Raw genomic sequence first — 53,922 nt, forward strand, 5'->3', positions numbered from 1 at the left:
GCCACGCCTGGTGCTTGGCGAGCGCGGGGGCGGCCTTCAGCATCGATTTGAAATCGAGGAAAGGCACGGTGCCGAGCTTGACATAGCCTTCGTCATGCACGGCGGCGGAATATTCCAGAAAGCGGTCGTATCCCACCAGATCTGCGGGATCGAGCTTGGCGATTTCCTTGCGCAGATCCTGCTCGTCATTCGAGTAGTCGAAATTGACACCATCGGGCCAGTTGAGCCGGTAGAACGGCATGACCGGCATCAGCTCGACATCGTCGGCAATGTCATGCCCGGACAGCTCCCACAATTCCTGCAGGCAGGGCGGATCGGTAATCACCGTGGGACCGGCGTCGAAGGTGAAGCCGTCCTCCTGCCAATGATAAGCGCGGCCACCAACCTTGTCGCGCCCTTCGATTACGGTCGTCGCGATCCCTGCGCTCTGCAGCCTGATGGCGAGCGCCATGCCGCCAAAACCGGCACCGATCACGCAAGCGCGACGGCCTTCGGGAGAATTGCTCATGAGGTTTCCTTGGCGTGATGGGGGTCAGGGGAGATGAGGCGCGGCGAGGGGCTCATCAGCGCCTTGATGCCGTGCCCTATTGGAATGGGCGGCTTGCCGACAAGCACGCGGGCGCGGTCGGGCAGGGTGGATCGCCCGGCGTAGAAACGCTCGATCAGCGGCTCGGGCAAGCGATAGAAACGCTCGAAAATGCGATAGCGGTCCTGCGGTGGTGCGCCGCTGAAAAGCATCCGCCCCAGTTGGCGGTAGAAGCTGGTGGCGCGCCAGTGGTGGCGAGCCAGCGACTCCAGCCTCGCGGATAATTGCTCGCCCGGCAGGTCCGCGTCTCTGGCGATGGCGAGGGCAACCCGGACGGCAATCGGCAGCGTATAGCTTGTGAGCGGGTGCATGAAGCCGCCGCGCGCTCCGGCAACGCTGACGCCGGGAGTGCGATGCGCGGCCTGGAAGGCGGCAAAATTGCCTCCGGTCACGACCGGCAGCACGCCTGTTTCGAAACCGACCGGATCGCCGTCCATCCCGTTGGCGCGGCAATAGTCGTCTATGCGGCCGGACAAGGCGCTGCGGTCAAGCGAGGGTGCGTCGGCGTAATAAGTGTCCTCCACGAAGACATCGTGCAGGCCCAAAGGCAGGACGTAAACGAAGCGGTAGGCACCGCCATCTCCCGATGGGGCGACCTGTTCGACGCCCGCATCCATGATGACCGGGCGGGAGACACCGTGCGGCTGCGCGGTGCGAACATGGCGGCCCATGAAGACCTGCCAGCCGCCGCGCAAATGTTCGCCGCCCGAAAAGCCGCGGCAGTCGATCACGCTGCGCGCGGTAATGCGCGTGCCATCAGCCAGCGTCGCTCCTCCCGCGTCGACCCCGTCCACCTGTTTGCGCACCATGATAGTGCCTTGTACCAATTCGCGTTCCAGCGAAGCGGCGAAATCCTCGCTGGCGAGCGAGCGATAGTCTGACGACAAATGGCGCGTATGGGCGGGAAAGCGGACATCGTAGCCGTCCATCCATTCGGTCTTGCGAATGCGCGCCATCAGCGCGGTTCCATCGGCGTCGAGATCGGTGGCAAACCAGCTCCAGCGGTGATTGCCGCCAAGCTGCGCGCCGCTTTCGATCAGCCGCACCGACACGTCCGGCCGATGCCGGGCGAGCGCAAGCGCAATCAGCCCGCCCGAAAGGCCGCCGCCGACAACAGCAATATCGCAATCACGTCCGCTCATCAGCCCAGTGCCTTAGCGGATTGCCGGTGCGAGGCAATGACGGGCAAAGGGCTGTGGCGCGGCGGACACGCAATTGCGATTGCGCGCGCCGGGTGTTGGGCGCAAAGGGAACCTGTTGCCGTGGCAGGCCGTTGCTTGGACGTATAACAGGGAAGCCAATTCACATGATCATTCGCCAGTTGACGGCCATTTTCGCAATTTCCGGCCTTGCGGCTGCCACGCCTGCTATTGCGCAGGATACGGCCGAACCGCAGGGACCGTCCGCCGAATTCGGCGAAACCGTGTTCGACGGGGACTTCATAACAATCGGCGCGGGTGCAGCAGTCAGCCCGTCCTATACCGGGTCTGACGATTACGTGATTTCGGTCCTGCCGGTAATCCTCGGCTCCTATGGCGGTGTGAATATCTCCCCGCGTGCCGGCGGCATCAAGCTGGACTTCATCCCCGACCCAGAAAGCGGTGTCGGCTTCGATCTTGGCGTAGCCGCGCGCCTGCGCAACAACCGCGCGTCGCAGATCGAGGACGAGGTGGTTCTGCAATATGGCGAGCTTGAGCGCGCGATCGAAGTCGGCCCCAGTATCGGCATCAATTTCCCCGCCGTGCTTAATCCCTATGACAGCATCAGCGTCGCCACCGACGTAATGTTCGACATCAACGGTGCCCACGGCGGCACGGTCGTCACGCCGAGCATTTCCTACACCTCGCCGCTCAGCCGCGGGATCCTTGCCAGTTTCTCGTTGAGCGCCGAATGGGCGAGCGAGGATTTCCAGGACTATTACTTCACGTCCGATCCCGCCGATTTCACCGGCCCGGCGGTTGATGCCTTGCCCGCTTACCAGGTCGATGGCGGCGGTTTCACCTCGTTTGGCGCGAACCTGTTGATGGGATTCGACCTCGATGGTGATGTGACCAATGGCGGATTGGGCCTCGTGGCGATCACTGGCTATTCGCGGCTGGTCGGCGATGCGGCGGATACGCCGTTCACCACCATCCGCGGATCACGCGACCAATTCCTCGGCGCGCTGGGTCTGACCTATACGTTCTGATCCGCGTCGCGGGGCACACAACCTGTCGGCATGAAAAAGGGCGATTACCCGTGTGGTAATCGCCCTATTTCATTGTGCCGAGCTTGGTGCCTAGTCTTCACCCTCGTCAATGTTCAGCGCCGGGCGTGCGGGCGGCAGGGCGGCGTCGCGGTTGCCGGTTTTCAGGTAGGTATCGAACCATTCCATCATGCGCAGATTGTAATCATAGCGCGATGCGGCGCGGCTGTTGCCGTGGCCTTCACCCGGATAGAACACCAGCCGCAGCGGCGTATCCGGGCGACGGATGCGGATGTTGCGATACAGCTCGGTGCTCTGTGTCGGGCTGACGCGCGGATCGCTGTCGCCATGCATGATCAGCAGCGGCGTATCGGCCTGGTCGGCATAGTAAATCGGGCTGATTTCGAGCCAGCGCTGCCAGTTCTCCCACGGCCATTCAAGCGCGTGGACGAGATACATTTCCATCGGAATGTCGCCCGTACCCACCTTGCTGATCTGGTTGGAAATGCCGACGAACATCACGCCTGCGGCAAATTCTTCCGAATAGCGCGTGCTGCTCCAGGCAGTGGCATAGCCGCCATAGGAACCGCCGGTGATGCCCACACGGTCCGCATCGGCGATACCGGCTTCGACCAGCGCATATTTGGCATCGACCAAGTCGACGAATTCAGGATCGGTGTAATTGCCCGAATGCTGCTTCGAAAAACCCGTGCCGTAACCGGTGGAGCCGCGGTAATTGGGCTGGAACACGGCATAGCCCTGACCCGCCGCGACCTGGCCCGGTCCGCTGTAATTGGTGTTCCAGCCGTTGCTGTCATGCGCTTCTGGGCCGCCGTGCACGTCCATGATCAGCGGCGCACCTCCGGCGGGGATGCCGCCGACCGGTTCGATCAGCACGCCTTGGATTTCCTGCCCGTCGCGCGCGGTAAAGGTGAAGGTGCGTTGCGGACCCATGGCGATGTTCGCCAACCACGGGTTGTGGTCGGTCCAGCGCTCGAACCCGGCGCGTGAATAGACGAACAATTCGTTGGGATGCGAAGGCGAGTTGGCTTCCACCGTCAGGCGGTTGCCACCCTGTTCGACGCTGGTGAGGATCAGTCCTTCTGGATCGATCTCGCGCAGCATGTCGCCATCATCGGAATAGAAGCGCAGCACGCTCTGCGCGCCGACATGAACCACAACGGCAAGGCGACCGTCGGACATCCATTCGGCATCGACTGCCGCTTCCGGAGCGCCCGCATTGAGCGCGCGGTAGGCACCCGTTGCGGTGTCGACGAGGTGCAAGGTGGTGTCTGCCGGATCGTTCTCGTCGACCGCAGCGATCATCGAAAGCTGGCTGCCATCGGGCGAAATCTCGATATCACCGACCTTGCCCGGCGTTTCCACGGTCACGAGATTGCCGTTGGCGAGGTTGAGGATATGCGCGCGCTTGGAAGTGTAGCTGTCGTCCACCAGCGGAGTAGGCGAGCTGGTGATCAGCGCCCACTGGCCATTCGGCGCGACTTCGAAGCTGTCGACATAGCCGGGGACGGTGATTTCGCGCGGTTCTGCGTCCACATCTTCCGTGCCGGTGGTGGCGACGAACACGCGGTTGAGGCGGTGCTCTTCTTCATAGACGACAGAATCGAAACCGGCTTCGCGCTCGTCGTCACGGGCCTCGTCTGCTGCGCCTGAAACAAGCATGTAGACCATGCTGCCATCGGGCGCGAAGGCGTAGGAACTGACGCGGGCATCATCCACGCCGGCCAGCTTGCGATGCGAACCGCCATCGGTGGGAATGCCCCATAATGCGCGGTCGTCACCCGATGCCGTGTAGAGGAAGGTGATCATCGACCCGTCGGGCGTGTAGTCGATGCCGGAAACGCTCATGTCTTCGGGCAGGAAGGCGCGCGATTGCATCGGGCCATCGGCCACGAACAATTGCTGGCGTGCGCCGCCATCGTCCTCGCCTTGCGTAACGTCGGGATAGTGGACGCGGGTGTAGGCAATCTGCGTGCCGTCGTTGGATACGGCAACGGTGCCGGTATATTCGATGCGGGCAACGTCTTCGGGTGTCATCACGTCCTGCGCCACAACGGCAGTGGATGGCAGAGCCAGAGCCGAGGCAAGCAGGGCGGGTCGAAGCATCTTCATGGGGGGCGATTCCTCTCGTAAGGTTTCAATTGCAACGGGTCATAGCGATCCGTGCCGACAAGGCAAACCGGTGGTGGTCAGGGCCGAAGCGATGTAACTGCATCGCGGCAAGGCGCGAATGATCGGCGAGACGCCTGGACAAGCGCGTCGTTTCGAACAGGGACACGAAACCACATGAATAGCCAGTTTACCGCCACCGCCCGGATCGTAGCCGCAGCGCTGATCGTAACGGTCGCCACGCAGATAATCTACATAACAGTAAGCAACATGGGCGGTACGCCCAATCGGCCGGTCTTATGGTCGACCGAAGTTGTCGCCTTTATCGCCATGGCCATCGGCGGGCTCGCCCTGCTGCCCTCGCGCCCGGTCATCGGAGCGGGTATCGCAGTTGGCGGGATGTTGAACGTGATCCAGGCCAGCATGGGGCTGGTGATGTTTGCGCCGCTTACCGAAGCGGGCGAAGCGATGGCGCCGGCCTTTTCCGCCGTGCTGTCGATGGCTTTCGCGCTGTTCTTCGCAGGGAAGGTCGCGTTCGGCGTCGCCGCAATCGCCGCAGGCCGCGCATTGTGGAGCGGCGAGGCGGGCTTTGCCAGGATCATCGGCGCGCTCGCCGGGCTGGCTGGTCTTGCCGCCGTCGTCCTGAACGCGCTCGCCATTTTCCCCGGCACGGACCTGACATTTCCCGCAGGTGGAGCGGGCACAGCCGCCGCGCTGTTCCTCGCAATGGCGCTGACCGCACTGCGCCCTGTTACTGCGGACTAGCGCTCCCCGTCGCGCATCAGTGATGATGAATAGGGTTGGAGCAGCGCGCTTGCCTTGTCCCACCCGCCATGCAGCCATGTTGCCCATGCGCCGCGATGATCTGGCAGGATCACCGGCATCGCATCGCGTCCCGCTTGCTTGGCCAACGCATTGGGGGAGCTGGTCAGCAGCGCAAAGCCGGGCACTTCGCTGTCCATCCACACGCCTGCCATTGCGAACAGCGGCTGGTCGGATGCGGCGAACCAGTGCTGGCGGCGCTTGCCGTCTGGGCCAGTGCCGCCCCATTCCATGAATGCGGTGGCAGGGACGAGGCAGCGAAATTCCGGATTGCGCAAATTGCCGATCCAGAACGGGCTTTGGGTGTTGCGCACGCTCAGCACGGGGCGCGCTGCGTCATGGGCGGATGGCGGAGGCGGCACGCCCCACAGGCGCGGCACCATGCGCCAAGGCTGGTTCGATGCGCCCGGACCGGCGATAAACTCGCGCCCTGCGGTGATGACCGGTGCGAAACCTGCTGGAGAGACGTAGCCCCCGCTCCACGGGTCCGTGCCCGCCGCGATACCGAACCTGTCCGCAATGGCCGCAGCATCGGCGTTGAGGGAGTAGAGCATGGTCATCGGCGCGCTCGCCTAGACCGCGATACGCAAAAGGTCTATTCATGACGCATGGCCGATACATCAGACATCTCCGCATGGATCACCCTCTTCATCGGGCTTTATTCGCTTGGCGCAGCTGTGGGCGAATTGCGATCGCCCGGTAGCTGGGCCGCCATGCTCGAAGGCTTCGAGGAGAACGAGGGGCTGCGCTTCCTGACGGGCATCGTTACGCTTTCGCTGGGCGCGGCGATCTACCTCGTCAATCCGTGGAACCCGGAAGACTGGCTGTCTGTCATCGTTTCCTTGATCGGCGGCGGCATGGCTCTGGAAGGCTTTGCCATCCTCGCCTTCGGACGCGCTTTCCTGCATTTCGCCAACAGCCTGATCGGCGGCAACAACCGCGGCTGGGCCATCCTTTCGGGGATCCTCGGCGTGGCCCTGATCTGCGTCGCGCTGCTGCGCTTCTAGGCACGCAGCCTCGACCGCGTTTCAGCGGCCGCGCAGGAACAAGTTGATCGTCAGGCGGCCATTGCGTGGGTCGTCGGTCAACTCGGCGGGATTGGGGATGACGCCCGAATGCAGCAGCCTCCCGCGATACAGGATCAGCCGGTCGGGCTTTGCCTCGATCTCGCCAATCAGTTCGTAACGCTCGCTGTCGCCGTAGTGGTAGGCTTGCGGCGGCATCCCGTATTCGCGCTCGTCCGCCGCCAGCGCGGCGTTGTAAGCGCCTTCGCGTGCATCGTTGATCGTTTCGAAACCGGTGCGGCGATGGCGGTAGAAAGCCGTGCCGCCACTTTCCGGACCGAGCAAGTAGTGCATGATCGCGACGATCTCGCCGCCCGCGTGATCGTAGTGCGGAATGCGTTGCAGGGGCGACAGGTCTTCGGGTGCGAGCGTGACCAGCGAGTAGGTACAGACATCGAGGCTGACCCCCTGCCGAAAACCGAATACCTGCTGCATCGCCTGGAACATCAGGTTCCTGTTACGGTCGAGATAGTCCGGCTCGCACCATGACCTGATGCCCGGATAGCTTGCGCCCCCATCCTGATAGGTCGCAGCTCGCCCACGCTCGAGCAATTCGTCTGCCATCCCGCTGAATTCGTCGATCTGCACCACCGGCTCGCGCTCATTGCCGAAGCGGTGGACAGTGACGGGGGGAGCGGTGGCCATATCTACGGCGTGTAATAGGTTGGTGAACCCGGTCCCACAGGCAGTCCGAATATGAAGGTCCATACGTAGAAGAAGATCGACCACGCAGTGATGAAGAAGATCGTGTAGGGCAGCATCATCGCGATCAGCGTGCCTACCCCCAGGTCCTTCTGGTAGCGCGTTGCCCAGGCGAGGATCAGCCCGAAATAGCTCATCATCGGGGTGATGATATTGGTGGTGGAATCGCCGATGCGGTAGGCGGCCTGGATCGCTTCGGGCGAATAGCCGATCAGCATCAGCATGGGCACGAAAATGGGCGCGGTGACCGCCCATTGCGCGCTCGCCGACCCCAACGACAGGTTGATGATCGCGCACAGCAGGATGAACAGGAAGAACACCATCGGTCCGGTCATGCCGGTACTGACAAGAAAGTTTGCCCCCGTCACCGCTGTAATCGCGCCAAGGTTGGTCCAGCCGAAGAAGGCCACGAACTGCGCGGCGAAGAACACCAGCACGATATACAGGCCCAGCGCGCCCAGCGCGGCGGCCATCGCATCGATCACGTCGCGATCGGTCTTCATCGTGCCGACGGTCCGCCCGTAAACATATCCGATGGTGACGAAGAAGATGAAGATCCACACGACAAAGCCATCGAAGAATGGCGAGTCCATGCGGTCGCCAGTTTCCGCATTGCGCAGTATTCCCCAATCGGGAACCAGCGTAATCGCCATCAGTGCCAGCACGCCCAGCAATGCCAGCCCGGCGCGGCGCAGGCCCTTGCGTTCCTCATCCTTGAGCGGCTGCATCATGCCTTCGTCGAGGATGGTCGGATCGGCCTTGGAGGCGTCATACGGCCCCAGTTTCGGCTCGACAATATAGATCGACACCAGCGAACCGATGGCCGCGACAAGGAAGGTGGAAGCGAACATGAAATACCAGTTAGCGGTTGCCAGCACGGTGTAATCGGGATCGATCAACTGCGCGGCTTCCTGCGTGATGCCCGCCAGCAGCGGGTCGATCGTGCCGATCAGCAGGTTCGCGCTATAGCCGCCCGACACACCGGCAAAGGCCGCCGCCATGCCTGCCAGCGGATGGCGACCGAGCGCGTAATAGATCGCTCCGCCCAGCGGGATGAGCACGACATAGCCGACTTCGCTGGCGGTGTTGGAGATGATGCCGGCGAACACGATGGCGACGGTCACCAGCTTGGGCGGCGCGCCCATGACCAGCGATCGCACGGCTGCGCTGAGCAGGCCCGACTTCTCTGCCACGCCGACGCCCAGCATCGCCACAAGCACCACGCCCAGCGGTGCAAAGCCGGTAAAATTGTCGACCAGCCCGGTGAAGATGCGGCGCACTCCGTCGCCATCCATCAGGCTGACTGCGCGGATCATCCCGTCCTCGGCAACCCCGTTCGATCCTGCAGGGCGCGGGTCCACGACCGAAACGCCCATCCAGCCGAACAGGCCCGACAGCAGCACGATGCCCAGCGCCAGCAGGGCGAACAGCGTGACCGGATGCGGCAGCAGATTGCCGAGCCACTCCACCCCGTCGAGGAAGCGCGTGAAGGCATTGCGCTTGGGCAATGCCGCCTCGGGCGGCTGCTGATCGGCGGGGGTGGGAAATTCGGTCATACGGGTTGTCCGGTCAGGAATTGGCAACAAGGCGCCATGCGTAGCGGCATCACCGCCATGCGCAAGGCAAGTCCTTTCAAGCGCAACCAGTCTGAACCCTTCCCAAACGAGCTGTTGTGTTCTAGATGGACGCCATCCCCGGGGAGCGCGCGTGCGCTGAGAGGGAGGGCTCGCATCCTCCGACCCGTCGAACCTGAACCGATTAAAATCGGCGGAGGGAGTGGGTTGGTCCCAGAAATGTTCCGGACCAGCAAGCCGCTCTCCCGCCTTCACGGAGAGTACCCCCATGGCCGACATCAATTCGCAGTTCGAAATCGGCGTGACCACCGGACCCATTCGCGGCAGCCGCAAGGTCTATGTCGGCGACCGCCGCGTGGCCATGCGCGAGATCGATCTCGAGCCGTCTTCAGGCGAGCCGCCGGTGCGCGTATACGACACCTCCGGCCCCTACACCGATCCCGATGCGAAGATCGACATCAGCACCGGCTTGCCCGCGCTGCGCCGCGAATGGCAACTCGAACGCGGCGATGTCGAGGAATACGACGCGCGCGAGATCAAGCCCGAGGACAACGGCCAGCTCGGCCCCGACCGCAGCGGCGGCGTGCCGGCTTTCCCCAATGTCTCCAAGACCGTGCTGCGCGCCAAGCCAGGCAAGAACCTGTCGCAGATGCACTATGCCCGCCGCGGCATCATCACGCCCGAAATGGAATATGTCGCCGAGCGCGAAAACCTTGGCCGTGCGCGGATGAAGGCAGCAAGCCACGACCGCGGAGAGAGCTGGGGCGCCGCCATTCCCGATTACGTCACGCCAGAATTCGTGCGCGACGAAGTGGCGCGGGGCCGCGCGATCATCCCTTCCAACGTCAACCACCCCGAAGCCGAACCGATGGCGATCGGGCGCAACTTCCTCGTCAAGATCAATGCCAATATCGGCAACAGCGCGGTCGCATCGGACGTGGCGAACGAGGTCGACAAGATGGTCTGGTCGATCCGCTGGGGTGCGGACACCGTCATGGACCTTTCCACCGGCCGCAACATCCACGACACGCGCGAATGGATCATCCGCAACTCGCCCGTCCCCATCGGCACCGTGCCGATCTACCAGGCGCTGGAAAAGGTCGGCGGCGTTGCCGAAGACCTCACCTGGGAAGTGTTCCGCGACACGCTGATCGAACAGGCCGAGCAGGGCGTCGACTATTTCACCATCCACGCAGGCGTGCGCCTGCCCTATGTGCCGATGGCCGCCAAGCGCGTCACCGGCATCGTGTCGCGCGGCGGGTCGATCATGGCGAAATGGTGCCTCGCGCATCACAAGGAGAGCTTCCTTTACGAGAAGTTCGACGAGATCACCGAGATCATGAAGGTCTACGACATCGCCTATTCGCTGGGTGACGGCCTGCGCCCCGGCTCCATCGCCGACGCCAATGACGAAGCGCAATTTGCCGAGCTTTACACGCTGGGCGAACTCACCCACCGCGCGTGGAAGGAAGACGTGCAGGTGATGATCGAAGGGCCGGGCCACGTGCCCATGCACAAGATCAAGGAGAACATGGACAAGCAGCTCGAGGTGTGCGGTGAAGCGCCGTTCTACACGCTTGGGCCGCTCGTCACCGATATCGCGCCCGGCTATGACCACATCACCAGCGGCATCGGCGCCGCGCAGATCGGCTGGTACGGCACAGCGATGCTTTGTTATGTCACGCCCAAGGAGCATCTCGGCCTGCCCGACCGCGACGATGTGAAGGTCGGCGTTGTCACCTACAAGCTGGCGGCCCACGCGGCAGACCTCGCCAAGGGGCACCCGGCAGCACAGGTGCGCGACGATGCGCTGTCGAAAGCCCGTTTCGAATTCCGCTGGCGCGACCAGTTCAACCTCTCGCTCGACCCCGACACGGCCGAGGAATTCCACGACCAGACGCTGCCCGCAGAAGGTGCCAAGACAGCCCACTTCTGCTCCATGTGCGGACCCAAGTTCTGCTCGATGAAGATCAGCCAGGAAGTGCGCGACTTCGCCAGCAAGCAGAACCAGAGCGCCGACAGCTTCCTCGCCTCCGCACAGGCGGGCAGCGACGCGGCAGAGGCGAGCAAGGCCGCCGCGCTGGAAGGCATGGAAGAAATGTCGCGCCGTTACCGTGAGGGCGGGGACCTTTACATGCCCAAGGACGTTTGAGGCGGATGAAGATCCCCACATCGCCCGCCGACCTCGCGTCATGGAACCGCCTCGCCTGGGATGGCGCGAAGCTGTGGATGGAGGCATCCAGCGTGATCTGGCTGCGCTCCATGCGGCTGGCACAGGGCGGCAAGCCCGCCGAGAACGAGGCCCAGCGGATGGTGAGCGAGAAGCTCAACGCCAATTGGGAACTCGGCTGGAAGATGCTCGGCGCGGCAGGAGCCTCGCCGCAAAGCAACGCCCGCCGCTCGGTCAACCACTACCGCCGCAAGGTGCGCGCCAACCAGCGCCGCCTGACAGGCAAGTGAGGCGCGGCGGCTGAGGCTGCCAGCGGGGCCGCAAATGGTCCGCGCGCTTTACCTGTTGCCCGTCAGCTGACATCCTCTCGCAAACCAAGGCGGGAGGTGGGACGATGCAACTGGCGATAACTCTATTGATCTGGTTCGCTGCCCTGTCCGCCGGAGTGATGGCGGGGGTCTATTTCACCTTCTCGGTCTTCGTCATGCGCTCGCTGGCGCATCTGGGCGATGAAGCGGGCGCGCGCGCCATGCAGGAGATCAACCGCGTGATCCTGCGCAGCGCCTTCCTGCCGCTGTTTATCGCCAGCTCACTCGCCTGCGCGGCGCTGGTGGTGCTCGGCCTGACAGGGCTGGCGGGGCCGGAGGCATGGGCGGTGATCGCGGGCGGCGCGATTTACGTGGTCGGCATGTTCGCGGTGACCGCCGCGGGCAATGTCCCGCTCAACAACAGGCTAGACGCCGTCGACCCGGCCAGCGACGAAGGCAAGGCCGTGTGGCGCGACTACCTCGTGCGCTGGACCCGGCTCAACCACGTGCGCACGGTGGCGTGTGTGGTGGCGATGGGGTTGCTGGTTGTGGGGTTGGGGTGAGGGGCTGTGCTGTCGACGCCGTTGACGCGAGCGTTGAAATTGGTCTCAGCAATATGGGAGAGATCAGCGCGGTACAAAGAAAAATATATGATTAGTTGTATTTGCCCAAGAGTTACGACTAAAATTTTGCTTTTTCTTGGTTCTAATACGCAATAAATTCCGGCGTGCGACCCATTATGGAGATTCTATGCGTCAAGAGATAGAGGATTTTCGACTGGCGAGGAGCGTCCCTTACCTTCTTCATTTTACTCGTGCCGAGAATCTCCGAAGCATTTTGGACTGCGACCTCGCGCGCACATAGATGCTGGAGAATGCGACGGAATCACTAATGACTATCATAGGTTAGATGGGCGACGAGAATTCAATTGTTTGAGCGCTACGTTTCCGAATTCGACTATGTTTTATCGATTCAGGCAGGATCATCCGGACGCAGAATGGCCTATCCTCGTTGTTCATCCGATAATGATTTCGAGACAACACACTCTCTTTTGTTGGCGTAACGCAGCATCGAGCGACATCTCGAACCACGACGAAATTGAGCTATCTTCGCTTGAAGCTTTCAAGGGTCTCTTCGCTGAACGTGAAGGTTATCCTTCGAGAGCGGAACAGCAATTAAAAGAAAACGATCCAACAGATGTGCAAGCGGAGTTTTTAGTTAAGGGAACGATACCTCCCCAAGCCATCTATTGTGTGATCTTTCCAGATGTTCCGTCACAGCAAAAGTACGGTGATGCAGTCGGTGACCGACAGTCGATCGTCAGTAATCGACGAGGCTTCTACGGAACGAGAGAATACTACAGAAAATGGGGGGATGGGAGGAATGGCTAAGCGACCTATATTCATTCCTCTAGTCGGCGGTAAGCGTTTTGTACGCGAAGTCTATGTTGATTTTCAATGGTATCCGGGATTCGCTAAATCCCAAAAGCAGAAAAGCATTCGAGATTTACACGCAATGGCGGCGAAGGAATATCAACTAAAGAATTTCTTGGAAGTATCTTCGAAGTCAGAGCAGACGCTGGGTGTTGCGCTCTCGTCATTTAATCTCACTTTTACGACTCAAAAAGGCCGAGTGCTGACTGTGGAGGCCGCGTTTCAGGGAAGTAAGGTTTTTGAATACGGTGGACCTTTTCGAGATCTATTCGATGCGTCACCGATGGACGCTAAAAGAGATGATCGGTTGAAAAATAGCGGACGACTTAAAGAGTTTAATCTGTTTGGCCAAATCTGGCCGCTGCAACCATTAACGTGCTTTTATGACTGGGTATACATTAACGCATTGGTAAAAAATGTTGAATTAGCAGGTCAAATAACTGATATTGATGCTTTTACCGACATTGAATTCAACCACAAAAGGTCGATTAATTGTCAAGCTCGAGCCGCGGCACTTTATTGTGCGCTTTACCATAATGATAAGTTGGACGAGGCGCTTAGTTCGCCAGATATATTTCGTTCATACTATGCTGGGCGTGTGTCGGACCCCCATGAACCGGATAATGTTCGCTATCTGATATAACCTGTTGAAACTTCATCGTACATTTAGTCACCCGGCACTAACTTCTCCACCAACTGCCGCAGTTCGGAAGGCGTTGTGTGCCCCGCCACGACCTCGTGATAGCCAATCCCAGCCTTCCGCAGCGCCTCCTTCTTCACCGCATCACGCGCAGCGGCGTTGCCTTGGTGGTGGCCAGTGCCTTGATACTCGAGTGCGTGGCGCACGCAGCACTTCTCGTCCATCAGCGCGAAGTCGACGCGCTTTGAGTTGACCGAGAAGTAAGCGCTGCGGTCCGGGCTTGAAAGGAACTCGCCTAGCGAAACCTGTGCCATCACCTGCCAGCCGGAATTGCGAGCGATCACCGCCTCGTCCAGCGCCCTGAATACCTGCGCCTCCGGGCGGTTCAAAAGTGGCCGCGGTTTGAAGTCGGCTTCCATGACGCGGCATAATTGTTCGGCGGCATCAGCATTGGCCTTTGCGTTCACGCCTTTCACCAGAAATGGTTTTTTCCTGCCCCGCCACTTGCGGCGCGTTGTTTTCTTGTCCGGCTTCAACAGCTGGCTGAGCATCGCGAGCGATAGAAGAAATGCGACGATGAAAATCACGATCGTGAAATCGATATCAAAATTCGAGATAATGCTATCCACCTTAACCGCCCCCTCGGCTAAACCTTAGCTGGAATAGTTTGAATACATTATCGAATACTTCGCAAGTCGAAATTTGCTGAGGTCTATCCCGACGCTACGTGAGAGGCCGGCCTTGGTTGCCCTTCGCTAACGCTTCTTCACAAACTCCGCGCGGAGCACGAGGCCCTTGATGCCCGGAAAGCGGCAGTCGATTTCCTGTGCGTCGCCGGTCAGGCGGATCGATTTGATCAGCGTGCCTTGCTTCAGGGTCCGACCTGCGCCCTTGACGTTGAGGTCCTTGATCAGCGTCACCTGATCGCCGTCCGCCAGCAGATTGCCCACGGCATCGCGGACCTCCACCAGATCGGCTCCATCAGCCGCAGCTTCGTTGCGGGAAGCCAGCTCGGACGCGGGCATCCATTCGCCGCTGGCCTCGTCATAGACATAGTCTTCATCGCTCGTGCTCATGACACGGGGCCATGCGCGCACCGCCTGCGATTGTCGAGGGTGGAGGCGATGCCGGTGGTGAGGGCGAGCGCGCGGCCAGCACGCGCGGCGCATTTCCTACAGCCACGCAATCTGCCTTGCTTTCCGGCGATGGAGAACACGCCAAAATACCGGCCAAATGTCGCAGATTTCCGGGCTTTCGCGCCGCTCCGCTTTTCTGCTTCAGGACAGTGCTCCATGTGCTCCATATTAGCGGCGAAAGCATTGCCTGATGCGCGGCAATCATGCCCTGCGCGCGGATCGCACCAACGCCCCGGAGTGCTGGTGCGATCCACTGGCGGGCGGATTGCGAATACGCTTTGCGCCAGGGTGCCGTGTGACAGCTGCCTAGCTGTTCTTCATGTTCTCCAGCCCCTTGATCCCGCCGGGCTTTTGCGAGGGCTGGGAGGCGTTGGTTTTCACCTTTTCCTTCTTGGGTTTGCGTGCTTCCTTGTTGGATTTCTGTCCCTTGGACATGGTGTTTTCCCATACAGGCGGAATGCCCTGCGGACAGGACTACGCCTGTTGGCGGGACAATGCGCGTTAATTCGAGGCAGCGGTCAGCGGTTAAGTGCGGTCAACACCCGGTCCAGCTCCTGCAGGAACCGCGAACGGTCCGCCTTGCTGAAGGGCGGGGGGCCGCCGCCTACGCCGTCCATGCCGCTGCGCAAATCGGCCATCAGTGCGCGGGTGGCGATGGCGCTGCCGATGCTGGCGGTGTCGAAGGGCTTGCCATTATGCGCCAGCACGCTCGCGCCCTCTTTCAGGCAGCGTTCGGCAAGGAGGATGTCGGCGGTGATGACTATGGTGCAGGGGGAGGCGTTGTCGGCGATCCAGTCGTCCGCCGCGTCAAAGCTGTCGGACACCACCACGCGCTTCACCCGCTCGCTGACGGGGACGCGGAAGGGGGCGTTGCTGACCACGCGGACATGCGCCCTGAAGCGCTCGGCCACGCGGTAGGTCTCCTCCTTCACCGGGCAGGCGTCGGCATCGACCAGTATGGTGACAGTGTCAGGGGGCGGCGTCATGCCGGGGGCCATGGCCTTCGATCCCGGCGCGATCAAGCTCCGGCCCGAGCCTTCCGGTGAGCCAGAGGAAATACATGCGGAAGTCTGCCGCGAGGCTCCACAGCGGATAGGTGAAGGTCGCGGGGCGGTTCTTCTCCACCGTGAAATGGGCAAGCCAGGCGAAGAAATATCCGGCCAGCGGCATGGCGAACAGCCACCACAGATTGCCGCTCAGCACGGCGTAAAAGGCCACCGCGATGACCAGCGTGGTGCCGATATAGTGCAGGGCGCGGGTGCGCGGCAGGGCGTGTTCGCGCAGGTAATGCGGCCAGAAGTCGGCGAAGGTGGAATAGCGTTCTGCCATGCGCCCATGCTGCGCCAACGGGGCGGGTTTCGCAAGGGTAGTGTGGCGGCTGAAACGAGGATCGCACCAACCCCTTTGCGGAGGAAGGTGCGATCTACCGCCATGCCTGGCGTTACCCGCTGTCCGGCGGGCTCGAGGACCGGGCGCTGGTCGCGTTGGCCGGTCCGCACGCATTGGTGCTTGGGACTCGCTATACGCCTGTTCGGGCGTGCGCGCCATACCCATGGTGCGGCACGAGGCAGCGGTGCGACGGGGAGAATGTTGGGTTGGCGCGGGGAGCGCGGGTCAGTCGATGAGGATCAGCGCGCCAAAGCGCCAGCCGACCGCCCAGCGCAGCTGTGCGCGCACCCGGCCACGGTCGGGAAGGTCGATGCGGATGATCTCGCCGAGCGGGAATTTCTCTTCGCATTCGGCCATGAAACCATGGCGCGAGGTATTGCCGACCCACGCCTCGAGCTCGCGGCCGCAATCGTCCACGATCGTGGTTTCGACGCTGCATGGCTCTCGCGGTTCGCGCGGGACAAGATCAACGGCTTTGGCAGTGCTGGCCATAGGGCAGGGCCTCCTCGCGCAGAGCATATGCGCGAATTGGTTGGGATAGGGTTAATGCGGCGAGGAGCACTCTACGCCGGAGTCGCGACCGATTGCTTAGTAGCGCCTAGCTTGCAGGCTGGCGGGTCAGGCGGACGAGGCTCCAATCGTAACCCAGTTCGCGGACACGCGCCTCCAGCATGGCGCGGCGCTCGGCATCGGGTTGCGGTTCCCGCGTGAGCATCCATAGGTAACGTCCGCTCGGCTCGCCCACGATGGACCAAGGATATTGTCCATTGTCGTCAGGCTCCCCGCGATCGAGTACCCAATAGTCGCCGTAGAATGGGCCGAAAAAGCTGACTTCAAGCTTTGCCCCGTCCGATCCTTCCACCACGCGCGCACGGCCCGTAGCCTGGTCGAACTCGCCGTCCAGCCCGCCTTCGTAGCAGGAATTGACGACGCTGATCTTGCCATCGTCGCGCAATGTATAGTCTGCGGTTACGCCTTCGCAGCCGTCTTGGAAGGGCGCTTCGTAGCGGCCATATTCGTACCATGTGCCGAGATAGGCATCGAGCGCGACAGGCTTTGCGGGTTCGGGAACAGCTGCATTACCGACAGGACCGGGCGAGCCGACGCATGCACCGGTGAGAGCAAGCGGAATAAGGGCGGACAGCAATTTGCGGATAGTCATGCCTAGCCAATGGCCAGAGCGCGCCACGGTTCCTTTCATTGCCTGTCGCGGGTGCTTCGCGCCCTGTCGCGCGCCGCAACGATATTGCAAATCTCAGCAATCATTAGGTAATCCGCCATTACCGTGCTACTTAGCGTTCGCTGACGTCGAAATTTGCGACGGACTTCGAGATTTGCCGACCGCCGCTTGCCTGCAAAAGGCCCCGGCGCAAACCAGACGACGACTTCCTTTCCCAAGACGATTTGACGCATACCGTGCCCGCACTCTCGCAGGCCGGAAACACTTGTTCTTTCGAAAGGAACACTATCATGTCGAAGACCGGCACAGTTAAATTCTTCAACACTGACAAGGGCTATGGTTTCATCCAGCCCGACGATGGCTCGAACGACAGCTTCGTGCACATCTCCGCCGTTCAGGCCGCTGGCATGCAGACGCTCGATAAAGAGCAGCGTCTCAACTACGATGTCGAGCAGGGCCGCAACGGCAAGGAAAGCGCCGTTAATTTGAGCGCTGCCGACTGATCCATCGCGCTCTTTTTGCTCGATGAAAGCCGGGCGCGGAATTTCCGCGTCCGGCCTTCATTACATTATCACCGCCAGCCTCTTCGGAGAACCACCATGTCGCAATCCTTCGCCTTTTATGACCAGCGCGCCAGTGAAGCCGCTGCCCAAGCCGAAGCCGCTACTCTCGACAATGTGCGAGATCGTAATTTGCGGGCCGAAAAGACATGGCGCGCGCTGGCGGATCAGGCGCTCAAGGTCGAAACTGACCGCAAGAAGGCTGCTGCCATACGGCAGGAACGCCTCGACCGCGAAGCAGCCGAGGCGCAGGCCAAAGAGGCTGAAGTCGCGTCGTAACGCAATGTGCGGGCGTGGCCCGCAATCTCTCTTGTTACTGGTTGAGCGCTGCCGTTACGTTCACGATCCGCGCTCCCGAAACAATCGTCGACACATCTTCATTTAGTGGTGCAGGCGGATTGGTTGCCGCGTCATATCGCGAGTCGGTACGCGGCGCTTCGTAAACCACCGACTGCTGAACGGCAGGCGTGTGGCTGAAACCGTTTGCGGCCTGCCGCTGCTGCGGGGCATTTTCCCTATTTGCGTAGGCGACGCGCGCCGGAGCCTGCGCGTAGGCATAGACATCCCTATCGGCAGTCCGGTAGCTCTCGGCGAGTTGTGCTTCATAAGCTTCGTAGGCAACGGCCTCGGCGGCATAGGCTGCTTCCATCGCCTGCGCACGGCGGTAGCGGTCCGGATGGCGTCCGCGAAGCGCCAGATCGGCCACCTCGACCACACCTTCAGGGGTTTCCAGGGCGTAGTGGTTAGGCAGGCTTTCGCGATGCATCGGCGCTTTGTTGCTAACAAGGGGTCTTTCCGGAAGCAGGGCAGTGACATCCTGCGTTACACCGATCGGATCGGTGCTGACACTCGCGCCCGCAACTGCGCCTGCAATAGGCACAAGTGCAGCGGCGCCCAGAATCCAGGGCGAGATCTTCATCTTCCAACTCCAAGTGAAACTTGCTTTGGTAGATCAATGATTCGGCCGGACAGATGTTCCAAAAGCGCGTTGAAGTGGGGTGACAAGGCGACGACCGGCTGGCAATCCTCCCCCATGATCAAACTGCTTGCCCTCATCCTTCCCGTCGGCCTCCTCGCGACGGCTTGCCAGCAGGATGGGGCTGCAGGGCTACCCGGCGATAGCGATGATACGCAGCCCTATGCCGGCATTGCCGAAAATGCGGAGCTGCGGCTGATCGGAACCGAACCCTTCTGGGGTGCCACCATTTCCGCCGGTACAATCGTGTGGACTACGCCCGACAACATTGAGGGCACCAGCGCCCCGGTCGAACGGTTTGCGGGACGCGGCGGCGTGTCCTTCAGCGGTGTGATCGAGGGCGCGACGCTGGACGTTGCGGTGACGCCGGGCGCATGTTCCGACGGCATGAGCGACCGGACCTATCCCTTCACCGCGACCGTGACCCTCGGCACGGTGCAGCATAACGGCTGCGCGTGGCGCGAGGGCGAGGATGAGCTGGGCGAAGCCTAGCCCCGCCCGGCAATCCGATCAGTAGAGGCCGGGTACCTCGTGCTGCGCGGCGGTACGTTCGGGCAGTTCGGGCACAAGTACACCTTCTTCCAGTGCCGAAGCCGTTGTCGAAGGCCCACCGGCAATCGCGGTGCAGGCGCGGCCTGCCAGATAGTCGAGCGCGACTGCCGTCATCGCCTCGCGCGGATCGCCCATCTGGAAACGGATATCGTCGTTCGCGCGGCAGGTGTTGGGAACGGTGGTGGCAAGGCCGTTGAAATATTCACCTTGACCATTGGCGTTCTCGATCTGGATCGTGACCACGCGCAGGCGGTCGTCACATTCGGCAAGGTCGAAGGCGGACTGGCCAACCGGCTTGCCGAAGGTGTTCGACCCCACCAGCGCGATGTTCGGCACCCACGGCTGCATTCCGTTGATGACCAATTCGCTGGCCGATGCTGTCGATCCGGTGCCGATAAAGGCGATCCTGGTGGGGGCGATGGACTGCGGGCGGGATGTGAAACGGGCAATCTCGTTGCGATCCGATTTCGACGGGCGCCAGGTGATCTGTTCGAAGACTTCACCAACGAAGTTGCGCCCCATCAGGTCGCCCATCAGTTCGGCAATGCTGATCGCACCACCGCCATTGTAGCGGAAGTCGACGATCAGTTCGGTCACGCCGGCCGCCCGGAAGTCTGCAAAGGCCGCGCGCAAGTCGGGATCGGCGGTGCTGATAAAGGTGCGCAAATTGAGGTAACCGACCTGCTTACCGCCATCATTGATAATCTGCGCGCCAAAACGGTCCGAAACCGGATCGAGGTCGAATTCGGCCTTGCTGATCGAAACTTCACGCTGGACACCCGAAGAGTCGATAATGCGCAGCACACGCGTAGTGCCTACGGTCGACGGGCCGAGTGCATTGGACACAGCTGCCGGACCACCGTTCGCCATCAGCGAATTGACAGTTTCGATGTTGTTGGCAGTGGTGCCGATACCAATGATTTCCGTACCGCGGTCGATATTCGCGCCGAGCGCCGGGGCACCTTCGAATGCATCGATCACGAACACACGGCGATTGGGCGTGTCATAAGCCAGACGGATTCCGAAACCAGCGCTCGCACCGCTGTTGAAGAAGGCGTTCTCTTCTTCGATCGAAGTGACATAGGAGAAGAAGCGATCTTTGGACTGCGCACGAGCAGGCGCGACCAGCGCATCGATATAATCCTGCAGATTGTTGAAATTCGACTGGTTAACCGAAGTGTCGAGCAGGCTGGGGAACAGGTACCATTCGTTGAATACGCCGAGGGTGAAGTCCTGCCGCGCTGCCAGCGAGCAGGCTGTGCCACCGCCTCCGCCTCCACCTGCGCCACCTCCGCCACCAGTTGCGATGGGAGTGGGGGTGGGCGTGGAGCCACCGCCACACGATGCGAGCATGGCGGCGCAAGCGATAGATAGCGCGAATTTGGAAGTCTGCATGATTACCCGTTTCTTTTCATATCGTTGAGCCGGTTCTGAGCAAGATCGGCATGCTATAGGCAGGGCGTCAGTCTGGCAAGAAGGACCCTTCGGGTGCGCGGATCGGCGCAATGGGCTCTCATGGCATCTCATTTCCTTCGACAGGCTGAACGGAAACGGGCCTTGCAAAGCCCCGCTTCAAACGGCACAGCCCCATTCGGCTATCCGTAAAGGCGCGATAAAGTGCCGCAAACGAATTGAGGAAAATCCATGCCCGACACGGTTCCCGATTGGCTATCCAGCGCACTTGGCAAGGCGAAAGGCGATTTGCGCCCCGGCCACGGCAAGCTAGTTGCGGCCAGGTTGGGCGCAGAGAATTTGGTCGGTAAGGGCGGTTTCAAGCTTTCCTCCGCCGCTTTCGAGGCGGGCGGAGAACTGGACCCGTGCTTTACCGCTGACGAAGAAGATGCGGTTGCCCCTCCGCTGGAGTGGAACGCGCCTCCTCCCGGAACGCAGGAACTGGTACTGGTGGTAGAGGATGCCGATTTCCAGACCGGCGAACCCTTTTGCCACTGGTTGGTCTGGGGACTGCCCGGCCAGAAGGGAATGATCCTCGAAGGCGAGACCCCGCCGCGCGTCGGCAAGAACGCTTTCGGCAATTCCGAATGGCTGCTGCCGGACCCGCCGACGGGCGACGATGCCCATGATTACGTGTTCCAGATGTTCGCGCTGGACCTGCCGCTAACGCTGATGCCCGGCGCGAATCGGGAAGAGCTTGTCGCCGCCATGGAAGGCCATGTCACGGGTTTGGCAATACTCACAGCAACATATGCCCGTGAAGAAGGCGGGGATTACGACTGGGAAGATGGCGACGACGAAGATTGAACGGTGCTAGAACTCTAGTCCGGAAATTTGACTGAAAGGAAATCTGAAAATGGCTGCTAAAAACAACGCTTTGAACAAGCCGGTCAACCTGACACCGGCTTTGGAAAACGTGGTCGGCAAGGGTCCGATGACCCGCGCACAGGTCACCAGCAAGGTTTGGGACCACATCAAGGCCAACGACCTGCAGGATTCCAAGGATCGCCGCATGATCAATCCCGACGCCAAGCTGGGCGCGGTGATCGGTACCGAGCAGATCTCGATGTTTAAGATGACGGGTGCCGTTTCCAAGCACATGAGCTGATTGCTCACTTGTCATAACCGACACGCAAACGGGCGGGAGGCAATGCGCTTCCCGCCCGTTTCGTTTGCGCATTCAGCGCTGCGGCTTGAAGGGCCAGTCCACCACCCGCCCAGTCCATAGTGCGAGCCAGATCAGCAGCGGCTGGGCGAACATGCGCGGGACATGATAACCCATGCCCCATCCGCCATCATCGCGCGCCATGTCCATCAGCATATGGTTCACATTCGCAGGCCAAACGCACAGAGCGTAAAGCGCCAGCGCGACACCACCTGCTTGCATCAAGCGCCGCGAGAAGGGTTGGGCGAGCGCAATGGCTCCAGTGATCTCAGCCATCCCGGTCCAGAATACCACCGCATCGCGCAGCGGCACCGCCTCGGGCGTGATCCGGACGAATGGCGCGGGGTCAATGATGTGGCGGTAGCCTGCGTAGATGTAGAGCGATGCCAGCAGAAAACGTAGGGCAATGCGGATCATCGCTCTATTGGATGTCATGCGTCAGCCCCTCCGATCAACGGCATTGCCCGGCAATGCCGTAGATTCGCAGAGTTGACCATGGCGGGGAAGATTAGTTTGCTGCGCTGATCTCCGACCCCAGCTTGAGGACCTCGTCACCATCTTCCTGCTTGATCAGGTGGGCGGGGTCATCCTCGTCGCCATTGCGGGTGACTTCGCTGCCCTTAAGCGTGCGCGTCACCTCGCGTTCGAACCGTTCCTTGACCTGTCCCTTGGCGGTGCCATCGCCCCAATCCCACTGGACGTGCTGGTTGGTCTGGAAACTGTTTGAATTGCTCATAAGCGGGATTCCTATTCGGTTACGGTTGTTTCCTCCCCGTCTTCGATCCCGTTTTCGAATTCGTCGCCAGCTTCCATCAGGATACTGTCTGTATCGTCGCCGTCGTCCTGCGCATCTTCCAAAACGGCAGACTTGGTCGCTTCCTCTTCAGTATCACCCTGGCTCAACGCACCAGTGATCCAGATGATCGACATGAAGGCCAGCGCGGCCACCAGGCTCAAGCCGAGAACCCAGCGCATATGGCCGGACTTTTCGCCGGCACTCGCCTCGTCATCGTCGATGTGGATTTCGTCGCCTTCTTTGTAGCTCATCGGTTCAAACCTTCCGTCTCTTGTCGACCCTTTGGAATGATACGGATCGAGTATACCAAAGTTCCGTGCCTGCCCGAAAGCAGGTAATCTACATCAGTCGCGCAAAAGTTCGTTGATCCCGGTCTTCGAGCGGGTCTGCGCATCGACCGTCTTGACGATTACGGCGCAATAGAGGCTTGGCCCCGGAGTGCCATCGGCCAGCGGCTTGCCTGGCAAGGCGCCGGGCACGACCACGGCGTAGGGCGGCACTTCGCCGCGATGGACTTCGCCGGTGGCGCGGTCGACGATCTTGGTCGACGCACCCAGATAGACGCCCATCGACAGCACGGCACCTTCGCCCACGCGCACACCCTCTGCGACTTCCGCACGCGCGCCGATGAAGGCGCCATCGCCGATGATGACAGGTCCGGCCTGCAAAGGTTCGAGCACGCCGCCGATGCCAGCGCCGCCCGAAATATGCACGTTCTTGCCGATCTGTGCGCACGATCCGACCGTTGCCCAAGTGTCGATCATGGATCCTTCATCGACAAAAGCGCCGATATTGACGAAGCTCGGCATCAGCACCACGCCCGGCGCGATATAGCTCCCGCGTCGCGCAACCGCGCCCGGTACGACGCGAAAGCCTGCTTCGCTGAAGCGTTCCTTGCCCCAGCCGGCGAATTTGGACGAAACCTTGTCGAAGGCCGCTTCTCCTGCAGAGCCGCCGTCCATCACCCGGTTGTCATACAAGCGGAAGGACAGCAAAACTGCCTTCTTCAGCCATTGGTTGACCTGCCAGCCGCCACTGCCATCGGGTTCCGCCACGCGGGCCGTGCCGTTGTCGAGCATTTCGATGGCCTTATCGACCGCCTTGCGGACTTCGATATCGGCACTGGTGATCTCAGCGCGGTTTTCCCATGCCTGTTCGATCTCGGTGACGAGTTCGGCGGTCATAAAGCGGCTCTCCTGTAGGGTCGGTTAGAAGCCTTTGCCGCTAGCCCTTCGCAGACATAGGCACAAGCCTGTGAAACGATGACAGGCACGGAGCGTTAAGGCTGGGTTAGGGGGAGTGCGGGCATCCGTGCTTCGATAAAGAAGGGTTCGCCTTGGGACAAGATGATGGAAAGGCACGGCTGAAAAGCTGGCATTTCGGCGCGGGACTTGCTGCGCTGGCGCTGCTGTCCGCCTGTGGTGGAGGTGGCGGTGCGCCGCCCGTGACGCGATTGCCTCCACCCACTCCGACACCTACGCCCACTCCCACACCCACACCCACACCTACGCCTACGCCTACGCCTACGCCTACACCCAGCAGCTTTGCGGTGCAGCCGGTTCCGCCCGCCTTCAACACACGCGAGTTTCGTGCGTCAGATGGGCCGGGCCAGCACAATGCCGCCAGCGCATGGGTCGATGGCAATATCGGAACCGGAGTCACCATCGCGGTGATCGATACCGGGATCGACGATGACAGCCCGGAATTTGCCGGACGCCTTTCGCCTGCTTCGACCGACATCATCGGCAACCGCCCGCTCGAAGGGCCGGACGATCACGGAACGCTGGTTTCGCTGGTAGCTGCCGCCGCGCGTGACGATACCGGCGTGCTCGGTATCGCCTGGGACGCGACGGTGCTCGCGATTCGCGCCGATGCTCCGAATACGTGCGGCGGAGACAATCCGCAGGACCCCAATTCGGACTGCGCCTTCTTCGACAATGATATTGCCGCATCGATCGACTATGCCGTCGCCAACGGGGCGAAAGTGATCAACATCTCGCTCGGCGGACCCAGCGGCATCAACACCCGTTTGCGCAATTCGGTGCAGGCCGCGGTTGCTGCGGGCGTGCTGATCGTGGTGGCGGCGGGCAACGACGGCCTCGCCCAGCTGGAGCCCTTCGGCGAGGAATTTGTGGCAGCGGGCAATGGCGGCGTGCTGGTGGTCGGATCGGTCGATGACAATTACGAGATATCCAGCTTCTCCAACCGCGCGGGCGGTAGCCCCACGCAATATCTCGCTGCACGAGGCGAGAGGATTTGCTGTGTCTATCAGGACGGTGCGGTTTTCGTCGACGCGGAAGGCTTCGTCTTCCTGTTTTCCGGGACCAGTTTTGCCTCGCCGCAAGTTGCCGGGGCGGCGGCGCTCCTGGCACAGGCTTTTCCCCACCTGACCGGCCGCGAGATTGCCGAAATCCTGCTCGAAAGCGCTTTCGATGCGGGCGCGAGCGGCCCCGATGCGGTCTACGGACGCGGCATTCTGGATATTGCCGCCGCTTTCCAGCCGATCGGAACCACCGCCATCGCCGGGCAGGGCGTGCCGATGGCGCTGGGTGACGGATCGGGCGTTGCTTCACCCGCCATGGGAGACGCGCTGCGCACAGCATCGCTCCCGACGCTGGTGACCGATCGCTACAGCCGCGCTTTCGAGACCGATCTGGCGGGCACGTTGAGTGGGGCGCAGCAGCGCCAACGGCTCCACGGTGCCATCGCCGGACAGCAGCGCGTGCTATCGGGAAGTGCTGAGGGCGCGAGCCTTGCTTTCACCATCGATGCCAATGGACGCCAGCCTCCGCGTGCCGAGGCTCTGCGGTTGGAAAGCTCGGATGCCGAACGGGCGAGGGTTCTTGCAGCGAGTGTCGCCATGCAGGTCGCGCCCGACACACAGGTCGCCTTCGCCTATCGTCAGGGCGCAAACGGAGTGGTGGCTGGTTTGCAGGGACATGATCGCCCTGCCTTCATGATTGCAGGCGAAGCAAGCGGCAGCACCGGAATGCTCGCCGCGAGCGATACGGCCATTGCGCTGCGCCAGCAGCCGGGGCCGTGGGGGCTGAGTATAAGTGCCGAGAGCGGCTCGACATCGACAGCTGCTGCGGTTCGCCGTGCGGCGGAATTGCGCGGACATCAGGTGGAGGAAGACCTCGCCAGTTTCGGCCTGGCGGTGGATCGTCGCTTCGGCGCGCTCGACACCGCGCTTGGCATCACCTGGACCGCAGAAGACCGCACCGTGCTGGGCGCGCGTTTCCACGAAGGCTTCGGCCTTGAAGGCAGCGACAATCTGTTCGTCGACCTCGATCTCGGCTGGCGTGCGGCGCATGATTGGCGGCTTGGCGCATCGTGGCGACAAGGTTTCACTCAGGTACGCGATTCCGCTCTGGTCGGTGACGGTTCGAGCCTGACGAGCAATGGCTGGAGCATCGACGTGGAGCGCAGCGGGGTCTTCGCAGATGGCGACCGGATTGCGTTGCGCCTGTCGCAGCCGCTGCGGGTGACAGGCGGCGGGATCAACCTGCGCCTGCCGTCCAGCTTCAGCTATGAAACGCTCACCCCCGATGCCTTCACCGTCCACACGCTCAGCCTGTCGCCTGACGGGCGCGAAGTGATCGGAGAACTGGCATGGCGCGGGCGAGTGTGGGGCGGCGGCGCTGCGGCCAGCCTGTTCTACCGCCGCCAGCCCGGTCATTATGCCGATGCGCCCGCCGATGCCGGAGTGGCTCTGCGCTGGACGCGGGCGTTCTAGCCTATCGCTAGCGCATCAATCCGCGCGTGAAATCGACAAGCCCTGTCTGGCGCGCGCGGCGCATACGCTCTGCATCGAGAATGGTCCTGACCTTTTCGAAGCAGGCGTCGATATCGTCATTGACGACGACGTAGTCATAGCCGTCCCAATGGCTGATTTCGTCTCGCGCACGGGCCATGCGCCCGGCGATCACTTCCTCGCTGTCAGTTCCGCGCCCGCGCAGGCGCTGTTCCAGCTCACCAATGCTGGGCGGCAGCAAAAAGACGCGCACGACGTCGGTTTCCATGCGCTGGTACAATTGCTGCGTGCCCTGCCAGTCGATATCGAACAGGAAATCGCGACCTTCCTTGAGACCGGTCTTGATCTGCGATTTGGGCGTGCCGTAATTGTGGCCGAAGACGTTCGCCCATTCGATGAGCTCGCCCGCTTCGACCATGCGATCGAATTCTGCTTGGTCGACGAAATGATAGTCCTCGCCATCCACCTCACCGGGGCGCGGGGGGCGGGTGGTTACCGATACCGACATGACAATTTCGCCATCTTCGCGAAGCAGGCGCCGCGCGATGGTGGTTTTCCCGGTGCCCGAAGGCGAGGAGAGGATGAACATCAGGCCGCGTCGGGCGAGAATGGGTCGGGTGAGGCTTTGCTGTTCGGCCATGGCTCATGCTGTTGCGCAGCCACGCGCCACAAATCAAGTATAAGCTGGGTCGAAACTGTCCAGAGAAGCCTAGAGCTTGCCGTCGGGCTTGGACTGTTCCTGCAGGGTGGCGTCGCCAGCCTTGCGCGCCTTGCGCTTGCCCTGGCTGCGATCAAACAGCGTCTTGACCAGCAATCCGCCACTCACCAGTGCGAAGCCGGGCAGCGACCGCGTGGCGAATTTCGTGACACCATAGGCGGCAAGCGTGTGAACGACGGAGCGGTTTTCGACCGCTTCCTTGGCAAACTGGCTGCCGTACCGCTTGCCTAGAAGCGCCTTTTCCACCGTCAAACGGGCGACGCGCCCGACTGAGCGCAGGACGATGTCATGGATGATGAGATTGGTCGCCGGGTTGGGGCTTGGCCCAGGCACGACATTTTCCGTGAGCCCGGCGCTTTCTGCGGCATCTTCAAGCGCGTCGGACGCGCGATCGGTAATGTGGCTGGGTTTGGACAATGGCGTAATCCCGGTTCTGGCCGAGCGCTTGCGTGCCCGGAGTTACTTCTTGCGGCCGAAATCGACCGTGACGACGTTCGATCCGTCTTCACTCTTGGTAATGTCCGGCTTGTCGCCTTGTTCCGTATCTGCCGGAACGTCGTTCTCGGCATCTTCGTGCTCGGCCGGTGCATCATCGTCGACCGCAGCCTGGAATTGCAGGCCGAAATCCACCGCCGGATCGACAAATGCGGTGATCGCGCTGAACGGGATAGCGAGCTTGGACGGCACCTGGTTGAAGCTCAACCCCACCGAAAAACCGTCTTCGGTTACGTTGAGATCCCAGAACTTGTTCTGGAGCACGATGGTCATCTCGTCCGGAAACCGTTCATGCAACGCAGCGGGAATATCCACGCCAGGGGCTGCGGTCTTGAAGGTGATGTAGAAATGGTGCGGGCCGGGCAGCGCGCTCCCCGATTCCTGCACCGCGCCCAGTACCCGGCCTACCACCGCGCGCAGGGCTTCCTGCACGATTTCATCGTAGGGGATCAGGCTATCGGGCGTGTCGTCGCTCATACCCCGCTAGGTGGCGGCGGCGCTTGGCAAGGTCAAGCGGCAATTGGCGATATTTCCGGCAGTTTTGCGCCGAAGTCCGGCTTGCGCATAGAGCCAAGCGGCCTATAGGCTTTTCTCCATGCGAACAGGCAGAATAGAGCGCAAGACCAAGGAAACCGATATTGTCGTCGAGGTAAATCTCGATGGTACAGGTACTTACGATATTTCCACCGGAATCGGCTTCCTCGATCACATGGTCGAACAGTTCAGCCGCCATTCGCTGATCGACGTGACCATGAAGGTCGATGGCGACCTGCATATCGACCAGCATCACACGACCGAGGATTCGGCACTGGCGCTGGGTCAGGCACTGGCAGAAGCGCTTGGCGACAAGGCCGGTATCGGCCGATATGGCGAGGCGCATTCGCCGATGGACGAAACGCTGTGCCGCGTTGTGCTCGACATTTCGGGCCGGCCCTTCCTCGTATGGAAAGCGCGCTTCACACAGGAAAAGTTGGGCGAATGGGACACAGAGCTGATCGAGCACTGGTTCCACTCGGTCGCGCAGACTGCCGGGCTGACGCTGCATATCCAGCAGCTTTACGGCACCAACAACCACCACATTTGCGAAAGCATCTACAAGGGCTTTGCCCGCGCCATGCGCCAAGCGGTGGAGCGTGACACGCGCAAGGGCGATGCCGTGCCGAGCACCAAGGGGCAATTGGGTGGCTGAGGCCATCGCCTTGATCGATTACGGTGCTGGCAATCTTCACTCGGTTTACAATGCGCTTAAAGCCGCTGACGCCAAACATATCGCTGTTACCGATGATCCTGCACTTGTGCGAGGTGCGCGGCGAATCGTGTTGCCGGGTGTCGGTAGCTTTCGCGCCTGTTATGAAGGACTGACGGGCATTCCCGGCATGGTTGAAGCGCTGGAGCAGCGCGTCCTCGAAAAGGGCGTGCCATTCCTTGGCATATGCGTCGGAATGCAATTGCTCGCCACGCGCGGGCTGGAGCATGGGACCTGTCCCGGCCTCGGCTGGATTGAAGGCGAAGTTCGCCGGATCGAGCGGACCGATCCCGATATCCGGGTGCCGCACATGGGATGGAACGACGTTGCGCTCACCCCGCATCACGGCGACCACGGATTGATCGAGGAGGGCGAGGCCTATTTCCTCCATTCCTACCATTTCCAGCCCGAAGACGGCCACGATATCGCCGCGATGACCGACCACGGTGGCGGGCTTGTGGCGGCGGTGGCGCGCGACAATATTATCGGCGTGCAGTTCCATCCCGAAAAGAGCCAGAGCTACGGACTGGACCTGCTGCGCCGTTTCCTGGAGTGGAAAGTATGATCGTATTTCCGGCCATCGACCTCAAGGGCGGCGAAGTCGTGCGCCTGTCCGAAGGCGATATGGACCGCGCCACCGTTTACGGAGATGATCCCGCCGCACAGGCCATGCTGTTCGCCGAAGCGGGCGCTAAGCACGTCCATGTCGTCGACCTTGACGGAGCCTTCGCAGGCGAGAGCCGCAACCGCGCCGCGGTCGAGGCGATTGTCGAGCAGTTTCCCGGCTATGTGCAGCTTGGCGGCGGCATCCGCGATGCGGAAGCGGTCGAGGGCTGGTTCAACCTTGGTGTGGCGCGGCTGGTGATCGGCTCGGCGGCGCTGAAAGACCCCGAATTCGTCAAGGACATGGCCAAGGAATGGGAAGGCGGCATCGTCGTCGCGGTCGACGCCCGCGATGGCATGGTCGCAACCGAGGGCTGGGCCGAAGTCTCCGACGTGCCGGTGCGCGACATGGCGCGCAGGTTCGAGGATGCGGGCGTTGCGAGCCTGCTGTTCACCGATATCGGGCGCGACGGACTGCTCAAGGGCTGCAATGTCGATGCGACGGTCGAACTGGCGCGCAGCGTCGATATCCCGGTGATCGCCAGCGGCGGTGTGAAGGGGCTGGACGACATCCACATGCTCGCGCTGCACCGCGATGAAGGTATCGAAGGCGTGATCACAGGCCGTGCGCTCTATGAGGGGCGGCTCGACCTCGCGACTGCAATTGCGATGGCGAACCGGTGACCCGATGACAGTCCGCATCCGCGTCATACCCTGTCTCGACGTTGCCGAAGGGCGCGTTGTCAAAGGCGTCAATTTCGTCGATCTCAAGGATGCGGGCGATCCGGTCGAGCAGGCGCAGACCTATTCCGAGGCGGGAGCGGACGAGCTGTGTTTTCTCGACATTTCCGCCACGCATGAAGGCCGCGGCACACTGCTCGATATCGTCCGGCGCACCGCTGAGGTATGCTTCATGCCGTTGACTGTGGGCGGCGGCGTGTCGAGCGTGCAGGATGCGCGGGCGTTGCTGCTCGCCGGGGCGGACAAGGTCGCGGTAAATTCGGCTGCCGTGAAACGCCCCGAAATCATGGATGAGATCGCCCAGCGTATGGGCAGCCAATGCGCGGTCGCCAGCGTCGACGCGCGGCGCGTTGCCGATGGCCGCTGGGAAATATTCACCCACGGCGGGCGACGCGAAACCGGCATCGATGCGGTTGAGCATGCGGTCCGGCTGGCGGAGCTTGGAGCGGGCGAATTGCTCGTCACCAGCATGGATGGTGACGGGACGAAGGGTGGCTACGATCTCGAACTCACCCGAACTATTGCAGATAGCGTCTCGGTACCGGTCGTCGCGAGCGGCGGAGTCGGCACATTGCAGCATCTGGTCGATGGGGTGAGGAAGGGCGGCGCGAGCGCCGTGCTTGCCGCGAGTATATTTCATTTCGGGACTCACACTGTTGCGCAGGCCCACGCAGCCTTGCGTGCGGCGGGACTTCCAGCGCGAAGCACCTGATTTACAATTAATTTTCTGCTGATCTCGAGGCTCGCCCACAAATGATCCGCGGGACAAGATTTTACATCGAAGCAAGCTGCGGTCCCACTGCGGGACAGCTGCACCAGCCTGCTTGTGCAGTCAAACGAATGCGCCGATTGAAAGCATTGTGTTTGAAAGCTTTTCCAACAGTGCCATGACGCTCCTTGCAGCCACGCCGGCAACTTCGGTCGCTGTGCAAGTGCCCGAAGCATCAAGCGTCACGCTGTTCGCTTTGGGTACGCTAGGCCTGATTATCGGGCGCCGCCTTGCCAAGCGAAGTTCAAACCGGGAAGACTGACGCTCTCATTCGGCTTGACGAATTGCCGCGCCTTCGCGCATTGCGCCGGGCGATGGATACACTCACACGCCTCGAAAAAGTGATCGCAGAGCGCCGCAATGCAGCGCCTGACACCAGCTATGTCGCCAGGCTCAACGCCGCCGGACTGCCCAAGATATCGCAGAAGGTCGGAGAGGAAGCGACCGAGGCGGTCATCGCCGCATTGACCGGCGACAAGGCCGAACTGACCTCCGAAGCCGCCGATCTGCTGTTCCACCTGCTCGTGCTGCTCGATGCCAAGGGCGTGAAGCTGGCCGAAGTGCTGGCGGAACTTGATCGGCGCGACGGCGTCTCTGGGTTGGACGAAAAAGCTGCAAGGACGAAAGACTGATGGCCGTCGATCCGACCGCTCCCTACGATCCGGAAAACATCTTTGCGAAGATCCTGCGCGGCGAAATCCCGTGCAACAAGGTGTATGAGGACGGCCACGCGCTCGCCTTCCACGACATTAACCCGCAGGCCGATGTCCATATTCTGGTGATTCCCAAGGGGGCCTATGTCAGCTGGGATGATTTCTCCGAACATGCCTCGGATCAGGAAATCGCCGGATTTGTGCGTGCGGTCGGAAATGTGGCGCGCGAAAACGGTCTGGTCGTGCGCGGTTATCGCCTGCTCGGCAATGTCGGACGCAATGGCGGGCAGGAAGTGCCTCATTTGCATGTCCATTTGTTTGGCGGCGGACCACTCGGCCCGATGTTGGCACGCTGAAGGTTGCCACCTGCCCCGATAAAGACTCGTTTCGGCGATTAACCCTCTTTTTTCGATGCGCCTACATCTGTAAGCAGCCGTTCATAAATGAATGAGCAAATGCAGCCACCCTCGGGAGTAATCGAAGGGTCGCGACACCTTTATCCGGTGCGCGTCTTTTTTGAGGATACTGACCTGTCCGGCATCGCCTATCACGCCAATTATCTCAAATGGTGCGAACGTGCGCGCAGCGACATATTGCGCCTGCTCGGCATAGATCAGCGCGCCGCTTTCGAAGCTGGCGAGGGGTTCTATGCCGTGTCCGAGGCGAACATAAAATGGCGACGCCCCGCGAAATTTGATGACGTGCTGACTATCGAAACGCGTTGCACCGAACTGCGCTCTGCCAGCGCGCGCATGATCCAGCGAGTTTTGCGCGGATCGGAACTGCTGGCTGAAATTGAGATTGTAGCAGCATTCCTCTCGTCCGAAGGCCGGCCCAGGCGCCAGCCCGAGGCGTGGCGCGCTGCCTTTGCGACCTTTATCGAGAAAGACCCTGAATGAGCCTTTTGCAAATCCTTGCCGCCGGAACCGCCATGCCCTCGCGGCTCGATCCGATCGAGTTGTTCATGCAGGCGGATATCGTGGTGCAGATCGTCATCATCGGACTGGTGCTCGCCTCGATCTGGGTGTGGGCGATCATCGTCGGATTTGGAATGCGCATGGGCAGGTTGCGGAGCAAGTGCGGCGCCTTCGAGAGCGAATTCTGGAGCAATGGCGATGTTGACAGCCTGCTCGACGGGCGCGGACGCAAGGACAACCCCTCGGCGCGCGTTGCCGCAGCTGGCGTTGCCGAATTCCGCCGCAGCCACAAGACAGGCCTGAAAGACAAGGAAGCCGCCCGCGCCCGCGTTGCGCAGGCGATGGAAGGGCAGGTCGCGCTCGAATCCGATAATCTTGCGGATCGCATCAACTTCCTCGCCACGGTCGGCTCGGTTGCGCCCTTCGTGGGCCTGTTCGGCACCGTCTGGGGCATCATGAACAGCTTCTTCCAGATCGGCATCCAGGAAAATTCCTCGCTCGCCGTGGTTGCACCCGGCATTGCAGAGGCATTGTTCGCCACCGCCATCGGCCTGTTCGCCGCCATCCCCGCAGTGATCGCCTATAACCGCCTGTCCAATTCGGTGAACGGCTTCGAAGCCCGCCTCACCCGCTTTGCCGACCGCGTGCACGCGCAGGTCAGCCGCGAAATGGAAGCCGTCTGATGGCCATGGGAATGGCAGGCGGTCGGCGAGGACGGCGGCATGGCCACCGCCGCACGCCGATGGCCGAAATCAACGTGACGCCCTTTGTCGACGTGATGCTGGTGCTGCTCATCATCTTCATGGTCACCGCACCCTTGCTGGCGAGCGGTGTGCCGGTGGACCTGCCCGAAAGCCGCGCAAACCCCGTCGACCAAGAACCCGACCAGATCACCATTGCGGTCGATCGTTCGGGCTTCGTCTATATCGACGATGTGCAGGTAGAGAATGACGACCTGCCGCTGGCGCTGGAATCGATTGCCGGTCCGCCCGGAGGCGAACAGCCGCTGATCAACCTGCGCGCCGACCGCGATATCGATTGGGGCCGCGCGATGGCGGTGATGGGCGAGCTCAACCGCGCCGGTTTTACGCGCATTTCGCTCATCACCACGCCTGCCGGACCATCGGCAACGGCAGCGACGGTCAGTGAGAGTTCAGCCGGTGAGGCTAGTCTCGCGCAGTAATGGAACGCGTTGCGCATCTTTCCCCTGAAGAGCGCGTCGGCATCGGCGTGGCGGTGGTCGCGCATATCGCGCTGGCTGCGGCGCTGGCATGGCACGCCACCCGCGAGCCTGCGCCATTCACCCCGGTCGAGCGCATTGACGTGAGCCTGGCGACCGAGGTGAGTCTGGAATCGACCGCGCCCGATCCGTCTGCCGAACCAGCCGCCAGTTTCGCGCCGGTCATCACCGAAGTGCCGGTCCCTCCCGAAGAATTAGTCACCGCGCCGCCGGTCGAACCGCGCCCCGCACCGACTACGCGGCCGACCGCGGCTCCGACCCCGCAGCCCACCACGCGCGCGACATCGAGGCCTACGCCAACGCCCACTTCAACACAGAGGGCGGGCGGTAGCCGGCTGGGCGAGAATTTTCTCGAGGGAAATAGCGCGTCAGATGGTAACAGCGGTTCGCCGGCCGCGACTTTCGGACGCACCGAACAGGCTGCGCTCTCATCTGCAATTACGCGCGAACTGCGTCCGCATTGGTCCGCTCCATCGGGAGTAGATGTCGACCAGCTCGTTTCGGTGGTCTCGTGGAGCCTCAACCGCGACGGCACCCTGCGCGGACAGCCACGATGTGTCAGCCAGCGTGGTATCAATGATTCCAACCGGCCGCAGGCTCAGCTACACTGCGAGCGCGCAATTCGCGCGGTTACGCTTGCCGCGCCATTCACGACTTTACCCGATCAGTTCTACAGTCGATGGGACGATCTTGAGTGGGAATTCGACCGGAGACTGTGATGCGAAAATTCGCCTTCCTTGCCGTATTTGCCATGCTGTTTTCAGCGCCCGTCGTCGCGCAGGACAATGCCGCGCCGCGCACTCTCAATCCGGCAAGCATCGAAGCGCAGCAAGCCGGAGACGTCGCTGCGCAAGACCCCGATGATGGGCCGTTGCGCGGCACGGTCACCGACGATTCGGCTTGGCAGGACCTCGGCATTGCCATTGCCGCCTTCGCCACTAACGAAGATGTTCCTACGCCTGCCAATGCCAGCGGCACGCAGGCGCTCGGGCTGGAGCTGTCGCGCATTGTGTACAACGACCTGCGCTTCAACGGGCTGTTCCGCCCGGTCGGCCCCGATGCCCTGCCGCGGCCGAGTTACGCGCAGATCACCGCACCAGCCTGGAATACCTGGCGCGGGCGGTCTGCCGAGATGCTCGTACACGGCTTTGTCCGCGCCAATGGTGATGGTCGGCTGACGGTCGGTTGTTATCTGTATGACGTGGCCTTGCAGTCCGAGCTGGTCCGTGAGGGCTGGGTGGTCGCACCGTCCGACTGGCGCCGCGCCGCGCATCGCTGCGCCGACCTCATCTATTCGCGCCTGTCCGGCGAAAGTCCGTTCTTCGACAGCCGCATCGCCTACATCGCCGAGACCGGCCCCAAGGATAACCGCGTCAAGCGGCTCGCCATCATGGATAGCGATGGTGCCAACCACCGCTTCATCACCAACGGCCAGTCGACCGCGCTTACCCCGCGCTATTCACCCGATTATTCGCGCATTGCTTATCTTTCCTACGTCGACGGCAACCCGCGCATCTATGTCTATGAAATAGACAGCGGACGGCAGACGCTGGTGACCGAAAGCAGCAATCCGACCTTCGCCCCGCGCTGGAGCCCGGATGGCCGCCATATCCTCTATTCGATGGCGATTGGTGGCAATACCGACATCTATCGCGTCTCCGCCTCGGGCGGAGGCACGCCGGTGCGATTGACCGACAGTCCGTCGATCGAGGTGGGCGGTTCCTACTCGCCCGATGGCAGCCAGATCGTTTTCGAAAGCGACCAGTCGGGTAGCCAGCAGTGCTATGTAATGAACGCCAACGGCACCAACCAGCGTCGCATCAGCTTCTTCGGTGGGCGCTGCGCCACGCCGGAATGGAGCCCGCGCGGCGACCAGATCGCCTTCACCCATATCGCGGGCGATTTCCGCATCGCGGTGATGAACCCCAATGGTCGCAACATGCGTCAGCTTACCAATTCATGGCACGATGAAGCCCCGACATGGGCTCCCAACGGCCGCATCATCCAGTTTTTCCGTACCGAGCGCGGTTCGGGTGACACATCAATCTGGCAGGTCGACCTGACCGGCGAGAACGAGCGTCGCCTGCGCACTCCGGTAGGGGCGTCAGACCCGGCGTGGGGACCGGTTCTGCCGTAAATGCGTTAGTTCCCCAATGGGCCGCAAAAGCACCATCACTTCAGCCTTTGGTTCAAGGAGAGCCACAACATGAATCGCTTTATCATCGCCGTCACCCTTTCCAGCGCACTGGCCCTCAGCGCCTGTAAGAAGGATCCGCCCGAAACCACGCCTCCGCCTCCGGCAGATGTCGTGACCTCGCCCACACCGACACCGACTTCGGCGCCGGTCGGCCCGCAACCCGGCTCGCAGGCGCATTTCTCGTCTGCCATGATGGGCGCGGACACGATCTACTTCGACACCGATCGCTACAATATCGATAACGAAGACATGGCCGCGCTGCGTCGTCAGGCCGAATACATGCTGCAGTACACTGGTTCCACGGCAACGGTCGAAGGCCATGCCGACGAACGTGGCACGCGCGACTACAACCTCGCTCTGGGTGAGCGCCGCGCCAATGCTGCCAAGAACTATCTTGTCAGCCTCGGCGTGCCGGCAACCCGCCTGCGCACTGTCAGCTACGGTGAGGAACGTCCAGTTGCCACCGGATCGACCGAACAGGCATGGGCGCGCAACCGCCGTTCCGTAACGGTTATGATCAGCCGCTGATCAGCGCGCTAAATCAAGCAGGGCCGGAATAATCCGGTCCACAGGGGGCGCGGCGGCAACAACCGTCGCGCCTTCGTTATTTAGTGCGTGCATGGGCGCAAATTCGGATGCCGGCGCAGTGAACACGGCAAGGGCCACCATCGCGAAGATGGATGCTGCTGCGGAAATGGCCAATTGCTTGCTCACGCGAACTCATCCTGCATTGTTGTCCGTGCAATATGAGGTGCCAGACCTATATTGCAATGCAGCATTTAGGCCATAACGGTGTCCAAAGCATGAATAATCCCGAGACTTTAAGCCGGTTCACGCCAGCGCCGCACTCGCCTATGGTGATCGGATGACTTTTTTGAATACGACAAACTGATGGCGCGCCGTTCGACCGACTGGGGCTTTCCGCGCTGGCGCGGCTACGAGGATTCGCGTGACGCGGTCGAGGTGCGCATTTGCGACCGGCATGGCTGCGACCAGGCGGGCAAGTGTCCTGCACCCAAGAGCCCGAACAGTCCCGAACGCTGGTATTTCTGCGAGAAGCACGCAGCCGAATACAACAAGGGCTGGGACTATTTCCAGGGTCTCGACAAGGAAGAGGCGGCCAAGCGCGCCAAGGCCGAGCAGACCGAGAGCGCAGGCTATGCCGAGGCGCAGCATTACGGCTGGGGTGGCAGCGGCGATGGCACCCGCTCGGCAGACGAAATGCGGGCACTCGAAGTGTTTGAGCTTGAGTCCGATGCCGATTTCGACGCAATCAAGCGCGAATGGCGCGCGCGGGCCAAGAAGGTCCATCCCGACGTGAAGCCGGGCGATGCGGAAGCGGCAGATGAATTTCAGAAGCTGCAACTCGCCTACGAAGTGCTCAAGGCTGCCGAGGAACGGCGCGAGTGGCAGGGCTGAGCGAGGCTCGCCGTGGTTAGGCCGCCACGCCCCAACCGCGGCGGTGCTTTCGAGAAATGGGCTGTCCGCTTGCTTCTTCCAGCGCTGGTGCTTGGGCTTGTGCTGGTGATGCTGTCAGTCGCCGGCCAGCGGCTTCCCGAATGGCGCGCCTGGTTCGACGGCCCTGAACGAGGCACGTGGAGGGCGGTGACAATCGACGGGCTCGATGTTTCCGATGAGCGGATGCACATTGTCGTCGCCGAAGGGGAGATTCGCGGCGGGCGCGATGGCTGCAACTATTGGGGCTACAGTTCGGAACCCGACCCGCAGACCGGTGAACGGATGACCACGACAACATTGGCAGCATGCCCAGACACGCCCAAGTTGCGTGCCTATGATGCCATCGGCCATTTTCGTTCTGATCTTCGCCTGCTTGCCGAGGACCGGCTGGAAGTAAGCTATCGCGGCACGACGGGTATCTTCCGGCGCTGGACCGAGGAGCTGGAGGAGGCTGAACGCGAAGCGGACGAACGGGCGATGGAAGCGGCCCGCCGCGCGCAACCGGAATTCCCATCCCCAGTATATCCTCCGCCAGGCGACAGGCCGCCGCCACCGCCAGCGCCGCCACCTGCCCCACCCATGCCACCTGCGCCACCACCTCCCGCTCCTGCGGAGTAAGTAGCAACGCCTAGGCAGGCATCGATCTCGATTTGCGATCGTCCGGCTAGGCCATGCCGGTGATCGAAACTCGTGGTGATGCTGCAATGCCCAAATCAGTCGGATTCCATAGCCTTCTACCCGGACAGACGCGTGGACTCGCGCTGACTACTGCACGCGGCGTACTGAAGCTCGGCCTAACCATGCTCGCGGTAGGTACATGCTTCGGGCTGCTCGCATCGATCGGAATATCGCTCACCCGCGAAGAGGGGCGTATCGCGGCGCTCTGGTTTCCCAATGCCCTGCTTCTCGTCGTACTGCTGCGCAACCGGCGCGATCAGGTTCCCTATCTTATGGGCGCTGCTTTCCTGGCAAATATCATTGCCAATCTGGCGGCCGGAGACAGCTGGTTGCTCGCGGGCGGGCTGGCCCTGTCGAACCAGATCGAGGTCATGTGCGTGCTCTTTGGCCTGGCACGGTTGGGGTGCCATCCGGTCAATTTTCACAAGGCCCGCCACATCGGCATCTTCGCCGCCATCGCGATCGCAAGCTGCGCCATATCGGGCATTTCGGCAGCCGTGTTCCTGCAGCCCGGCGATGCCATGGCATGGCTGGCGCTGTGGTGGAAATGGACCCGATCGGATGCGCTCGGACTGCTTCTGCTGGTGCCGTCCTGCGCGATCCTGATCGAAGGGTGGACACAGCGCCACGCGCTCACTCGCCAGAAACTGCTCGAGGCGCTCGGTATCATTGCATTTGGTACGACAATCAGCGTCTATACCTTCTGGCAGACCGACTATCCGTTCCTCTTTCTCGATGCGCCGCTGGTAATGTTCTACGCCCTGCGGCTCGGCCCGGTCGGCAATGCGATCGCGATCATCAATCTCGCGCTTGTCGCCACCATCGCCACTTCGGCTGGCCGCGGGCCGATCAACCTCATGGACGCACCGCTCGGCGAGAAGGTAATGGTTTTGCAGATCTTCCTCGTCAGCAGTTTTGCCGTCGGCCTGCCGATCGCCTCGCTGCTGCGCGGACGGTTGCAACTGGCCGAAACCAAGAGCCGCTTCCTGGCCCAGATGAGCCACGAAATCCGCACACCGATGAACGGGGTGATCGGTTTTGCCGACGTATTGGCGCAGACCCGGCTTGATCCCGACCAACGCCGCTATGTCGAACAGATCACACGGTCGGGCGAGGCGATGACGCAATTGCTGGGCGATATCCTCGATTTCGCACGGATGGAATCAGGCGCGCTCAAGCTTGCGGAGGATCGCTTCGACCTGCATTCGCTGTGCCGCGAAAGCCTCGCATCCGTCGAGGCCATCGCTCGCGACAAGGACCTGTCGCTCGATTGCGACATCGACCCTGACGTGCCGCGATGGGTGCAGGGCGACACCATGCGCCTGCGACAGGTGTTGGTCAATCTGCTGGGCAATGCGAGCAAGTTTACAGAGGCTGGCAATATCGGACTTCGCGTCGGGCGGAACGAGGGAAAGATTTCTTTCGCCGTCGAGGACACCGGCATCGGCATTCCCGAAAAGCACCTCTCGCGCATTTTCGGGCAGTTCGAACAGGTGGAGGGCGGCTCTACCCGGCGCTTCGGCGGGTCCGGCCTGGGATTGGCCATCGTAGCCGAACTTGTGCGGTTGATGAACGGCACCATCGATGTGCATTCTGCGCCCGGCGCCGGATCACGCTTTAGCGTGACCTTGCCGTTAACCGAAGCAGCCGCTCAGCGAGAAGATTCGCCAGACCGTTGACCATGCGCTTGATCAAGCGCACGGCCTGAGATCGGACGCCTCGCGGCAACCCGCTCAATTGCCGATGAAGCTGCCCACGAAAGTGGTGTTATCGCCATCGTCTGCTTCGCCCGCGACATCGGCATCCCTTGCTGCGAAAAGGATGAACAACTCTTCGCGGTTGGCACCCGCCAAAGTGCCGACGAAATTGCCGGTCAGTTCGTTGGCGGTATCTTCGAGCGTACCTTCGAACACGCCGGTCGAGCTGACTGTCGCGCTGAAATCGAGCGACGCGACCACGGTCGGCACGCCCATCACATCCTCGAAGATATCGATCGTGCCGGTCAGCGTGTCATTCGTGCCGGGCGTAATGGTAAAGGTGACATTCGGTGACGAAATCGATCCCGATCTGGTTACGCCCGGATCGCCGCCGACCACGTCAACAGTGCCGGTGTAGGACAAGGTGGCGGTGATGTCGTCAGTGGTGGTGGGGGTATTGAAGAATACTGCCACGCGCTGGCTACGCAGGATGCCGTCAACCGAATCGCGGGTGAAGGCCTGGTTGTCGATTTCGTAATTTACGCGCATCACGTTTTCGAACGGCAGGAACAGGGTCAACGCGGTGTTCGCGGTTGCATACCGCCGCTCGGTCGCGTCGACGCTGACGAAATCACTCGCACCGAACACAACCGCATCGTTGAGATCGGGGAAGGTGAAAGTCGCGCTGTCGGGCGAAGCCACGAAGCTGATCGCACTGGTGCCATTAATCCGCGAACCGCCGCTGAAAATCTCCGTTCCGCCGTTGGGCGTGAAATAGGCGAAACCGTAATTCGCGTTGAAGCTGGTGGAGCTGAAATCGGCCGTCAGGCTGAAATTCGTCGCGCTGGTCGGGGTTGGCGTAGGTGTGGCCGTCGTGGTCGGGGTTGGGGTCGGGTCAGGATTGCCGCCGCCGCAAGAGGTGACCAATGCGCCGCATGCCGCGACGCCGATGAAAAGACCGATTTTCCGGAGCACGTTTTTCCCGTCCATATTCGCTGTTTTACCGGCCCATACGCCGCTTGACCTTTCCCTTAGCTGTCCAAGGCGAAGCGGGGCAAGCGGCGATTGGGTCATACCGACAGATCAGACCGCTTCGAGCGCCTGCTCGAAATCGGCGATCAGATCGTCCGGGTCCTCGATACCGATGGAAATGCGCACCAGATTGTCGCTGATACCCAATTCGGCGCGGCGGCCTTCGGCTACCGAGAGATGCGTCATGCTGGCCGGATGGCTCGCAAGCGTTTCGGTGCCGCCAAGGCTGACCGCAAGTTTCGCGACCTTGAGCGCATCGAGGAAGCGGAAGCATTCCGCCTCGCCGCCCTGGATGAAGACCGAGAAGGTGGAGCCGGCACCAAGGCAGTGGCGGTCGTAGATGTCCTGCTGGCGATCATCCTCGATCATGCCGAGATAGCCGAGGCCTTCGACCTTGGGGTGGTTCTTCAGCATGGCGCAGACCTTCGCCGCGTTCTCGCCCGCGCGCTGCATCCGCAATTCGACCGTTTCGAGCGAGCGAAGCAGCATCCATGCCGTGTGCGGATCGGCAATACCGCCCATGGTGTTGCGCAGCGCACGGATCGCATTGATCCATTTCTTGCCGCCGGAAACACTGCCCGCAACAAGGTCCGAATGGCCGCCGACATACTTGGTGAGCGAATAGACCACCAGATCGGCGCCATGATCCAGCGGGCGCTGCCAGAGTGGGCCGAGGAATGTGTTATCGATGGCAATCGGGCAGCGGTCGGCATCGAAATGCGCGTCGCGAGCTTCCTTCACCGCTTCGATATCGACCAGTGCATTGGTCGGGTTGCCGGGGCTTTCGAGATAGATGAGCGGAACTTCGCCGCCCTGTTCTTCTGCCTTGGACTTGGCTTCCTTCATCACCTCGTCGAGCTTCTCGCGGCTCGCACCGGCGGGGAAGGCGATATAGGTGACGCCGTATTTCGCCATGACCTTGGCAACGAAGCCTTCGGAAGCGGCATATAGCGGGCCCGAATGCACGATCACGTCACCGGCATTGCAAGCGGCCAGGATCAGCACGGCAATCGCGGTCATCCCACTGGAAAAGCACAGCGCGTCCTCGGCACCGTCCCAGATCGCGAGGCGATCTTCGAGAATTTCCTGGTTCGGCCCATTGAAGCGCGAATAGACGAGGCCTTCTGCTCCGCCCGGACGCTTGCCGGTGATACCTTCAAAGTGGCGCTTGCCCGCGGCGGCGTTTTCGAACGCAAAGGTGCTGGTGAGGAAAATCGGCGCCTTGAGCGAACCTTCCGACAAGGCCGGGTCGAAGCCGTGGCCCATCATGAGCGTGGCCGGCTTGAGTTCCCTGCCGCCAATCGTGGTGACTTCGGGCTTCGGCTTGCGGCGCGGGGTGGGAGGGGTGACGGCACCCAGCGGATCGTTTTGGGAATCGTTCGAATTGTCGGCCATGTCTGGCGTCCTTCCTACAATGCACGCTCCCAGGAAGGCAGGAGCTTGAATCGGTTTGCGGGCCGCCCGTTCCTAACCTCCGCAGGAACGCATCTGCACCGCCAAACCGGTTGCAATTGCAATTATCTCCGCGCAGCGATTCCCGCAAGCCTCAGCCGAACAAAGGTGCGATGGCAAAAACCACGCCCACGATCAGAAACACGCCAGCGATATCAAGTGCTAGCCCGGCCTTGATCAGGCGCGGCAAGGCGATGCGACCGGTCGACCAGGCAATGGCGTTTGGCCCGGTTCCTGCGGGCAGGATGAAGCCCCAGCTTGCCGCGAGCGCGACAGGCATGGCGAGCAGCAGGACGACTTCGCTCCCACCTTCGCCGCTGACCGCTACCGCCAGCGCGGCGACGACAGGCATGAAGCCGCTGGCGGTGGCGACATTGCTGGCGAACTCGGTGATCAGGATTACCATCGCCACCAGCGCCATCGCGACGATCACGAGCGGCATTCCGGCCAGCGGCAGCAGCGCGTTGCCGAGCCAGTCGGCCAGCCCGGTACGGGTCATCGCTCCTGCCAAGGCCAGTCCGCCGCCGAACATCATCAGCACGTCCCACGGCGCCCGGTTCGCCTCGCGCCATTCGAGCAGGCGGCGGCCTGTGCCATCGGGCAGGGTGAACAGCAGAAAGCTTGCCGCAATGGCGACGGTGCCATCGGTCAGCGAACCTTCTGGGAACCACGGCGCGACGAAACCGCGCAGCATCCAAGCCACGAAAGTAATCGCGATCACCGGCACCAACCGTCGTTCCGCAACACTCCACGGCCCATGCGGTGCAATGGACTCGCGGGCAGCGGCGACATCGAAGGGGTGGTCGGCGATCTTCTGAACCTTGGCGATAATGAAGGCCGCCAGAGGAATGCCGAGCAATACCAGCGGCACGCCGAACGCCATCCACTTGGCAAAGGTGATCTCCACGCCGGAGATGTCGCGCAGCAGCGCCACACCGATGGCATTGGTGGGCGAGCCGATGATCGTGCCGAGCCCGCCAATGCTCGCAGCAAATGCGAGGCCCATCGGTAGCGCGCCGGAGAAACCCGATTGGTCGAGCGTGCCATCCTCGCGCGCCACGCTGCCACCTGCCAACACCGCCAGGGCCATCGGCATCATGATGAGTGCGGTCGAGGTGTTGGAAATGATGTTCGACAGTATCGCCGCAGCCATCATGAAGCCGAGCAGCAGCCCGAAAGCACCGCCGCGCCCGCCAATCCTGTCGAGGATCCAGCATGCGAGCCGCTTGTGCAGCCCGGTCCGCTCGATCGCGAGGGCGAGGAATGCGCCGCCCAGAAGCAGGAAGATGATTGGCGAGTAATAGTCGCCTGCCACCTCGCGCGCCGTTCCTGCGCTGGCGAAGGGCAGGACGACAAAGGGCAACAGACCGGTGGCGGTTAGCGGAATCGCCTGCGTCATCCACCACGTCGCCATCCACGCGGTCAATCCGGCAGTGTTCCATGCAGGCCCGCCCATGCCTTCGGGCGCGGGCAGTACCAGCGTAAGCGCGAACAGCGCGGGTCCAAGCCAGAAGCCGATACGCTCTGCCGTCATGATGTCGGAATTCCCCTCACGCTCTCTCTGCGCTACGATCCTAGGCGGAAGTTGAACAAGGGCAAGGAGGGGACGATGGCAGAAGGCAAGGTTCTGGGGATTGGCGGACTTTTTATCCGCTCGGACAATCCGGCGGCGCTGGCGGCGTGGTATCGCGATAAGCTGCGCATTGCGGCAACGCAGAGCGGCCAGCCCACGCCCGACGGCGAGTGGGTGTGGATGCAGGAGGCGGGGCCGACCGTATTTGCCGGGTTCAAGGCCGATACCGATTATTGGCAGGCAGAACGGCAAGTGATGCTCAATCTGCGGGTCGAAGGACTCGATGACCTGGTCGCCCGGCTAGCCAATGCAGGCGTCGAGGCAACCCACCGCGAGGAAATGGAAGGCATCGGGCGCTTCGCCCGCATCGCCGATTGCGACGGCAATCCGATCGAGCTGTGGGAGCCTGAGTGATGCGCCTTGCGCTAGCTGCGTTGGTCGCAGGATTGTTTGCCGGTCTTACCGCTAATCCAGTGGCAGCGCAGGATGCGGAAGTCGGATTTTCGAGCCGCTACACACTGCTCGAGCAATGCACTGAAGTCGATTCATCGATCAGCCCCGATTACATCTTGAATCGCTGTGAGGGCTATGAGGGCATTCCAATCTGGTGGCGATACTCGGACTCCGCGCGGCTTTTCGTTGGCATTGGAGAGGTTCCACATTCGAGCGGATTCTTTGGTATCGACCGAGAGCACGACTGGCCAATTGAATGGCGCGGCTCAGAGTCTACGCCTCGGTTCGAGCCTTTCGCGGTTATCATCAGGATGCGGGCTCCCTTTGATGGTGCAAGCGGAGAAAAGGACTCGTTTCTGACTGTATTCAAGTTGAACCCGGACGGCACGTCCTGCGTTCTCGAAAGCAATATCCGGGACAATGAGCAGGCGCGACAGGTCGCAGATCGTGCGCCATTTCGGGACTGTGAGACTATGCCACATCAATATTCTGCGCTTTTCGAATAGCTATTCCACTGGCGCAACTGCTCGCCGCGAGGCAGACTGAAAGCATGGCCCACAAACCCAAAACCGTTGCAATGCTCACCGCGGGCGGCCTCGCGCCTTGCCTGTCCTCTGCCGTTGGCGGTTTGATCGAACGCTATGTGGAGATCGCGCCCGAAGTGCGGATCATCGCCTACCGCAATGGCTATGCCGGATTGCTGACCGGCGATTATGTCGAGGCGACCGAGGAAGTGCGCGCCAATGCCGGGCGCTTCCACGCCTTTGGCGGCAGCCCCATCGGCAACAGCCGCGTCAAGTTCACCAATGTCGAGGATTGCGTGAAGCGCGGCCTGGTCAAGCCGGGGCAGAATCCGCTACAGGTCGCTGCAGAGCAGCTTACCCGCGACGGGGTCGACATGCTGCACACGATCGGCGGGGACGATACCAACACCGCCGCCGCCGACCTTGCCGCCTATCTGGCGGAGAATGATTACGACCTGACCGTTGTTGGCCTGCCCAAGACGATCGACAACGACGTGATCCCGATCAAGCAGTCGCTCGGCGCATGGACCGCTGCAGAACAGGGCGCGGTCTATTCACGCAACATCATCGCCGAACACTCGGCCAATCCGCGCATGTTGATCGTGCATGAAGTGATGGGCCGCGCCTGCGGCTGGCTGACCGCCGCCACCGCGCTGGAACATCATCGCTGGGTCAAGAACGCGCCCTTCGTCGCCTGGCCCGAAAATGCCGCCAACAGCTGGGATGTGCACGGCGTCTACGTGCCCGAACGCAGCTTCGACATCGCAGCCGAGGCCGAGCGGCTGCGCGCCTGCATGGATGCCAATGACGCGGTGAATTTGTTTATTTCCGAGGGCGCAGGTGTGTCCGAAATCGTTGCCGCAATGGAAGCGGCAGGCGAAGAAGTTCCGCGCGATCCTTTCGGCCATGTGAAGCTCGACAAGGTGAATCCCGGCCAGTGGTTCGGCACCAGGCTGGCCGATGCCATCGGCGCGGAAAAGGTGTTGGTGCAGAAGAGCGGCTATTTCTCGCGCTCGGCCCCGGCCAATGCTGCCGATCTGGCACTGATACGCGAGTGCACGCGCCACGCGGTCGACGCCGCGCTGGCCGGACAATCGGGCGTGATCGGGCAGGACGAGGAGCGCGGCGACGAAATGCGCCCCATTGAATTCGAACGCATCAAGGGCGGCAAGGTCTTCGACGTGACGCAGGAATGGTTCACCGGCCTGCTGCGCGATATCGGGCAGGACTAGCTTACGCCGAAATGAAAAGGGCACCCCCTGAGGGATGCCCTTTTTCGCTCTGCGTTAAGAAGCGCCGCCTACTTGGGTGCGAGCACCATCAGCATCTGGCGACCTTCGAGCCGCGGGAAGGCTTCGATCTTGGCGGTTTCGGCCATATCGTCCTGCACTCGCTTGAGCAGGTCCATGCCCAGATGCTGGTGCGCCATTTCACGTCCGCGGAAGCGCAAGGTGATCTTCACCTTGTCGCCATTGTCGATGAACTTGTTCACATTGCGCATCTTCACATCGTAATCATGGGTGTCGATGTTCGGGCGCATCTTCACTTCCTTGATGTCTTGCGTCTTTTGCGTCTTGCGCGCCGCATTGGCCTTTTTCTGGGCTTCATAGCGGTACTTGCCGACATCGAGGAACTTGCAGACCGGCGGATTGGCGTTGGGCGACACTTCAACGAGATTCAGGCCAGCTTCGGCAGCCTGCTCAATCGCTTCATTGGTATACATGACGCCAAGGTTTTCCCCTTCGCCATCAATGACGCGGACCTTGTCTGACTGGATGAGATGATCGTATTTCGGGCCGGATTTGACCGGCGGTGCCATCGAACGGCGGGGTGGACGTGGTATGGAATCGCTCCTGTAATGATTGGTAACCGGGCTCTATGTAAGGCGTAATGCTGGCAAACGCCAGAGGTTCACGCCGCTTCCCGCCATAAAGGGAACCGGGCGAGCCTTTTCCCCGCCGGAACGAGCGCGTCGACGGCGCTAGCGGGCTGTAACGCCTTGATAATCGCCGGGTCGCCCGCATTCATCCCACCGGTAAGCGCGCCGAACGCGGGCAGGATCATGCGCCCGCAACTGGCATCTTCATTATGCGCCACCACCGCGCATGGGCGACGGATGTGGCGTTCGCGCACCTTGACCTGCACGCGCGGGTGGAAATGGCCAGACAGTTCGGGCCGCGTCTCACCGCGCTTGGCCATGTGCCGCAGCACCATGCCGCCCACTTCCAGTTCCTCGGCAATTGTTCCGCCGCTTTTCGCTTCCATCGCGGGATCGTGATTACCGGTGACCCATACCCAGTCGGTCGCGCGGGTGAGGGCGGCGAGCATTCCTTCGGCATGCGGTTCCAGCCGCTGCGACCCATCCGAATCGTGGAAATTGTCACCCAGCGTATAGACCCGCCGCGCGCCTGTAATCCGCACCGCTTCGGCCACCCGTTCGAGCGTTTCGCGGCTGTCATAGGGCGGCAGGAACTGGTTGTGCTTGGCGAAGTAGCTCGCCTTTTCGAGATGCAGGTCGGCCACCAGCAGCGCATTCTCGCGCGGCCAGAACAGTGCGCGTGCGCCGCCTTCCTGCGGCACAAGGCGGAATTCGTCGCCGCAGAAGGCAAAGGTGAACGAAACGGGAACCATGCGTCTCACTTGCCGCCTGCCAGCGGGTTTGGCAAGAGCGTGTGTCATGGACACCAGCAAACAGACCCAAGCCGCCCGTACCTGGTTCGAAGCCCTGCGCGACCGCATCTGCGCAAAATTCGAGGCAATAGAGCGCGAGGCAGGTTCAGACGCGGCTTTCACCTACCGCGAATGGGACCGCGATACCGGAGACGATTCGGATGGCGGCGGCGGCGTGCAGGGGCTGATGAAGGGCAAGGTGTTTGAAAAGGTCGGCGTCAACGTCTCCACCGTATCGGGCGAATTCAGCCCGCAATTCGCCGGCCAAATGAACGGCGCGAGCGAGGAGCATCCGCAGTTCAGCGCCACGGGCATCTCGCTGGTCGCCCACATGGCCAATCCGCATGTGCCCGCCGTCCACATGAACACCCGCTTCCTGACCACGCAGTCGGCCTGGTTTGGCGGCGGCGCGGACCTCAACCCGCCGATCCCCTATGAGGAGGATACGCAGGCCTTCCACGCCCGCCTGCGCGCTGCCTGCGCCGCGCACAACCCGACCTATTACGACAAGTTCAGCAGATGGGCGGACGACTATTTCTACATCCCCCACCGCGAATGCCACCGCGGTGTCGGCGGAATTTTCTACGACCACCTCGAATGCGACGACGATCCGTCATTTGATCGCAATTTCGCCTTTACCAAAGACGTGGGCGAGGCCTTCCTCGACATCTACCCGCAACTGGTCCGCGCGCGCATGGAGCAGGAATGGACACCGGAGGAAAAGCAACAACAACTCGAATGGCGCGGCCGTTATGCCGAGTTCAACCTCGTCTATGATCGCGGAACCCTGTTCGGCCTGAAGACGGGCGGGAACATTGATGCGATCCTGATGAGCCTGCCGCCCGAGGCGGTATGGAGCTGACCTAGCTCGCCGGCCCGTATACCCGCACCCAATCCACTTCCATCGCCAGCTCGCCTGCGCGGATGCGGTCGGCAGTGGCTTGGGGCATCCCGACATACGGCTCCTCGATGCCGTTGATCTTCTTCGGGAAGATGCCGCCCACGGCGAAGTTGAGGATCAGGAATTTGGGATTGTCGAAAGCCCATTCGCCGAAGAATTCGACATTGGTCTTGGGGATGCGCATGGTCAGTACGTCGTCGACATAGAAGCGGATCACTTCCGGCTCCCATTCGACCGCGTAGACGTGCCAGTCGGTGACATCGGTGCCTTCGGGGAAGTAATAGCGATCGTCGATCCCGGCATCGCCCGAATAGCCGGGGCCGTGGAGCGCGGTGCCGGTCCAGTCGGCCTCGCCGATATATTCCATGATGTCGATCTCGCCCGTATCGGGCCAGTCGTCATTGCCGAGTAACCAGAAGGCGGGCCATACGCCGGTCGCATCGGGCATGCGGATACGCGCTTCGGCGCGGCCATAGGTGAAGTCGAATGACCCACGCGTGTTGATCCGGCCAGAGATGAAATCGGCATTGCGATCCGCACGTGTGTCCTCTCCGGGACGGTAGACCGGACGCAGCACCAGCACGCCGCCATCGGCGCCTTCGGCCTCGCTCAGCAACTGGATGGTGTCGGGGGAATCGACATAGGCCTGCTCCTCCTCGTTCACCCAGAAGTCCATGCCCACTACGTTCCACTTGGTGCGATCAAGGCTATCGCCCGAAAATTCGTCGGAGAAAATCAGCGTTCGGCCATTGCCACCATCGGGCTGAGCCTGCGCGGCATCGACCTGAGCCTCGGTCTGCGGGGCGGCGGTGTCGGTGGCCTGCTCGCAAGCGGCGAGCGGAAGCAGGGCGAAGGCGGCGAGAAGCGGTGTCAGTTTCATGGCCGCAAGCCTATCGCAGGGCAGTTGCCAAGTCACGCCAACGGTTGCGATTTCCCGACAGCCGGGCGAGTCACTGTTCGCGGTTGAGCTCGTCTTCCATCAGCCGGTCGATGCCCGAATGTGCGCGGGTCGATGGCCCTGTGCCCCTCCCGCGATAGAGGCTGCGCAGGTACGAAATGTCGAACGCGCTGAGCCGGTTGGGGCCGGGTGCATCTTCGTCGAACAGGGCCAGCACCGTGTCGAACTCGCCTTCCTCACGCGGGGGCCGTGTCTGCGCGAGTGCGCGCATGGTGGCATAATCGGCGACGGCAAAGGCGTCGACATCCGCAAGCACCGATCGGTCGATCAGGACGACGGAAATCTCGATATCGTTGGTCATTCCCGTGTCGAGCCGCGACATCGAGTAGACCTGGTTGGAAGGATCGCCCAGCGACCGGTCACCGCCACCTTCGGTGCGCATCAGGGTTGTCTGCCAGGCGAGCGCGGGACCTTCCTGTTCGAGAATGCGGCGGCGCTGCCAGATATTGATCCCGTCGAGCAGGAACGCATCATCGTCGCGCATCTGCTGGAAGGTTTCGCGTGGATCGTTGACGAAGATGACCCAGAGGTTTGCGCGGCAATCCTCTGTCGCTTCCAACTGCGCACCGGCACGTTCGGCATTGTCGTAGATGCGGTCGATCACCAGTTGCGCATTTTCAGGTGAGAGACCCCAGACACCGGGGCAGATCTCGTCATTAAAGCGCGCCAGCACCTGTGTGGTAGAGCCGCGCGCATTGGTGACATCGCGCGCCTGCTGGCGGGCGTTTCGCTGGTCGACCGATATCTCGCCCTCTACAATGATTTCGTTTTCTGCCGGATCGGGATCGTTGCCGGTATCCTGCGCCATCACCGGCTGCACGGTTAGCGCAAGGGCGGCGGCCAGGGCGCCGAGGGGGCGAAGATGGGTCAAACCGGCTGTCATATCTCGTTCTTTCATGATCGTTCGCCAAGGGCCATTATCCTGGACCTATGTGCGTAAATTCAGATGCGTGGCGAACCCTGTGACTGTACCATATTCCACCTTGGCGCGCGACAGGCAGGAAAATCGACGAAGACCGGAGTGGCTTCGGTAGATGACTTGCGTTCATCGCACGCCTATGTGACCTGCTCTATGCCCGCTGTGATTACAGATTGATTTACGGAGTTTCCATGCGTTTTCCTGCCTTTGCCGCACTCGGCGCCTTGCTGGTGGCCGGCTGTTCCACCGAAGACCTGCCTTCGCAGGAGCGCGTGATCGCGCCGATCCTGACAAGCGAGCAGGCGATGGATGAATTCACCTATGCGCGTCCGCTGGAAGCGCGGGTAACGCATGTTGCGCTCGACCTCGACCTCGATTTCGAAGGCGCACGGGTTGAAGGCACCGCCACGCTCGACGTGCAGGCGGCCGAGGACGCGACCGAAATCGTACTCGATTCCGATGGGCTGATCATTGGCGGTATTGCCGATGGCAACGGCAATGCGCTTGAATATACGATCGGCGAAAGCGACCCCGACAAGGGTGAGCCGATCACCATCCAGCTTGGCGAAAGGACCGGGCCGGAATTGCAGCAGATCGTCATTTCCTATGCCAGCGGTCCGAGCGCGGAGGCGCTGCAATGGCTGGCCCCCGAACAGACCGCGGGCGGCGAGCATCCTTTCGTGTTCAGCCAGGGCCAGGCAATCCTTAACCGTAGCTGGATCCCGACGCAGGACAGTCCCGGCATCCGCCAGACGTGGGAAGCGCGCATTACCGCACCCGATCCGCTGACCGTGGTGATGAGCGGCATCAGCCGCGGTGATCCCGAAGTGCTCGACGTGGCTGAGGGTGAAACCGCAAGGCGCGCTTTCGAATTCGTCATGGACAATTCGATCCCGCCCTATCTGATCGCGATTGCCGCCGGGAACCTCGAATTTGCCGAGCTTGGCCCGCGTTCGGGTGTCTGGGCAGAACCCGAGCAGATCGAAGCTGCCGCCGAAGAACTTTCCGATACCGAAGCGATGATCGACGCCGCCGAAGGGCTCTACGGTTCCTATCGCTGGGGCCGCTACGACATGATCGTACTGCCGCCTGCCTTCCCGTATGGCGGGATGGAAAACCCGGTGATGACCTTCCTTACCCCCACGTTCATAGCGGGCGACCGTTCGAACACCGGGCTGATCGCGCACGAGTTGGCGCATAGCTGGTCGGGCAACCTCGTCACCTATGCCAGCTGGCGCGATGGCTGGCTGAACGAAGGCGTCACGTCCTATCTCACCGCGCGCATTTCCGAGGAAGTCTTTGGCGAAACTCGCGTGATGCAGGAACGTGCGCTGGAATATGCCGGCGTGCTCGAAGCGCTGGAAACGCTCGGCGAAGACAATCCGCGTACCTCGCTGCGGACGCCCGATGAACTGAACCCGCTCGAATACAGCTCGGCCATTGTCTATGACAAGGGCGCGATGTTCCTCCACACGATGGAAAGCATCATTGGGCGCGAGCGGTTCGATGAATTCATGCGCGGCTGGTTCGACCGCCACGCTTTCCAGCCTGCGACCTCCGAAATGTTCCTTGCCGATCTGCGCGAATATGTCGTCAAGGATGATGAGGAGCTGGAAGAATCGCTGATGCTGGATGAATGGATCTACGGCACCGGCCTTCCGGAAAATGCTGCGCTGCCCAATCCGGAAGCCTTTGCCGCAGTCGATGCCGCGGTCGAAGCCTACGCCGCCGATTCGACGCTTCCGGGCAATGCAAGCTGGACCGGCTGGACCGCGTTCGAACAACGCCGCTTCCTGGAAGAGCTGCCGGACGAACTGAGCGACCGCGAACTTGCGGCGCTCAATGAAACGCTCGGCCTTTCGGAAACCGGCAATAATGAAGTGCTGTTCCTCTGGCTGGAGGCTGCCCTGCGCAACGAATACCAACCCGCCGTGAGGCAGGCCGAGACTTTCCTTGGCCGCGTGGGCCGCAACAAGTTCGTCGAACCCCTGTTCAAGGCGCTTTGGGAAACCGGTGCCTGGGGTCAGCCGATCGCGACACGCATCTACGAAAGCACCCGCGGCAGCTATCACAGCTACACCCGCGGCAAGGTCGATTTGATTGTGGGGTTTGAAGCGGAAGGCGAGGTCGCTAGCGAAAGCTAGGGAAGCACGGCCTTCCTGCAGTTGAGCGGGCTACCACTGTCGGCCCATGCGTCGCCCACTTGCACTTAGCGCAAGTGGGCTACTCTTTCTGCTTGCCGAATGCCGCGTTGCACCGCACAATCGCACACGATGTTGCGCCAGTACGAACTTGTTGAGCGGGTCAAGGGATACGACCCGAACGCCGATGAGGCGCTGCTCAACCGTGCCTATGTCTATACCGTGCAGAAACACGGTACCCAGAAGCGCGCCAGCGGGGACCCGTATTTCAGCCATCCGGTAGAAGTCGCCGGGTTGATGACCGACCTGCAGCTCGACCAGGAAACGATCATCACCGCGCTGCTTCACGATACGGTGGAAGACACGCTCGCCACGATCGAGGATGTCGAAAAGAACTTCGGTCCGGAAGTCGCGCGGCTGGTCGACGGGGTCACCAAGCTTTCCAAGATCGAGCAGATGGCGGAGAACGAGCGTGCGGCGGAAAACCTGCGCAAGTTCCTCCTCGCCATGAGCGAGGACCTGCGCGTGCTGCTGGTGAAGCTGGCTGACCGGCTGCACAACATGCGCACGCTGCATCACATCAAGAGCCCGGAAAAACGCCAGCGTATCGCGCGCGAGACGATGGATATCTACGCGCCGCTGGCAGAGCGGGTGGGCATGTACGAATATATGCGCGAGATGCAACTGCTCGCCTTCGAACAGCTCGAGCCCGAGGCCTACACCACGATCACCAAGCGGCTCGAACAATTGCGCCAGTCGGACAACGGGCAGGTCGACCGGATCGCGCTCGACATCAAGCAGGCCCTGTCCGAGGCCGGCATGGAAGTCGAGGTCAAGGGCCGCGAAAAGCATCCCTATTCGATCTGGCGCAAGATGGCCGAGCGCCATCTGCCGTTCGAGCAAGTGTCCGACATCATGGCCTTCCGCGTGGTGACCGAAAATCCAGAAGATTGTTACCGCGCGCTGGGGATTCTGCACCGCACATTCCAGTTCGTGCCGGGCCGCTTCAAGGATTACATCTCGACCCCGAAAAACAACGGTTACAAATCGCTCCACACCACGCTGTTCTACGATCAGTCGATGCGCGTCGAGGTGCAAATCCGCACGCGCGAGATGAACCAGACCAACGAATTCGGCCTCGCCGCGCACTGGGCCTACAAGCAGGGCGACCGGCCTGATGGCGCAGTCGGCTGGCTGCGCGACCTGATCGAGATTGTCGATGCCAGCCATGATGCCGAGGAACTGCTCGAACATACCAAGCTAGCGATCTACCAGGACCGTATCTTCGCCTTCACCCCGCGCGGCGCGCTGTT

General features: G+C 61.6%; 65 protein-coding genes, 1 pseudogene and 1 riboswitch (2 of these 67 running past the window's edge). Of the genes and pseudogenes, 36 read left to right on the top strand and 30 right to left on the bottom strand.

The features are described from left to right. Together AAC850_RS11415 and crtY are read right to left on the bottom strand one after the other, a co-directional pair. Positions 1-508: the 5' end (the start) of a phytoene desaturase gene (locus tag AAC850_RS11415; RefSeq protein WP_340588868.1), read on the bottom strand. Its footprint begins 992 nt before the window's first position; 508 of the gene's 1,500 nt are visible here — the first part of the coding sequence; the start codon lies at positions 506-508; the stop codon falls past the left edge of the window. After that, positions 505-1,728: a lycopene beta-cyclase CrtY gene (gene crtY, locus AAC850_RS11420; RefSeq protein WP_340588869.1), complete on the bottom strand. Its 1,224-nt coding sequence runs from the start codon at positions 1,726-1,728 to the stop codon at positions 505-507. Before crtY ends, AAC850_RS11415 begins: the two co-directional genes overlap by 4 nt. 164 nt (positions 1,729-1,892) lie before the next feature. Here crtY and AAC850_RS11425 point away from each other — a divergent pair, with 164 nt between their 5' ends. Then, positions 1,893-2,774 (top strand): MipA/OmpV family protein, encoded by an 882-nt coding sequence (locus tag AAC850_RS11425; RefSeq protein ID WP_340588870.1) that lies wholly within the window; start codon positions 1,893-1,895, stop codon positions 2,772-2,774. A gap of 90 nt (positions 2,775-2,864) precedes the next feature. Here AAC850_RS11425 and AAC850_RS11430 read toward each other — a convergent pair whose 3' ends face one another. Next, positions 2,865-4,904, bottom strand: a complete 2,040-nt coding sequence (locus tag AAC850_RS11430; RefSeq protein ID WP_340588871.1) for a S9 family peptidase — start codon at positions 4,902-4,904, stop codon at positions 2,865-2,867. Between the two features lie 174 nt (positions 4,905-5,078). Between AAC850_RS11430 and AAC850_RS11435 the strand changes: the two genes are divergently transcribed. Then, entirely contained in the window at positions 5,079-5,666 is a 588-nt protein-coding gene (locus AAC850_RS11435; RefSeq protein WP_340588872.1) for a hypothetical protein, read from the top strand. Here the strand turns inward: AAC850_RS11435 and AAC850_RS11440 are convergent. Further along, positions 5,663-6,283 (bottom strand): SOS response-associated peptidase family protein, encoded by a 621-nt coding sequence (locus AAC850_RS11440; protein WP_340588873.1) that lies wholly within the window; start codon positions 6,281-6,283, stop codon positions 5,663-5,665. The two genes, AAC850_RS11435 and AAC850_RS11440, sit on opposite strands and share 4 nt — an antisense overlap. A gap of 48 nt (positions 6,284-6,331) precedes the next feature. Between AAC850_RS11440 and AAC850_RS11445 the strand changes: the two genes are divergently transcribed. Then, positions 6,332-6,730: a hypothetical protein gene (locus AAC850_RS11445; protein ID WP_340588874.1), complete on the top strand. Its 399-nt coding sequence runs from the start codon at positions 6,332-6,334 to the stop codon at positions 6,728-6,730. 21 nt (positions 6,731-6,751) lie between these two features. Here AAC850_RS11445 and AAC850_RS11450 read toward each other — a convergent pair whose 3' ends face one another. Then, complete coding sequence (locus AAC850_RS11450; protein ID WP_340588875.1) at positions 6,752-7,432, bottom strand: DUF6445 family protein; 681 nt, start codon at positions 7,430-7,432, stop codon at positions 6,752-6,754. A gap of 2 nt (positions 7,433-7,434) precedes the next feature. Next, on the bottom strand, positions 7,435-9,045 hold the full coding sequence (locus AAC850_RS11455; RefSeq protein ID WP_340588876.1) for an AbgT family transporter: 1,611 nt from the start codon (positions 9,043-9,045) through the stop codon (positions 7,435-7,437). 129 nt (positions 9,046-9,174) lie between these two features. Further along, a riboswitch (TPP riboswitch) is annotated at positions 9,175-9,283 on the top strand. Positions 9,284-9,331: 48 nt separating this feature from the next. Here AAC850_RS11455 and thiC point away from each other — a divergent pair. The 5 genes and pseudogenes from thiC to AAC850_RS11475 all read left to right on the top strand — a co-directional run bounded on the left by thiC (position 9,332) and on the right by AAC850_RS11475 (position 13,617). Next, on the top strand, positions 9,332-11,215 hold the full coding sequence (gene thiC, locus AAC850_RS11460) for a phosphomethylpyrimidine synthase ThiC (RefSeq protein WP_340588877.1): 1,884 nt from the start codon (positions 9,332-9,334) through the stop codon (positions 11,213-11,215). Positions 11,216-11,220: 5 nt separating this feature from the next. Next, the gene (locus tag AAC850_RS11465; RefSeq protein WP_340588878.1) at positions 11,221-11,523 is read left to right on the top strand and encodes a hypothetical protein; all 303 of its coding nucleotides are present in this window, start codon (positions 11,221-11,223) and stop codon (positions 11,521-11,523) included. Positions 11,524-11,627: 104 nt separating this feature from the next. Beyond that, the gene (locus tag AAC850_RS11470; RefSeq protein WP_340588879.1) at positions 11,628-12,104 is read left to right on the top strand and encodes an anthrone oxygenase family protein; all 477 of its coding nucleotides are present in this window, start codon (positions 11,628-11,630) and stop codon (positions 12,102-12,104) included. Positions 12,105-12,500: 396 nt separating this feature from the next. Continuing rightward, positions 12,501-12,767 (top strand): annotated as a pseudogene (locus AAC850_RS13995) (DarT ssDNA thymidine ADP-ribosyltransferase family protein); the annotation flags it as partial. 40 nt (positions 12,768-12,807) lie between these two features. Further along, entirely contained in the window at positions 12,808-13,617 is an 810-nt protein-coding gene (locus AAC850_RS11475; protein WP_340588880.1) for a DarT1-associated NADAR antitoxin family protein, read from the top strand. A gap of 23 nt (positions 13,618-13,640) precedes the next feature. Here the strand turns inward: AAC850_RS11475 and AAC850_RS11480 are convergent, their stop codons facing one another. From AAC850_RS11480 to AAC850_RS11510, 7 genes are all read right to left on the bottom strand, one after another. After that, positions 13,641-14,201 carry a DUF2726 domain-containing protein gene (locus tag AAC850_RS11480; protein ID WP_340588881.1) on the bottom strand — a complete coding sequence of 187 codons (561 nt, stop codon included), beginning with the start codon at positions 14,199-14,201 and terminating at the stop codon, positions 13,641-13,643. A 168-nt stretch (positions 14,202-14,369) separates the two neighbouring features. Further along, positions 14,370-14,690, bottom strand: a complete 321-nt coding sequence (locus AAC850_RS11485) for an alkylphosphonate utilization protein (protein WP_340588882.1) — start codon at positions 14,688-14,690, stop codon at positions 14,370-14,372. A 366-nt stretch (positions 14,691-15,056) separates the two neighbouring features. After that, positions 15,057-15,185, bottom strand: coding sequence for a hypothetical protein (locus AAC850_RS11490; protein ID WP_340588883.1), 129 nt, complete (start codon positions 15,183-15,185; stop codon positions 15,057-15,059). Positions 15,186-15,268: 83 nt separating this feature from the next. Further along, positions 15,269-15,736, bottom strand: a complete 468-nt coding sequence (locus AAC850_RS11495) for a YaiI/YqxD family protein (protein ID WP_340588884.1) — start codon at positions 15,734-15,736, stop codon at positions 15,269-15,271. Further along, positions 15,720-16,079 carry an Mpo1-like protein gene (locus AAC850_RS11500; RefSeq protein WP_340588885.1) on the bottom strand — a complete coding sequence of 120 codons (360 nt, stop codon included), beginning with the start codon at positions 16,077-16,079 and terminating at the stop codon, positions 15,720-15,722. Before AAC850_RS11500 ends, AAC850_RS11495 begins: the two co-directional genes overlap by 17 nt. A 285-nt stretch (positions 16,080-16,364) precedes the next feature. Next, positions 16,365-16,631 carry a hypothetical protein gene (locus AAC850_RS11505; RefSeq protein WP_340588886.1) on the bottom strand — a complete coding sequence of 89 codons (267 nt, stop codon included), beginning with the start codon at positions 16,629-16,631 and terminating at the stop codon, positions 16,365-16,367. Positions 16,632-16,737: 106 nt separating this feature from the next. After that, the gene (locus tag AAC850_RS11510) at positions 16,738-17,301 is read right to left on the bottom strand and encodes a lipocalin family protein (RefSeq protein WP_340588887.1); all 564 of its coding nucleotides are present in this window, start codon (positions 17,299-17,301) and stop codon (positions 16,738-16,740) included. Positions 17,302-17,609: 308 nt separating this feature from the next. Here AAC850_RS11510 and AAC850_RS11515 point away from each other — a divergent pair, with 308 nt between their 5' ends. Beyond that, positions 17,610-17,822, top strand: coding sequence for a cold-shock protein (locus tag AAC850_RS11515; RefSeq protein WP_048886295.1), 213 nt, complete (start codon positions 17,610-17,612; stop codon positions 17,820-17,822). 96 nt (positions 17,823-17,918) lie between these two features. After that, positions 17,919-18,158 carry a hypothetical protein gene (locus tag AAC850_RS11520; protein WP_340588888.1) on the top strand — a complete coding sequence of 80 codons (240 nt, stop codon included), beginning with the start codon at positions 17,919-17,921 and terminating at the stop codon, positions 18,156-18,158. A 34-nt stretch (positions 18,159-18,192) separates the two neighbouring features. Here the strand turns inward: AAC850_RS11520 and AAC850_RS11525 are convergent, their stop codons facing one another. Next, positions 18,193-18,798 (bottom strand): hypothetical protein, encoded by a 606-nt coding sequence (locus tag AAC850_RS11525; RefSeq protein WP_340588889.1) that lies wholly within the window; start codon positions 18,796-18,798, stop codon positions 18,193-18,195. A gap of 114 nt (positions 18,799-18,912) precedes the next feature. On the opposite strand from AAC850_RS11525, the gene AAC850_RS11530 reads away from it, so the two are divergent. Then, positions 18,913-19,347, top strand: a complete 435-nt coding sequence (locus AAC850_RS11530; protein ID WP_340588890.1) for a COG3650 family protein — start codon at positions 18,913-18,915, stop codon at positions 19,345-19,347. 18 nt (positions 19,348-19,365) lie between these two features. Here AAC850_RS11530 and AAC850_RS11535 read toward each other — a convergent pair whose 3' ends face one another. Next, positions 19,366-20,802 (bottom strand): S41 family peptidase, encoded by a 1,437-nt coding sequence (locus tag AAC850_RS11535; protein ID WP_340588891.1) that lies wholly within the window; start codon positions 20,800-20,802, stop codon positions 19,366-19,368. Positions 20,803-21,051: 249 nt separating this feature from the next. On the opposite strand from AAC850_RS11535, the gene AAC850_RS11540 reads away from it, so the two are divergent. Both AAC850_RS11540 and AAC850_RS11545 read left to right on the top strand, forming a co-directional pair. Beyond that, on the top strand, positions 21,052-21,666 hold the full coding sequence (locus AAC850_RS11540) for a YbhB/YbcL family Raf kinase inhibitor-like protein (RefSeq protein ID WP_340588892.1): 615 nt from the start codon (positions 21,052-21,054) through the stop codon (positions 21,664-21,666). A gap of 49 nt (positions 21,667-21,715) precedes the next feature. Then, on the top strand, positions 21,716-21,967 hold the full coding sequence (locus tag AAC850_RS11545) for an SWIB/MDM2 domain-containing protein (RefSeq protein ID WP_340588893.1): 252 nt from the start codon (positions 21,716-21,718) through the stop codon (positions 21,965-21,967). Positions 21,968-22,039: 72 nt separating this feature from the next. On the opposite strand, the gene AAC850_RS11550 is transcribed toward AAC850_RS11545, so the two are convergent. The 4 genes from AAC850_RS11550 to dapD form a co-directional block, all read right to left on the bottom strand. Next, positions 22,040-22,459, bottom strand: a complete 420-nt coding sequence (locus AAC850_RS11550) for a DoxX family protein (protein ID WP_340588894.1) — start codon at positions 22,457-22,459, stop codon at positions 22,040-22,042. Between the two features lie 73 nt (positions 22,460-22,532). Beyond that, positions 22,533-22,760: a hypervirulence associated TUDOR domain-containing protein gene (locus tag AAC850_RS11555; protein ID WP_340588895.1), complete on the bottom strand. Its 228-nt coding sequence runs from the start codon at positions 22,758-22,760 to the stop codon at positions 22,533-22,535. Between the two features lie 11 nt (positions 22,761-22,771). Continuing rightward, positions 22,772-23,071, bottom strand: coding sequence for a hypothetical protein (locus AAC850_RS11560; protein ID WP_340588896.1), 300 nt, complete (start codon positions 23,069-23,071; stop codon positions 22,772-22,774). A 93-nt stretch (positions 23,072-23,164) separates the two neighbouring features. Further along, the gene (dapD, locus tag AAC850_RS11565) at positions 23,165-24,004 is read right to left on the bottom strand and encodes a 2,3,4,5-tetrahydropyridine-2,6-dicarboxylate N-succinyltransferase (RefSeq protein WP_340588897.1); all 840 of its coding nucleotides are present in this window, start codon (positions 24,002-24,004) and stop codon (positions 23,165-23,167) included. Between the two features lie 152 nt (positions 24,005-24,156). Here dapD and AAC850_RS11570 point away from each other — a divergent pair, with 152 nt between their 5' ends. Beyond that, entirely contained in the window at positions 24,157-26,556 is a 2,400-nt protein-coding gene (locus tag AAC850_RS11570) for a S8 family peptidase (RefSeq protein WP_340588898.1), read from the top strand. Between the two features lie 7 nt (positions 26,557-26,563). Here the strand turns inward: AAC850_RS11570 and gmk are convergent, their stop codons facing one another. The 3 genes from gmk to AAC850_RS11585 all read right to left on the bottom strand — a co-directional run bounded on the left by gmk (position 26,564) and on the right by AAC850_RS11585 (position 28,264). Further along, complete coding sequence (gene gmk, locus AAC850_RS11575; RefSeq protein ID WP_340588899.1) at positions 26,564-27,214, bottom strand: guanylate kinase; 651 nt, start codon at positions 27,212-27,214, stop codon at positions 26,564-26,566. Between the two features lie 69 nt (positions 27,215-27,283). Continuing rightward, the gene (locus AAC850_RS11580) at positions 27,284-27,709 is read right to left on the bottom strand and encodes a hypothetical protein (RefSeq protein WP_340588900.1); all 426 of its coding nucleotides are present in this window, start codon (positions 27,707-27,709) and stop codon (positions 27,284-27,286) included. Between the two features lie 42 nt (positions 27,710-27,751). Continuing rightward, positions 27,752-28,264 (bottom strand): SspB family protein, encoded by a 513-nt coding sequence (locus AAC850_RS11585; protein WP_340588901.1) that lies wholly within the window; start codon positions 28,262-28,264, stop codon positions 27,752-27,754. A 118-nt stretch (positions 28,265-28,382) separates the two neighbouring features. On the opposite strand from AAC850_RS11585, the gene hisB reads away from it, so the two are divergent. From hisB to pal, 13 genes are all read left to right on the top strand, one after another. Next, the gene (gene hisB, locus AAC850_RS11590) at positions 28,383-28,976 is read left to right on the top strand and encodes an imidazoleglycerol-phosphate dehydratase HisB (RefSeq protein ID WP_340588902.1); all 594 of its coding nucleotides are present in this window, start codon (positions 28,383-28,385) and stop codon (positions 28,974-28,976) included. Then, on the top strand, positions 28,969-29,598 hold the full coding sequence (gene hisH / locus AAC850_RS11595) for an imidazole glycerol phosphate synthase subunit HisH (protein WP_340588903.1): 630 nt from the start codon (positions 28,969-28,971) through the stop codon (positions 29,596-29,598). Before hisB ends, hisH begins: the two co-directional genes overlap by 8 nt. Continuing rightward, the gene (hisA, locus tag AAC850_RS11600) at positions 29,595-30,320 is read left to right on the top strand and encodes a 1-(5-phosphoribosyl)-5-[(5-phosphoribosylamino)methylideneamino]imidazole-4-carboxamide isomerase (protein ID WP_340588904.1); all 726 of its coding nucleotides are present in this window, start codon (positions 29,595-29,597) and stop codon (positions 30,318-30,320) included. Before hisH ends, hisA begins: the two co-directional genes overlap by 4 nt. A gap of 4 nt (positions 30,321-30,324) precedes the next feature. Then, on the top strand, positions 30,325-31,089 hold the full coding sequence (gene hisF, locus AAC850_RS11605) for an imidazole glycerol phosphate synthase subunit HisF (protein ID WP_340588905.1): 765 nt from the start codon (positions 30,325-30,327) through the stop codon (positions 31,087-31,089). Positions 31,090-31,264: 175 nt separating this feature from the next. Continuing rightward, on the top strand, positions 31,265-31,408 hold the full coding sequence (locus AAC850_RS11610) for a PEP-CTERM sorting domain-containing protein (protein ID WP_340588906.1): 144 nt from the start codon (positions 31,265-31,267) through the stop codon (positions 31,406-31,408). A gap of 52 nt (positions 31,409-31,460) precedes the next feature. Then, positions 31,461-31,778 (top strand): phosphoribosyl-ATP diphosphatase, encoded by a 318-nt coding sequence (locus tag AAC850_RS11615; RefSeq protein ID WP_340588907.1) that lies wholly within the window; start codon positions 31,461-31,463, stop codon positions 31,776-31,778. Further along, the gene (locus tag AAC850_RS11620; RefSeq protein WP_340588908.1) at positions 31,778-32,155 is read left to right on the top strand and encodes a histidine triad nucleotide-binding protein; all 378 of its coding nucleotides are present in this window, start codon (positions 31,778-31,780) and stop codon (positions 32,153-32,155) included. The genes AAC850_RS11615 and AAC850_RS11620 overlap by 1 nt, the downstream gene beginning before the upstream one ends. Positions 32,156-32,242: 87 nt before the next feature. Next, entirely contained in the window at positions 32,243-32,698 is a 456-nt protein-coding gene (locus AAC850_RS11625) for a YbgC/FadM family acyl-CoA thioesterase (protein WP_340588909.1), read from the top strand. Beyond that, the gene (tolQ, locus tag AAC850_RS11630; RefSeq protein ID WP_340588910.1) at positions 32,695-33,399 is read left to right on the top strand and encodes a protein TolQ; all 705 of its coding nucleotides are present in this window, start codon (positions 32,695-32,697) and stop codon (positions 33,397-33,399) included. Before AAC850_RS11625 ends, tolQ begins: the two co-directional genes overlap by 4 nt. Further along, on the top strand, positions 33,399-33,899 hold the full coding sequence (locus AAC850_RS11635) for an ExbD/TolR family protein (RefSeq protein ID WP_340588911.1): 501 nt from the start codon (positions 33,399-33,401) through the stop codon (positions 33,897-33,899). The genes tolQ and AAC850_RS11635 overlap by 1 nt, the downstream gene beginning before the upstream one ends. After that, a complete protein-coding gene (locus AAC850_RS11640; RefSeq protein WP_340588912.1) occupies positions 33,899-34,675 on the top strand; it encodes an energy transducer TonB in 777 nt (258 codons plus the stop codon). The genes AAC850_RS11635 and AAC850_RS11640 overlap by 1 nt, the downstream gene beginning before the upstream one ends. Next, entirely contained in the window at positions 34,675-36,093 is a 1,419-nt protein-coding gene (gene tolB, locus AAC850_RS11645) for a Tol-Pal system beta propeller repeat protein TolB (protein ID WP_340588913.1), read from the top strand. The genes AAC850_RS11640 and tolB overlap by 1 nt, the downstream gene beginning before the upstream one ends. A 69-nt stretch (positions 36,094-36,162) precedes the next feature. Continuing rightward, complete coding sequence (pal, locus tag AAC850_RS11650; protein ID WP_340588914.1) at positions 36,163-36,681, top strand: peptidoglycan-associated lipoprotein Pal; 519 nt, start codon at positions 36,163-36,165, stop codon at positions 36,679-36,681. On the opposite strand, the gene AAC850_RS11655 is transcribed toward pal, so the two are convergent. Then, positions 36,682-36,867, bottom strand: a complete 186-nt coding sequence (locus AAC850_RS11655; RefSeq protein WP_340588915.1) for a hypothetical protein — start codon at positions 36,865-36,867, stop codon at positions 36,682-36,684. It abuts the gene before it with no gap. Positions 36,868-37,044: 177 nt separating this feature from the next. Here AAC850_RS11655 and AAC850_RS11660 point away from each other — a divergent pair, with 177 nt between their 5' ends. The 3 genes from AAC850_RS11660 to AAC850_RS11670 all read left to right on the top strand — a co-directional run bounded on the left by AAC850_RS11660 (position 37,045) and on the right by AAC850_RS11670 (position 39,968). Continuing rightward, entirely contained in the window at positions 37,045-37,572 is a 528-nt protein-coding gene (locus AAC850_RS11660; protein WP_340588916.1) for a J domain-containing protein, read from the top strand. A 69-nt stretch (positions 37,573-37,641) separates the two neighbouring features. After that, positions 37,642-38,229, top strand: coding sequence for an META domain-containing protein (locus tag AAC850_RS11665; RefSeq protein ID WP_340588917.1), 588 nt, complete (start codon positions 37,642-37,644; stop codon positions 38,227-38,229). A 53-nt stretch (positions 38,230-38,282) separates the two neighbouring features. Then, positions 38,283-39,968 (top strand): sensor histidine kinase, encoded by a 1,686-nt coding sequence (locus AAC850_RS11670; protein ID WP_340588918.1) that lies wholly within the window; start codon positions 38,283-38,285, stop codon positions 39,966-39,968. A 54-nt stretch (positions 39,969-40,022) separates the two neighbouring features. On the opposite strand, the gene AAC850_RS11675 is transcribed toward AAC850_RS11670, so the two are convergent. The 3 genes from AAC850_RS11675 to AAC850_RS11685 form a co-directional block, all read right to left on the bottom strand. Continuing rightward, positions 40,023-40,961: a hypothetical protein gene (locus AAC850_RS11675; RefSeq protein WP_340588919.1), complete on the bottom strand. Its 939-nt coding sequence runs from the start codon at positions 40,959-40,961 to the stop codon at positions 40,023-40,025. Between the two features lie 108 nt (positions 40,962-41,069). Beyond that, on the bottom strand, positions 41,070-42,413 hold the full coding sequence (locus AAC850_RS11680; protein WP_340588920.1) for a cystathionine gamma-synthase family protein: 1,344 nt from the start codon (positions 42,411-42,413) through the stop codon (positions 41,070-41,072). A 151-nt stretch (positions 42,414-42,564) separates the two neighbouring features. Next, the gene (locus tag AAC850_RS11685; protein WP_340588921.1) at positions 42,565-44,004 is read right to left on the bottom strand and encodes an SLC13 family permease; all 1,440 of its coding nucleotides are present in this window, start codon (positions 44,002-44,004) and stop codon (positions 42,565-42,567) included. A gap of 75 nt (positions 44,005-44,079) precedes the next feature. Here AAC850_RS11685 and AAC850_RS11690 point away from each other — a divergent pair, with 75 nt between their 5' ends. Genes AAC850_RS11690 through AAC850_RS11700 form a run of 3 tightly spaced genes read left to right on the top strand, consistent with a single transcriptional unit; the run spans position 44,080 to position 46,252 of the window. Continuing rightward, complete coding sequence (locus tag AAC850_RS11690) at positions 44,080-44,457, top strand: VOC family protein (RefSeq protein WP_340588922.1); 378 nt, start codon at positions 44,080-44,082, stop codon at positions 44,455-44,457. Then, the gene (locus AAC850_RS11695) at positions 44,457-45,002 is read left to right on the top strand and encodes a hypothetical protein (RefSeq protein ID WP_340588923.1); all 546 of its coding nucleotides are present in this window, start codon (positions 44,457-44,459) and stop codon (positions 45,000-45,002) included. Before AAC850_RS11690 ends, AAC850_RS11695 begins: the two co-directional genes overlap by 1 nt. A 44-nt stretch (positions 45,003-45,046) precedes the next feature. Beyond that, entirely contained in the window at positions 45,047-46,252 is a 1,206-nt protein-coding gene (locus tag AAC850_RS11700; protein ID WP_340588924.1) for a pyrophosphate--fructose-6-phosphate 1-phosphotransferase, read from the top strand. Positions 46,253-46,320: 68 nt separating this feature from the next. On the opposite strand, the gene infC is transcribed toward AAC850_RS11700, so the two are convergent. Then, the gene (gene infC, locus AAC850_RS11705; protein ID WP_340588925.1) at positions 46,321-46,839 is read right to left on the bottom strand and encodes a translation initiation factor IF-3; all 519 of its coding nucleotides are present in this window, start codon (positions 46,837-46,839) and stop codon (positions 46,321-46,323) included. A 92-nt stretch (positions 46,840-46,931) separates the two neighbouring features. After that, positions 46,932-47,651: a ligase-associated DNA damage response endonuclease PdeM gene (gene pdeM, locus AAC850_RS11710; protein WP_340588926.1), complete on the bottom strand. Its 720-nt coding sequence runs from the start codon at positions 47,649-47,651 to the stop codon at positions 46,932-46,934. 46 nt (positions 47,652-47,697) lie between these two features. Here pdeM and hemF point away from each other — a divergent pair, with 46 nt between their 5' ends. Further along, complete coding sequence (gene hemF, locus AAC850_RS11715; protein WP_340588927.1) at positions 47,698-48,552, top strand: oxygen-dependent coproporphyrinogen oxidase; 855 nt, start codon at positions 47,698-47,700, stop codon at positions 48,550-48,552. Between the two features lies 1 nt (position 48,553). Here hemF and AAC850_RS11720 read toward each other — a convergent pair whose 3' ends face one another. Further along, positions 48,554-49,471 carry a glycoside hydrolase family 16 protein gene (locus AAC850_RS11720; protein WP_340588928.1) on the bottom strand — a complete coding sequence of 306 codons (918 nt, stop codon included), beginning with the start codon at positions 49,469-49,471 and terminating at the stop codon, positions 48,554-48,556. 70 nt (positions 49,472-49,541) lie between these two features. Continuing rightward, a complete protein-coding gene (locus tag AAC850_RS11725) occupies positions 49,542-50,432 on the bottom strand; it encodes a hypothetical protein (RefSeq protein ID WP_340588929.1) in 891 nt (296 codons plus the stop codon). A 227-nt stretch (positions 50,433-50,659) separates the two neighbouring features. On the opposite strand from AAC850_RS11725, the gene AAC850_RS11730 reads away from it, so the two are divergent. Further along, a complete protein-coding gene (locus AAC850_RS11730; RefSeq protein WP_340588930.1) occupies positions 50,660-52,612 on the top strand; it encodes a M1 family metallopeptidase in 1,953 nt (650 codons plus the stop codon). A 129-nt stretch (positions 52,613-52,741) separates the two neighbouring features. Continuing rightward, on the top strand, positions 52,742-53,922 hold the 5' portion of the coding sequence (locus tag AAC850_RS11735) for a RelA/SpoT family protein (protein WP_340588964.1). 901 nt of this gene lie beyond the right edge of the window; 1,181 of the gene's 2,082 nt are visible here — the first part of the coding sequence; its start codon is at positions 52,742-52,744; its stop codon lies off the right edge, out of view.

Origin of the sequence: Erythrobacter alti, from assembly GCF_037996805.1 — a bacterium.
In the GTDB taxonomy this organism is placed as follows: Bacteria; Pseudomonadota; Alphaproteobacteria; order Sphingomonadales; family Sphingomonadaceae; genus Alteraurantiacibacter; species Alteraurantiacibacter alti.

Coding starts and splice junctions, on each gene's coding strand:
- crtY (WP_340588869.1), bottom strand. CDS start 1,728: ATGAGCGGACGTGATTGCGATATTGCTGTTGTCGGCGGCGGCCTTTCG.
- AAC850_RS11425 (WP_340588870.1), top strand. CDS start 1,893: ATGATCATTCGCCAGTTGACGGCCATTTTCGCAATTTCCGGCCTTGCG.
- AAC850_RS11430 (WP_340588871.1), bottom strand. CDS start 4,904: ATGAAGATGCTTCGACCCGCCCTGCTTGCCTCGGCTCTGGCTCTGCCA.
- AAC850_RS11435 (WP_340588872.1), top strand. CDS start 5,079: ATGAATAGCCAGTTTACCGCCACCGCCCGGATCGTAGCCGCAGCGCTG.
- AAC850_RS11440 (WP_340588873.1), bottom strand. CDS start 6,283: ATGACCATGCTCTACTCCCTCAACGCCGATGCTGCGGCCATTGCGGAC.
- AAC850_RS11445 (WP_340588874.1), top strand. CDS start 6,332: ATGGCCGATACATCAGACATCTCCGCATGGATCACCCTCTTCATCGGG.
- AAC850_RS11450 (WP_340588875.1), bottom strand. CDS start 7,432: ATGGCCACCGCTCCCCCCGTCACTGTCCACCGCTTCGGCAATGAGCGC.
- AAC850_RS11455 (WP_340588876.1), bottom strand. CDS start 9,045: ATGACCGAATTTCCCACCCCCGCCGATCAGCAGCCGCCCGAGGCGGCA.
- thiC (WP_340588877.1), top strand. CDS start 9,332: ATGGCCGACATCAATTCGCAGTTCGAAATCGGCGTGACCACCGGACCC.
- AAC850_RS11465 (WP_340588878.1), top strand. CDS start 11,221: ATGAAGATCCCCACATCGCCCGCCGACCTCGCGTCATGGAACCGCCTC.
- AAC850_RS11470 (WP_340588879.1), top strand. CDS start 11,628: ATGCAACTGGCGATAACTCTATTGATCTGGTTCGCTGCCCTGTCCGCC.
- AAC850_RS11475 (WP_340588880.1), top strand. CDS start 12,808: ATGTTCCGTCACAGCAAAAGTACGGTGATGCAGTCGGTGACCGACAGT.
- AAC850_RS11485 (WP_340588882.1), bottom strand. CDS start 14,690: ATGAGCACGAGCGATGAAGACTATGTCTATGACGAGGCCAGCGGCGAA.
- AAC850_RS11490 (WP_340588883.1), bottom strand. CDS start 15,185: ATGTCCAAGGGACAGAAATCCAACAAGGAAGCACGCAAACCCAAGAAG.
- AAC850_RS11495 (WP_340588884.1), bottom strand. CDS start 15,736: ATGACGCCGCCCCCTGACACTGTCACCATACTGGTCGATGCCGACGCC.
- AAC850_RS11500 (WP_340588885.1), bottom strand. CDS start 16,079: ATGGCAGAACGCTATTCCACCTTCGCCGACTTCTGGCCGCATTACCTG.
- AAC850_RS11505 (WP_340588886.1), bottom strand. CDS start 16,631: ATGGCCAGCACTGCCAAAGCCGTTGATCTTGTCCCGCGCGAACCGCGA.
- AAC850_RS11510 (WP_340588887.1), bottom strand. CDS start 17,301: ATGACTATCCGCAAATTGCTGTCCGCCCTTATTCCGCTTGCTCTCACC.
- AAC850_RS11515 (WP_048886295.1), top strand. CDS start 17,610: ATGTCGAAGACCGGCACAGTTAAATTCTTCAACACTGACAAGGGCTAT.
- AAC850_RS11520 (WP_340588888.1), top strand. CDS start 17,919: ATGTCGCAATCCTTCGCCTTTTATGACCAGCGCGCCAGTGAAGCCGCT.
- AAC850_RS11525 (WP_340588889.1), bottom strand. CDS start 18,798: ATGAAGATCTCGCCCTGGATTCTGGGCGCCGCTGCACTTGTGCCTATT.
- AAC850_RS11530 (WP_340588890.1), top strand. CDS start 18,913: ATGATCAAACTGCTTGCCCTCATCCTTCCCGTCGGCCTCCTCGCGACG.
- AAC850_RS11535 (WP_340588891.1), bottom strand. CDS start 20,802: ATGCAGACTTCCAAATTCGCGCTATCTATCGCTTGCGCCGCCATGCTC.
- AAC850_RS11540 (WP_340588892.1), top strand. CDS start 21,052: ATGCCCGACACGGTTCCCGATTGGCTATCCAGCGCACTTGGCAAGGCG.
- AAC850_RS11545 (WP_340588893.1), top strand. CDS start 21,716: ATGGCTGCTAAAAACAACGCTTTGAACAAGCCGGTCAACCTGACACCG.
- AAC850_RS11550 (WP_340588894.1), bottom strand. CDS start 22,459: ATGACATCCAATAGAGCGATGATCCGCATTGCCCTACGTTTTCTGCTG.
- AAC850_RS11555 (WP_340588895.1), bottom strand. CDS start 22,760: ATGAGCAATTCAAACAGTTTCCAGACCAACCAGCACGTCCAGTGGGAT.
- AAC850_RS11560 (WP_340588896.1), bottom strand. CDS start 23,071: ATGAGCTACAAAGAAGGCGACGAAATCCACATCGACGATGACGAGGCG.
- dapD (WP_340588897.1), bottom strand. CDS start 24,004: ATGACCGCCGAACTCGTCACCGAGATCGAACAGGCATGGGAAAACCGC.
- gmk (WP_340588899.1), bottom strand. CDS start 27,214: ATGGCCGAACAGCAAAGCCTCACCCGACCCATTCTCGCCCGACGCGGC.
- AAC850_RS11585 (WP_340588901.1), bottom strand. CDS start 28,264: ATGAGCGACGACACGCCCGATAGCCTGATCCCCTACGATGAAATCGTG.
- hisB (WP_340588902.1), top strand. CDS start 28,383: ATGCGAACAGGCAGAATAGAGCGCAAGACCAAGGAAACCGATATTGTC.
- hisA (WP_340588904.1), top strand. CDS start 29,595: ATGATCGTATTTCCGGCCATCGACCTCAAGGGCGGCGAAGTCGTGCGC.
- hisF (WP_340588905.1), top strand. CDS start 30,325: ATGACAGTCCGCATCCGCGTCATACCCTGTCTCGACGTTGCCGAAGGG.
- AAC850_RS11610 (WP_340588906.1), top strand. CDS start 31,265: ATGACGCTCCTTGCAGCCACGCCGGCAACTTCGGTCGCTGTGCAAGTG.
- AAC850_RS11615 (WP_340588907.1), top strand. CDS start 31,461: ATGGATACACTCACACGCCTCGAAAAAGTGATCGCAGAGCGCCGCAAT.
- AAC850_RS11620 (WP_340588908.1), top strand. CDS start 31,778: ATGGCCGTCGATCCGACCGCTCCCTACGATCCGGAAAACATCTTTGCG.
- AAC850_RS11625 (WP_340588909.1), top strand. CDS start 32,243: ATGAATGAGCAAATGCAGCCACCCTCGGGAGTAATCGAAGGGTCGCGA.
- tolQ (WP_340588910.1), top strand. CDS start 32,695: ATGAGCCTTTTGCAAATCCTTGCCGCCGGAACCGCCATGCCCTCGCGG.
- AAC850_RS11635 (WP_340588911.1), top strand. CDS start 33,399: ATGGCCATGGGAATGGCAGGCGGTCGGCGAGGACGGCGGCATGGCCAC.
- AAC850_RS11640 (WP_340588912.1), top strand. CDS start 33,899: ATGGAACGCGTTGCGCATCTTTCCCCTGAAGAGCGCGTCGGCATCGGC.
- tolB (WP_340588913.1), top strand. CDS start 34,675: ATGCGAAAATTCGCCTTCCTTGCCGTATTTGCCATGCTGTTTTCAGCG.
- pal (WP_340588914.1), top strand. CDS start 36,163: ATGAATCGCTTTATCATCGCCGTCACCCTTTCCAGCGCACTGGCCCTC.
- AAC850_RS11660 (WP_340588916.1), top strand. CDS start 37,045: ATGGCGCGCCGTTCGACCGACTGGGGCTTTCCGCGCTGGCGCGGCTAC.
- AAC850_RS11670 (WP_340588918.1), top strand. CDS start 38,283: ATGCCGGTGATCGAAACTCGTGGTGATGCTGCAATGCCCAAATCAGTC.
- AAC850_RS11680 (WP_340588920.1), bottom strand. CDS start 42,413: ATGGCCGACAATTCGAACGATTCCCAAAACGATCCGCTGGGTGCCGTC.
- AAC850_RS11685 (WP_340588921.1), bottom strand. CDS start 44,004: ATGACGGCAGAGCGTATCGGCTTCTGGCTTGGACCCGCGCTGTTCGCG.
- AAC850_RS11690 (WP_340588922.1), top strand. CDS start 44,080: ATGGCAGAAGGCAAGGTTCTGGGGATTGGCGGACTTTTTATCCGCTCG.
- AAC850_RS11695 (WP_340588923.1), top strand. CDS start 44,457: ATGCGCCTTGCGCTAGCTGCGTTGGTCGCAGGATTGTTTGCCGGTCTT.
- AAC850_RS11700 (WP_340588924.1), top strand. CDS start 45,047: ATGGCCCACAAACCCAAAACCGTTGCAATGCTCACCGCGGGCGGCCTC.
- infC (WP_340588925.1), bottom strand. CDS start 46,839: ATGGCACCGCCGGTCAAATCCGGCCCGAAATACGATCATCTCATCCAG.
- pdeM (WP_340588926.1), bottom strand. CDS start 47,651: ATGGTTCCCGTTTCGTTCACCTTTGCCTTCTGCGGCGACGAATTCCGC.
- hemF (WP_340588927.1), top strand. CDS start 47,698: ATGGACACCAGCAAACAGACCCAAGCCGCCCGTACCTGGTTCGAAGCC.
- AAC850_RS11720 (WP_340588928.1), bottom strand. CDS start 49,471: ATGAAACTGACACCGCTTCTCGCCGCCTTCGCCCTGCTTCCGCTCGCC.
- AAC850_RS11725 (WP_340588929.1), bottom strand. CDS start 50,432: ATGACAGCCGGTTTGACCCATCTTCGCCCCCTCGGCGCCCTGGCCGCC.
- AAC850_RS11730 (WP_340588930.1), top strand. CDS start 50,660: ATGCGTTTTCCTGCCTTTGCCGCACTCGGCGCCTTGCTGGTGGCCGGC.